The 56,677-nt window shown below is 71.3% G+C and carries 49 protein-coding genes (1 of these 49 cut by a window edge); 31 read left to right on the plus strand and 18 right to left on the minus strand.

What is annotated here, in order from left to right; genetic code table 11:
* Nucleotides 1–400 precede the first annotated feature (400 nt).
* Nucleotides 401–1,585 (plus strand): MarP family serine protease, encoded by a 1,185-nt coding sequence (locus tag BIV25_RS01265; RefSeq protein WP_071370201.1) that lies wholly within the window; start codon nucleotides 401–403, stop codon nucleotides 1,583–1,585.
* Nucleotides 1,586–1,605: 20 nt separating this feature from the next.
* Here BIV25_RS01265 and BIV25_RS01270 read toward each other — a convergent pair whose 3' ends face one another.
* Nucleotides 1,606–2,097, minus strand: coding sequence for a GNAT family N-acetyltransferase (locus BIV25_RS01270; RefSeq protein ID WP_177235119.1), 492 nt, complete (start codon nucleotides 2,095–2,097; stop codon nucleotides 1,606–1,608).
* 67 nt (nucleotides 2,098–2,164) lie between these two features.
* On the opposite strand from BIV25_RS01270, the gene BIV25_RS01275 reads away from it, so the two are divergent.
* Nucleotides 2,165–3,070: a TIGR01777 family oxidoreductase gene (locus tag BIV25_RS01275; protein ID WP_071370596.1), complete on the plus strand. Its 906-nt coding sequence runs from the start codon at nucleotides 2,165–2,167 to the stop codon at nucleotides 3,068–3,070.
* A 181-nt stretch (nucleotides 3,071–3,251) separates the two neighbouring features.
* Entirely contained in the window at nucleotides 3,252–4,616 is a 1,365-nt protein-coding gene (locus tag BIV25_RS01280; protein WP_071370203.1) for an NAD(P)/FAD-dependent oxidoreductase, read from the plus strand.
* An 11-nt stretch (nucleotides 4,617–4,627) separates the two neighbouring features.
* Here the strand turns inward: BIV25_RS01280 and BIV25_RS01285 are convergent, their stop codons facing one another.
* A complete protein-coding gene (locus BIV25_RS01285) occupies nucleotides 4,628–6,085 on the minus strand; it encodes a regulator (RefSeq protein WP_071370204.1) in 1,458 nt (485 codons plus the stop codon).
* A gap of 257 nt (nucleotides 6,086–6,342) precedes the next feature.
* Here BIV25_RS01285 and lipB point away from each other — a divergent pair, with 257 nt between their 5' ends.
* From lipB to BIV25_RS01305, 4 genes are all read left to right on the plus strand, one after another.
* On the plus strand, nucleotides 6,343–7,140 hold the full coding sequence (gene lipB / locus BIV25_RS01290) for a lipoyl(octanoyl) transferase LipB (protein ID WP_071370205.1): 798 nt from the start codon (nucleotides 6,343–6,345) through the stop codon (nucleotides 7,138–7,140).
* 114 nt (nucleotides 7,141–7,254) lie between these two features.
* Entirely contained in the window at nucleotides 7,255–8,220 is a 966-nt protein-coding gene (gene lipA / locus BIV25_RS01295) for a lipoyl synthase (RefSeq protein ID WP_071370206.1), read from the plus strand.
* A 233-nt stretch (nucleotides 8,221–8,453) separates the two neighbouring features.
* Nucleotides 8,454–8,651 carry a hypothetical protein gene (locus BIV25_RS01300; RefSeq protein WP_071370207.1) on the plus strand — a complete coding sequence of 66 codons (198 nt, stop codon included), beginning with the start codon at nucleotides 8,454–8,456 and terminating at the stop codon, nucleotides 8,649–8,651.
* A gap of 60 nt (nucleotides 8,652–8,711) precedes the next feature.
* Complete coding sequence (locus BIV25_RS01305; protein ID WP_071370208.1) at nucleotides 8,712–9,401, plus strand: DUF4191 domain-containing protein; 690 nt, start codon at nucleotides 8,712–8,714, stop codon at nucleotides 9,399–9,401.
* Nucleotides 9,402–9,413: 12 nt separating this feature from the next.
* Here the strand turns inward: BIV25_RS01305 and BIV25_RS01310 are convergent, their stop codons facing one another.
* Entirely contained in the window at nucleotides 9,414–9,914 is a 501-nt protein-coding gene (locus BIV25_RS01310) for a flavin reductase family protein (RefSeq protein WP_071370209.1), read from the minus strand.
* A gap of 141 nt (nucleotides 9,915–10,055) precedes the next feature.
* On the minus strand, nucleotides 10,056–10,523 hold the full coding sequence (locus tag BIV25_RS01315; protein ID WP_071370210.1) for an RDD family protein: 468 nt from the start codon (nucleotides 10,521–10,523) through the stop codon (nucleotides 10,056–10,058).
* A 210-nt stretch (nucleotides 10,524–10,733) separates the two neighbouring features.
* On the opposite strand from BIV25_RS01315, the gene glnA reads away from it, so the two are divergent.
* Entirely contained in the window at nucleotides 10,734–12,143 is a 1,410-nt protein-coding gene (glnA, locus tag BIV25_RS01320) for a type I glutamate--ammonia ligase (RefSeq protein WP_071370211.1), read from the plus strand.
* 63 nt (nucleotides 12,144–12,206) lie between these two features.
* On the opposite strand, the gene BIV25_RS01325 is transcribed toward glnA, so the two are convergent.
* Nucleotides 12,207–13,202 carry a GlxA family transcriptional regulator gene (locus tag BIV25_RS01325; RefSeq protein ID WP_071370597.1) on the minus strand — a complete coding sequence of 332 codons (996 nt, stop codon included), beginning with the start codon at nucleotides 13,200–13,202 and terminating at the stop codon, nucleotides 12,207–12,209.
* A 96-nt stretch (nucleotides 13,203–13,298) separates the two neighbouring features.
* Between BIV25_RS01325 and BIV25_RS01330 the strand changes: the two genes are divergently transcribed.
* The 4 genes from BIV25_RS01330 (at nucleotide 13,299) to BIV25_RS01345 (ending at nucleotide 15,877) form a co-directional block, all read left to right on the plus strand.
* Nucleotides 13,299–13,889 carry a cysteine hydrolase family protein gene (locus tag BIV25_RS01330; protein ID WP_071370212.1) on the plus strand — a complete coding sequence of 197 codons (591 nt, stop codon included), beginning with the start codon at nucleotides 13,299–13,301 and terminating at the stop codon, nucleotides 13,887–13,889.
* 85 nt (nucleotides 13,890–13,974) lie between these two features.
* A complete protein-coding gene (locus tag BIV25_RS01335; protein ID WP_071370213.1) occupies nucleotides 13,975–14,229 on the plus strand; it encodes a hypothetical protein in 255 nt (84 codons plus the stop codon).
* A 142-nt stretch (nucleotides 14,230–14,371) separates the two neighbouring features.
* Entirely contained in the window at nucleotides 14,372–15,289 is a 918-nt protein-coding gene (gene htpX / locus BIV25_RS01340; RefSeq protein WP_079176373.1) for a zinc metalloprotease HtpX, read from the plus strand.
* Nucleotides 15,290–15,292: 3 nt separating this feature from the next.
* Nucleotides 15,293–15,877: a hypothetical protein gene (locus tag BIV25_RS01345; protein ID WP_071370215.1), complete on the plus strand. Its 585-nt coding sequence runs from the start codon at nucleotides 15,293–15,295 to the stop codon at nucleotides 15,875–15,877.
* 16 nt (nucleotides 15,878–15,893) lie between these two features.
* On the opposite strand, the gene BIV25_RS01350 is transcribed toward BIV25_RS01345, so the two are convergent.
* Together BIV25_RS01350 and BIV25_RS01355 are read right to left on the minus strand one after the other, a co-directional pair.
* Complete coding sequence (locus tag BIV25_RS01350; protein ID WP_071370216.1) at nucleotides 15,894–16,181, minus strand: hypothetical protein; 288 nt, start codon at nucleotides 16,179–16,181, stop codon at nucleotides 15,894–15,896.
* A gap of 233 nt (nucleotides 16,182–16,414) precedes the next feature.
* Nucleotides 16,415–16,729, minus strand: coding sequence for a hypothetical protein (locus BIV25_RS01355; protein ID WP_071370217.1), 315 nt, complete (start codon nucleotides 16,727–16,729; stop codon nucleotides 16,415–16,417).
* A 328-nt stretch (nucleotides 16,730–17,057) separates the two neighbouring features.
* Here BIV25_RS01355 and BIV25_RS01360 point away from each other — a divergent pair, with 328 nt between their 5' ends.
* The 3 genes from BIV25_RS01360 to BIV25_RS01370 all read left to right on the plus strand — a co-directional run bounded on the left by BIV25_RS01360 (nucleotide 17,058) and on the right by BIV25_RS01370 (nucleotide 18,814).
* Nucleotides 17,058–17,558, plus strand: coding sequence for a hypothetical protein (locus BIV25_RS01360; protein ID WP_071370218.1), 501 nt, complete (start codon nucleotides 17,058–17,060; stop codon nucleotides 17,556–17,558).
* A 24-nt stretch (nucleotides 17,559–17,582) separates the two neighbouring features.
* On the plus strand, nucleotides 17,583–17,951 hold the full coding sequence (locus BIV25_RS01365) for an ArsC/Spx/MgsR family protein (RefSeq protein ID WP_071370219.1): 369 nt from the start codon (nucleotides 17,583–17,585) through the stop codon (nucleotides 17,949–17,951).
* 119 nt (nucleotides 17,952–18,070) lie between these two features.
* Nucleotides 18,071–18,814: a hypothetical protein gene (locus tag BIV25_RS01370; RefSeq protein ID WP_071370220.1), complete on the plus strand. Its 744-nt coding sequence runs from the start codon at nucleotides 18,071–18,073 to the stop codon at nucleotides 18,812–18,814.
* Between the two features lie 12 nt (nucleotides 18,815–18,826).
* Here the strand turns inward: BIV25_RS01370 and BIV25_RS01375 are convergent, their stop codons facing one another.
* The gene (locus BIV25_RS01375) at nucleotides 18,827–19,693 is read right to left on the minus strand and encodes an alpha/beta fold hydrolase (protein ID WP_071370221.1); all 867 of its coding nucleotides are present in this window, start codon (nucleotides 19,691–19,693) and stop codon (nucleotides 18,827–18,829) included.
* A gap of 237 nt (nucleotides 19,694–19,930) precedes the next feature.
* Here BIV25_RS01375 and glnII point away from each other — a divergent pair, with 237 nt between their 5' ends.
* The 6 genes from glnII to BIV25_RS01405 all read left to right on the plus strand — a co-directional run bounded on the left by glnII (nucleotide 19,931) and on the right by BIV25_RS01405 (nucleotide 27,029).
* On the plus strand, nucleotides 19,931–20,962 hold the full coding sequence (glnII, locus tag BIV25_RS01380; RefSeq protein WP_071370222.1) for a glutamine synthetase: 1,032 nt from the start codon (nucleotides 19,931–19,933) through the stop codon (nucleotides 20,960–20,962).
* Between the two features lie 721 nt (nucleotides 20,963–21,683).
* Nucleotides 21,684–22,280 (plus strand): winged helix-turn-helix domain-containing protein, encoded by a 597-nt coding sequence (locus tag BIV25_RS01385; RefSeq protein ID WP_071370223.1) that lies wholly within the window; start codon nucleotides 21,684–21,686, stop codon nucleotides 22,278–22,280.
* Between the two features lie 68 nt (nucleotides 22,281–22,348).
* Complete coding sequence (locus tag BIV25_RS01390) at nucleotides 22,349–23,395, plus strand: NAD-dependent epimerase/dehydratase family protein (RefSeq protein ID WP_177235120.1); 1,047 nt, start codon at nucleotides 22,349–22,351, stop codon at nucleotides 23,393–23,395.
* Between the two features lie 31 nt (nucleotides 23,396–23,426).
* Nucleotides 23,427–24,701: a sensor domain-containing protein gene (locus BIV25_RS01395; protein WP_071370225.1), complete on the plus strand. Its 1,275-nt coding sequence runs from the start codon at nucleotides 23,427–23,429 to the stop codon at nucleotides 24,699–24,701.
* Nucleotides 24,686–25,339 carry a response regulator transcription factor gene (locus BIV25_RS01400; RefSeq protein WP_071370226.1) on the plus strand — a complete coding sequence of 218 codons (654 nt, stop codon included), beginning with the start codon at nucleotides 24,686–24,688 and terminating at the stop codon, nucleotides 25,337–25,339. The genes BIV25_RS01395 and BIV25_RS01400 overlap by 16 nt, the downstream gene beginning before the upstream one ends.
* A gap of 160 nt (nucleotides 25,340–25,499) precedes the next feature.
* A complete protein-coding gene (locus BIV25_RS01405) occupies nucleotides 25,500–27,029 on the plus strand; it encodes a DUF1996 domain-containing protein (RefSeq protein ID WP_071370227.1) in 1,530 nt (509 codons plus the stop codon).
* Nucleotides 27,030–27,121: 92 nt separating this feature from the next.
* Here BIV25_RS01405 and BIV25_RS01410 read toward each other — a convergent pair whose 3' ends face one another.
* The gene (locus BIV25_RS01410) at nucleotides 27,122–27,553 is read right to left on the minus strand and encodes a hypothetical protein (protein WP_371272976.1); all 432 of its coding nucleotides are present in this window, start codon (nucleotides 27,551–27,553) and stop codon (nucleotides 27,122–27,124) included.
* A 101-nt stretch (nucleotides 27,554–27,654) separates the two neighbouring features.
* On the opposite strand from BIV25_RS01410, the gene BIV25_RS01415 reads away from it, so the two are divergent.
* The 4 genes from BIV25_RS01415 to BIV25_RS01430 all read left to right on the plus strand — a co-directional run bounded on the left by BIV25_RS01415 (nucleotide 27,655) and on the right by BIV25_RS01430 (nucleotide 32,342).
* Nucleotides 27,655–29,574 carry a hypothetical protein gene (locus BIV25_RS01415; RefSeq protein ID WP_071370228.1) on the plus strand — a complete coding sequence of 640 codons (1,920 nt, stop codon included), beginning with the start codon at nucleotides 27,655–27,657 and terminating at the stop codon, nucleotides 29,572–29,574.
* 78 nt (nucleotides 29,575–29,652) lie between these two features.
* Nucleotides 29,653–30,531: a metal-dependent hydrolase gene (locus BIV25_RS01420; protein WP_071370229.1), complete on the plus strand. Its 879-nt coding sequence runs from the start codon at nucleotides 29,653–29,655 to the stop codon at nucleotides 30,529–30,531.
* Nucleotides 30,531–31,589, plus strand: a complete 1,059-nt coding sequence (locus BIV25_RS01425) for a PDR/VanB family oxidoreductase (protein ID WP_071370230.1) — start codon at nucleotides 30,531–30,533, stop codon at nucleotides 31,587–31,589. Before BIV25_RS01420 ends, BIV25_RS01425 begins: the two co-directional genes overlap by 1 nt.
* A gap of 36 nt (nucleotides 31,590–31,625) precedes the next feature.
* On the plus strand, nucleotides 31,626–32,342 hold the full coding sequence (locus BIV25_RS01430) for a TetR/AcrR family transcriptional regulator (protein ID WP_079176374.1): 717 nt from the start codon (nucleotides 31,626–31,628) through the stop codon (nucleotides 32,340–32,342).
* A gap of 10 nt (nucleotides 32,343–32,352) precedes the next feature.
* Here the strand turns inward: BIV25_RS01430 and BIV25_RS01435 are convergent, their stop codons facing one another.
* Nucleotides 32,353–32,715, minus strand: coding sequence for a 5-carboxymethyl-2-hydroxymuconate Delta-isomerase (locus tag BIV25_RS01435; protein WP_071370232.1), 363 nt, complete (start codon nucleotides 32,713–32,715; stop codon nucleotides 32,353–32,355).
* 54 nt (nucleotides 32,716–32,769) lie between these two features.
* Nucleotides 32,770–38,142 (minus strand): pullulanase-type alpha-1,6-glucosidase, encoded by a 5,373-nt coding sequence (gene pulA, locus BIV25_RS01440; protein WP_177235121.1) that lies wholly within the window; start codon nucleotides 38,140–38,142, stop codon nucleotides 32,770–32,772.
* A gap of 189 nt (nucleotides 38,143–38,331) precedes the next feature.
* Between pulA and BIV25_RS01445 the strand changes: the two genes are divergently transcribed.
* Complete coding sequence (locus tag BIV25_RS01445) at nucleotides 38,332–40,416, plus strand: carbohydrate-binding module family 20 domain-containing protein (RefSeq protein WP_071370234.1); 2,085 nt, start codon at nucleotides 38,332–38,334, stop codon at nucleotides 40,414–40,416.
* Between the two features lie 10 nt (nucleotides 40,417–40,426).
* Here the strand turns inward: BIV25_RS01445 and BIV25_RS01450 are convergent, their stop codons facing one another.
* The 5 genes from BIV25_RS01450 to BIV25_RS01470 form a co-directional block, all read right to left on the minus strand.
* On the minus strand, nucleotides 40,427–41,812 hold the full coding sequence (locus BIV25_RS01450; RefSeq protein WP_079176375.1) for an alpha-amylase family protein: 1,386 nt from the start codon (nucleotides 41,810–41,812) through the stop codon (nucleotides 40,427–40,429).
* Between the two features lie 123 nt (nucleotides 41,813–41,935).
* Complete coding sequence (locus BIV25_RS01455) at nucleotides 41,936–43,624, minus strand: glycoside hydrolase family 13 protein (protein WP_071370235.1); 1,689 nt, start codon at nucleotides 43,622–43,624, stop codon at nucleotides 41,936–41,938.
* A 180-nt stretch (nucleotides 43,625–43,804) separates the two neighbouring features.
* On the minus strand, nucleotides 43,805–44,710 hold the full coding sequence (locus tag BIV25_RS01460; RefSeq protein WP_071370236.1) for a sugar ABC transporter permease: 906 nt from the start codon (nucleotides 44,708–44,710) through the stop codon (nucleotides 43,805–43,807).
* 19 nt (nucleotides 44,711–44,729) lie between these two features.
* Nucleotides 44,730–45,734 carry a carbohydrate ABC transporter permease gene (locus BIV25_RS01465; RefSeq protein WP_071370237.1) on the minus strand — a complete coding sequence of 335 codons (1,005 nt, stop codon included), beginning with the start codon at nucleotides 45,732–45,734 and terminating at the stop codon, nucleotides 44,730–44,732.
* Between the two features lie 99 nt (nucleotides 45,735–45,833).
* Nucleotides 45,834–47,114 (minus strand): extracellular solute-binding protein, encoded by a 1,281-nt coding sequence (locus BIV25_RS01470; RefSeq protein WP_071370238.1) that lies wholly within the window; start codon nucleotides 47,112–47,114, stop codon nucleotides 45,834–45,836.
* 322 nt (nucleotides 47,115–47,436) lie between these two features.
* On the opposite strand from BIV25_RS01470, the gene BIV25_RS01475 reads away from it, so the two are divergent.
* Nucleotides 47,437–48,471 (plus strand): LacI family DNA-binding transcriptional regulator, encoded by a 1,035-nt coding sequence (locus BIV25_RS01475; RefSeq protein ID WP_071370239.1) that lies wholly within the window; start codon nucleotides 47,437–47,439, stop codon nucleotides 48,469–48,471.
* A 68-nt stretch (nucleotides 48,472–48,539) separates the two neighbouring features.
* On the plus strand, nucleotides 48,540–49,418 hold the full coding sequence (locus BIV25_RS01480; protein WP_071370240.1) for a phosphatase PAP2 family protein: 879 nt from the start codon (nucleotides 48,540–48,542) through the stop codon (nucleotides 49,416–49,418).
* Here BIV25_RS01480 and BIV25_RS01485 read toward each other — a convergent pair.
* Nucleotides 49,400–52,414 (minus strand): bifunctional [glutamine synthetase] adenylyltransferase/[glutamine synthetase]-adenylyl-L-tyrosine phosphorylase, encoded by a 3,015-nt coding sequence (locus tag BIV25_RS01485; RefSeq protein WP_071370241.1) that lies wholly within the window; start codon nucleotides 52,412–52,414, stop codon nucleotides 49,400–49,402. The two genes, BIV25_RS01480 and BIV25_RS01485, sit on opposite strands and share 19 nt — an antisense overlap.
* Before the next feature lie 253 nt (nucleotides 52,415–52,667).
* Here BIV25_RS01485 and BIV25_RS01490 point away from each other — a divergent pair, with 253 nt between their 5' ends.
* From BIV25_RS01490 to BIV25_RS01500, 3 genes are read left to right on the plus strand one after another with little or no spacing between them, the layout of a single operon-like run.
* On the plus strand, nucleotides 52,668–53,555 hold the full coding sequence (locus BIV25_RS01490; protein ID WP_071370242.1) for an alkaline phosphatase family protein: 888 nt from the start codon (nucleotides 52,668–52,670) through the stop codon (nucleotides 53,553–53,555).
* A gap of 1 nt (nucleotide 53,556) precedes the next feature.
* The gene (locus tag BIV25_RS01495; RefSeq protein WP_079176377.1) at nucleotides 53,557–54,825 is read left to right on the plus strand and encodes an MFS transporter; all 1,269 of its coding nucleotides are present in this window, start codon (nucleotides 53,557–53,559) and stop codon (nucleotides 54,823–54,825) included.
* Nucleotides 54,822–55,841: a TolB-like translocation protein gene (locus tag BIV25_RS01500; protein ID WP_071370243.1), complete on the plus strand. Its 1,020-nt coding sequence runs from the start codon at nucleotides 54,822–54,824 to the stop codon at nucleotides 55,839–55,841. Before BIV25_RS01495 ends, BIV25_RS01500 begins: the two co-directional genes overlap by 4 nt.
* Before the next feature lie 9 nt (nucleotides 55,842–55,850).
* On the opposite strand, the gene BIV25_RS01505 is transcribed toward BIV25_RS01500, so the two are convergent.
* Nucleotides 55,851–56,677 carry the 3' portion of an antibiotic biosynthesis monooxygenase gene (locus BIV25_RS01505; protein ID WP_071370244.1) on the minus strand. Its footprint extends 148 nt past the window's final position, so 827 of the gene's 975 nt are visible here — the last part of the coding sequence; its start codon lies off the right edge, out of view; the stop codon is at nucleotides 55,851–55,853.

Below are 56,677 nucleotides of genomic sequence, written 5' to 3' on the forward strand. Positions count from 1 at the left end.
CCCGGCCCCCACCGCCGTGCCTCGTCCGGCTCAACGGGCCCGGTCGGCCGGCCCGGCGGCTCCGGCGGCCCGTACCCCCCCTGCGCCTGCGGTGTTCCGGGTCCTGTCGGCGAGCTTCTGAACGGTCTCGCCGGCGGCCTTGTCGGCAACCATCTCGACGATCTTCGCAGCGACCGGCTCAGCGGTCTTCGGACTACGCGCATGGTCCCACTCTCAAGGGGACATGCCGCGCCCGCGATGTGCGCTGTGCCACCCGGTGGAACCATCGTCCTGGTCCGGGACGTTTCTGGGGGTACACACATACGTGGCCGGTTCGCCGAGCGGCGGCCGTCCAGGTGTGGGTGACTGATCACCGGGCCCGTCCCGTCCGTACTGAGGGGTCCGAGAGAAAGGCGGCTCCGTGGACCTGCTCGACCTGGTGCTTGTGCTGGTGATCGTCGTCTACGCGGTGTCCGGTTACCGGCGCGGGCTGGTGGCCGGCTGCGTGTCGCTGGCGGGTTTCGTCGGCGGCGCCGTCGTCGGCGTGTGGGTGCTGCCCTGGGTCGCGGGCCTGGTGGCGCGCGGCACGGCGGAGGCGACGGTCCTCGCGGTGATGACGGTGCTGGTCCCCGCGGTGCTGGGGCACGAGCTGGCGGGCCGGCTGGCGCTGCGGCTGCGCGGGGAGCTGGACCGCGGCCCGCTGCGGGTGGCGGACGGGATAGGCGGTGCGGCGGCCAACTCGGTCGCGGTGCTGATCGTGGCCTGGGTGGCGGCGAGCGTGCTGGGCGCGGCCCCGTCACAGGCGCTGACGACGGCGATACGGAACTCGACGCTGCTCGGCGCGGTGCAGCAGGCGATGCCGCAGACGACGCCCATGTGGTTCTCGCGGGCGACCTCGGCGCTGACCGAGGCGGGCTTCCCGCAGGTCTTCAACCCGTTCGAGAACGAGTCGACGGCCCAGGTGGCCCGGCCCTCCGGCGACAGCGTGACCCCGGCCGCGACCAGCGCGGCGCGGCTGAGCACGGTGAAGATCGAGGGCGTCTCGGGCAACGAGGGCCGGGAGGGCAGCGGCTTCGTCTTCGCCACGGAGCGGGTGATGACCAACGCGCACGTGGTGGCGGGCATCGACCACCCGAGCGTGCGGATCGGCGGGGTCGGGCGGTCGTACGACGCGCGGGTGGTGCTCTTCGACCCCGACCGGGACGTGGCCGTGCTGTACGTGCCGGGCCTGCGCGCGCCGGTGCTGCGCTTCGACACGAACGCGGCGCGCGGGGACTCGGCGGTGGTCGCGGGCTATCCGCAGGACGGCAGCCTGAACCTCCAGGCGGCGACGGTGGCGAGCCGGGTGAACGCGACCGGGCAGAACATCTACAACGACCGCACGGTCACCCGGGACATCTACTCGATCCGCTCCACGGTCCGCCCGGGCAACTCCGGCGGCCCGCTGCTGACCACGGACGGCAGGGTGTTCGGCGTGGTCTTCGCCCGCTCCACCTCGGACGCCGAGACGGGGTACGCGCTGACGGCGGCCGAGGTGGCTGACGCCGCCCGGCGCGCGGCCACGGCGACGACCCCGGTGGACACGGGCCACCTGGTCAGCTCCTAGGGGCTCCTAGCGGGTGTCCGTCACAGCGTGCGGCCCATGAGCACGTCGTCGACGTAGGCGCCGTCGAGGAGGAACTCCTGCGGCTGCACGCCCTCGACGGCGAACCCCTCGGAGGCGTAGAGCGCGCGGGCCGGGGCGTTGTGCCCGAGCACGCGCAGGCTCAGCCGGCGTGCCCCGCGGCGGCGTGCCTCCGCGACGGCGGCCCGGACCAGCGCCCGCCCCAGGCCCTGCCCGCGCGCCTCGTCGGCGACGGCGAGGCCCTGGATCGACAGGACGTGCGCGTTGGAGGCGAGCGGCGTCGGGCGGGCCAGGCGGAGGTAGCCGGCGATCCGTCCGCCGGACTCGGCGACCAGGTAGTCCTGCGGGAGGTGGCGCTCGTCGAAGAACGGCGGCTGCGGCGGGGGCGAGACGGCGTGCAGGGTGGACCAGGTGGCGCGGTCGAGGAGCGCGAGGCCCTCCTCGTCACCGGCCACGGCGATGCGTATGTGCGGCTGCTTGTACGGCTCCGGCATGACGATCACCCTACGGCGGACGCCCGGAAGCGCCCCAGGGGGTTTTCGCGCGGGCATGCTGGGGTCCATGGAGGCGAAGGAACGTATGCGGGTCGCGGTGGCGGGTGCGTCCGGGCTCATCGGCAGTGCGCTGGTCCGGTCCCTGACGGCGGACGGGCACGAGGTCGTGCGGCTGGTGCGGCGGGCGGCCGCGGGGCCGGACGAGGTCTGCTGGGACCCGGAGGGGCAGTATGTGGATGCCGCGGGGCTGACGGGCTGTACGGCCGTGGTCGATCTGGCGGGGGCGGGGATCGGCGACCGGCGCTGGACGCCGGAGTACAAGCGGCTGCTGCGGGACAGCCGGGTACTGGGCACGGCCGCGCTGGCGGAGGCGGTGGCGGCGCTGCCCGAGCCGCCGCGGGTCTTCGTCAGCGGCAGCGCGATCGGCATCTACGGCGACACCGGCGACCGGGTGGTGGACGAGGAGGCGCCGCCGGGCGACGGGTTCCTGCCCGGGCTGTGCGTGGAGTGGGAGGAGGCGGCGGCGCCCGCGCAGGAGGCGGGGGTGCGGACGGTGTTCGCGCGGACGGGCCTGGTGGTGGCGCGCGGCGGCGGGGCCTGGGGGCGGCTGTTCCCGCTGTTCCGGGCGGGGCTCGGCGGGCGGCTGGGCGACGGGCGGCAGTACTGGTCGTACATCGCGCTGCACGACGAGGTCGCGGCGATCCGGCATCTCATCGACCACGAGGGCCTGTCCGGGCCCTTCAACCTGACCGCGCCGCAGCCGCTGACGAACCGTGAGATCACGGCCGCGATGTCCCGTGTACTGCGCCGCCCCGCCCCGTTCGCGGTTCCGGCACCGGTGCTGCGGGCGGTGCTGGGCGAGCTGGCAGGGGATGTGCTGGGCAGTCAACGGGTGGTGCCGAAGCGGCTGTTGGCGTCGGGGTTCCCGTTCGCGTTCCCCGGTGTCGAGGAGGCGATCCGCGCGGCGGAGTGAACCGGCCATGGGAGACCGGCGAACGCATGTGAACGTATGCGACCTCCATGCGACCGTGCCCTGTTCATGCGCGACTGTTTACGACCGATCGCGGCCCTAACCTCGACCCGAACTCGGGTATCCCCGGAGCCTGTTGGGGGCATGACGTCTCCACCGGCCGCGCAACCACAGGAGGGGCCTCGTGCTTGAGCCCGCGTACCAGGTGGACGTCGTCATCGTGGGAGCCGGCATCGCCGGTCTCTCGGCGGCTCATCGGCTCACCAGCGCAGGAGTAACGACCGCAGTCCTGGAGGCCGCCCCTTACGTGGGCGGCCGTATGTCGACCGAGAAGGTCGACGGTTTCCGGCTCGACCGCATCGGACAGCTGCTCTCCACGTCCTATCCCGAACTCCGTATGACCCCGGGCCTGGACTCCCTGGTCCTGCGCACCTTCGCGCCCGGCGTCCTGCTGCACCGCGACGGTCGCACCCAGCGCGCGGGCGCGCCGGCGGCCGGAGGGAGCGCAAGGGGCGCACTCCATGCCGTACGCGCCCTCGCGAGCGCCCCCAGGGGCGCGGCGGCCGCCCCGGGCCGGAACGGCGCGCCGGTGGGCGGCGCGGTGGACCAGGCCCGGCTGGGCGTCGCCCTCGGCCGGATCGCCACCACCCCCGTCGAGCGCATCCTGGCCCGCCCCGAGATGCCCGCCGCCCAGGCCCTCGCCCGGCGCGGAGTCCCGGCGCGCACCGTGGAGGGCTTCCTGCGCCCCCTGCTGGCGACGCTCCTGTGCGACCCCGGGCTGACCACGTCCAGCCGGTGCGCCGACCTCGCGCTGCGCGCCTTCGCGAGCGGGCGGCTGTGCGTGCCGGAGGGCGGCGCCGACGTACTGCCGGAACTGCTGGCACGCGCGCTGCCGCCCGGCACCGTGCACACCGGGGTGCGGGTGACCTCGGTGTGCACCACCTCGGTGACCACGGCCGAGCACGGGGAGATCCGCTGCCGTGCGGTGCTGCTGGCGACGGACGCGCGGGCGGCGGCGGAGCTGCTGCCGGGCCTGCGGGTGCCGGACTTCCATCCGGTCACCGTCGTCCACCACACCACCGACGACGTCGTGGCCGGCTTCACCACCGGCACCTCGCTGCTGCTGGACGCGGACCGGGGCGGGCCGGTGGCGCACACGGCGGTGCTCAGCAACGTGGACCCGAGCCGGGCACCGGTCGGCCGCGCCCTGATCTCCTCGACGGTCCTCGGCCGCCCGCCGCAGGGCGTGGACACCGCCGTCCGCATCCACCTCTCCCGGCTCTACGGCACCTCGACGCGCCGCTGGGAGACGCTGGCCGTGCACCACACGCCGGAGGCCGTCCCGGCGATGCGCCCGCCCCACGACCTGCGCCGCCCGGTGCGCCTCCTGGCGGGCCTGTACGTCTGCGGCGACCACCGCGACACCAGTACGGTCCAGGGCGCGCTGCACTCGGCCCACCGGGCGGCGGGAGCGATCCTGGCGGACCTGGGGGCGGCGGGCTCGATGCACAGCGCGGACCCGGCGCCGACGTTGCCGAAGGCGGCGTAGCCGGGAAGCCCTCAGCTCAGTGCGGCCACCTTCTCCCGATAGCCCCTCGCCGGCGCCGCGTCCCGGTACGGCTCCAACCGCCGCTCGAAGTCCCGCACGTACTCGATCGCGCGAGCGGACCTCATCTCGGCGGCCGCGCCGGCGGCCTCGGCGGCCAGCGCGCACGCCTGGTCGAGTTCGCCGAGGCCCAGGCGGGCCGTGGCGAGCACGACGCGGCAGAACAGCCGGCTGCGGGCGAAGGAGGGCGCGCGCAGCTGGAGGGAGCGTTCGGCGTGCTGGGCGGCGGCCCGGAACTGCTGGAGGTCCCGGTGGCAGTGCCCGAACTCGTCCGCGAGCTGGGCCTCGTCGAAGAACTTGGCCCAGTACGGCACGTCGTCCCCGGGCCGGGCCGCCTCCAGGGCGCGTTCGGCCCGGACCAGCGCCGCGGTGCACGCCCGCACCTCGCCCAGCACGCCGTGCGCCCGCGCCTCGGAGGCGTGCAGCAGCGCCTGCACGACCGGCGGTGCGCCGGTGCCGACGCCCTGCTGGGCCACCCTGGCCAGCTGCACGGCCTCCCGGCCGTGGCCGAGGTAGACGGCCTGGCGGCTCATGGTGACCAGGACGTAGGAGCCGTACGCCCGGTCGCCGGCCGCCTGCGCGAGCCGCAGCGCCTGCACGAAGTAGCGCTGGGCGAGGCCGTGCGCCGCGATGTCGTACGACGTCCAGCCCGCGAGGCGGGTCAGGTCGGCGGCGGCGCCGAACAGGCGGCGGCCGGTCTGCTCGTCGTAGGTGCCGCGGAGCATCGGCTCGCACTCGTGCTCCAGATAGCGCACGAGGGCCTGGCGGGCGTGGCCGCCGCCGAAGCGGTCGTCGAGGGTGCGGAACAGCTCGCCCACCGAGCGCAGTGCGGCGATGTCTCCACCGCTGACCTTGTGCCCGGGAACACGCTCGGCGTGCCCGCGGGAGCGGGGCGGGGCGAGCGGCTGGGGCTTGGCGAGACCCGCCCGGGCCTGCGCGGGCACCCGGGGCGCGGGCTCCCTGGCCACCTTGTCGTCGGCCTTGCCGATCAGCCAGTCCCGGCTGGGCACGACGAGCCCGGCCGGGGTGAAGGCGATCTTGCGCAGCTCGGCGTGGCTGCCGGAGTCCTTGCGCCACAGCCCGCTGACGATGTCGACGGCCTCCTCCGGGGTGGCCGCGAACTCCAGCCCGGCGTACACCGGGGCGCACGCGTCCAGACCGAGATCCTGGGCCGTGAGCCGGCGTCCGAGCCGACGTGTGAACACCTCGGCGATCAGGGCGGGGGTGGTGCCCCTGGGCTGCTGTCCGCGCAGCCAGCGGGTGACCGAGGTCTTGTCGTATCTGAGATCCAGCCCGTGCTCCAGGCCGAGCTGGTCGACGCGACGAGCCAGGCCCGCGTTGGAGAACCCCGCTTCTGCGATGAGCGCGGCGAGTTGGCGGTTGGGGGTGCGCTGCGCGGGTCGGTCCGTCATCTGCGGTGCGGTCTCCTGCCTTCCGGGCTGACGCAGTGCCCGGATTGCCGTTGAGCAGCCCTTATGGCCTCGTGAACGGCGCGAATGTAGCGGAGAGTGAGGGGGCGATCACACATTCCGCCGTCCATTCATCCGATCGTGTGAGAAACGCCCGTAGGGCTGACGTACTCCGGTCGGACGTACAGTGGCGTGGGCGCGAGACGCGCCTGACACCGGTTGCCCGGTCGATTGCCCAGTCGCCGAGGGAGGCGCTTGCCGTGAGTGAGTTGCGGTTCGTCCGCATGGGGTTCGGCGCGGACGCCGTCGAGTACCAGGAGGCCTGGGACGAGCAGCGCCGGGTGCACGCGGCCCGGTTCGCCGACGAGGTCCCGGACACCGTTCTGCTCCTCGAACACCCTCCCGTCTACACGGCGGGCCGCCGCACCGCGCCCGAAGAGCGCCCGCTGGACGGCACCCCCGTGGTCGACGTCGACCGCGGCGGCAAGATCACCTGGCACGGACCGGGCCAGCTGGTGGGCTACCCGATCCAGAAGCTGCCCCGCCCGGTGGACGTGGTCGCGCATCTGCGCCGCCTGGAGGACGCGATGATCGCGGTGTGCGCCGAGTTCGGCGTCGAGACCTCCCGGGTCGAGGGCCGCGCCGGCGTCTGGGTGCTCGGCGACCCGGTCGAGCAGCGCCCCGCGCTCGGAGGGCTCACGCTCGACTTCGACCCGCGCGCGAACGACCCCGAGTTCGACCCCCGGCTCAACGGCCCCGAGTACGCGCCCTCGAACGCGGGCCAGCGTCGCGAGGACCGCAAGATCTGCGCCATGGGCATCCGCGTCGCCAAGGGCGTCACGATGCACGGCTTCGCCCTGAACGTGAACCCGGACACCTCGAACTTCGACAAGATCATCCCGTGCGGCATCCGCGACGCGGGCGTGACCTCCCTCTCGTACGAACTCGGCCGCGAGGTGACCATCGACGAGGTACTGCCGGTCGCCGAGAGGCATCTGCAGGACGTCCTCGCGAACGCGGACCTGCGCCCCCGAGTGGTCGAGAAGGCCTCCGCCTGACCCGTTCCGCCGGGAATGCGCCCTGCGGCAGCGGGGTTGGCTCCAGCGGCAGGGCGCATTTTGTACGGGCGTACCCTGGTGTGCGCCGAGGAATCAAAGCTTAGGGAGCCGGTCGTGTCCGCAGTCGCACCCGACGGACGCAAGATGCTGCGCCTGGAGGTCCGCAACAGCCAGACCCCCATCGAGCGCAAGCCCGAGTGGATCAAGACCCGGGCGAAAATGGGTCCCGAGTACACGAAGATGCAGAACCTCGTGAAGAGCGAGGGCCTGCACACGGTCTGCCAGGAAGCCGGCTGCCCGAACATCTACGAGTGCTGGGAAGACCGCGAGGCGACCTTCCTCATCGGCGGCGACCAGTGCACCCGGCGCTGCGACTTCTGCCAGATCGACACCGGCAGGCCGGAGGCGCTCGACCGCGACGAGCCGCGCCGCGTCGGCGAGTCCGTGGTCACGATGGACCTGAACTACGCCACCATCACCGGCGTCGCCCGCGACGACCTGGAGGACGGCGGCGCCTGGCTGTACGCCGAGACCGTGCGCCAGATCCACCGGCAGACGGCGGACCGCGAGGCCGGCCGCACCAAGGTCGAGCTGCTGGCCCCCGACTTCAACGCGGTCCCGGAGCAGCTGGCCGAGGTCTTCGACTCCCGCCCCGAGGTCTTCGCGCACAACGTCGAGACGGTGCCGCGCATCTTCAAGCGGATCCGCCCCGGCTTCCGCTACGAGCGCTCCCTGAAGGTCATCACCGACGCCCGCGACTTCGGCCTGGTCACCAAGTCGAACCTGATCCTCGGCATGGGCGAGACCCGCGAGGAGATCAGCGAGGCGCTGCGGCAGCTGCACGACGCCGGTTGCGAGCTGGTCACCATCACGCAGTATCTGCGCCCCTCCGTCCGGCACCACCCCGTCGAGCGCTGGGTCAAGCCGCAGGAGTTCGTGGAGCTGAAGGAGGAGGCCGAGCAGATCGGCTTCTCCGGCGTGATGTCGGGTCCGCTGGTGCGCTCCTCGTACCGGGCCGGGCGGCTGTACCAGATGGCCGTTGAGAAGCGTGGTACGTACATCGCCTCCCAGGCGGTGTGAGCAGCGCGTGTGAATTCACGCACAAGCAATTACCGGCCAGTAATGGCCGAGTCGACGCGGTCCTGTCCGTCCTCGCTGATGAGGACGTTCATCAGGGCCGCGTCAGCTTTTGGGTGTACCGCATCAAGGTTTCATTGGCGTTTGACCGGTCGGTCACGCCCTGGTAACACCAAACAGTGACTCTGGTATCACGCCCCGTACACCACCCGCCGCTCCGAGGGGGGACCTCGAACATGCAGGCCGCGCCCGTTCGCGCCACCGCCATCCCGTCCTTCACCGACGCTCTCCGCGCCGTCGAGCACCTGCTCATGAGCGGCGGTCAGCGCACCGCCCGCCGCAATGCCTGGACCTCCGTGCTGGAGGACCGCCGCCGCGCCAAGGACCGCGTCGAGGCACAGCGCGTCCTGGAGCAGGCCGCCGGCCGCCCCTGACCGCCCCTCCCCCGGACACTGCCGTCGTCGGCGCTCCCCGGGCCACGTAGACTTCGTGCCATGGCGAGGAAGGAACCCGCGGCGGACGCCGCGAACGCAGGGCGACTGAAGCAGATCGCTCTCACATACAAGATGACCCGTAAGGCCGACAAGAAGATCGGTCTTGTGCTCGGGGCCGTCGGAATCGGCATTTTCGCCGTCTTCCTCGCGATCGGCTTCCTGCTCGGCCATCCCGTGTACCTGGGCATCTTCGGCCTGCTGATCGCTCTGCTGGCGACCGCGATCGTGTTCGGCCGCCGGGCCGAGCGTGCCGCCTTCGGCCAGATGGAGGGCCAGCCGGGCGCCGCGGCCGCCGTGCTGGACAACATCGGCCGGGGCTGGACGACGACTCCGGCGGTGGCGATGAACCGCAGCCAGGACGTGGTGCACCGCGCGGTCGGCAAGGCCGGCATCGTGCTGGTCGCGGAGGGCAACCCGAACCGGGTGAAGACCCTGCTGGCCGCCGAGAAGAAGAAGATGAACCGCATCGTGGCCGACGTGCCGGTGCACGACGTCATCGTCGGCGACGGCGAGGGCATGGTCGAGCTGAAGAAGCTGCGGACGACCATGCTGAAGTTCCCGCGCGTGCTGGCCGGCCCCCAGGTGACGGCCACCAACGACCGGCTGCGCGCCATGGGCGACCTGATGAGCAACATGCCGGTACCGAAGGGCCCCATGCCCAAGGGCATGCGCATGCCGAAGGGCCGCTGACCCTCGTCACCGCTAGTTCAGCGAGCGGAACTCCCGCTCGCAGTACACCATCGGCGACCCCTCGCCCAGCCGCACTCCCGTTACCCGGCCGATCAGGATCGTGTGATCCCCGGCCGGGTAACGCGCGTATGCGGCACAGTCCAGCTGTACGGGCGCCTGGTAGACCGTCGGCAGCCCGGTGGGGCTCGGCTTGAGCACCGGGTCGGCGAACTTGTCCGCACCCTTGGTGGCGAAGCGCAGCGCCAGATGCTGGTGCTCCGGGGCCAGCACGCTCACCGCGAAGTGCTCGCAGCGCGCGAAGACCAGCGCCGAGTCGGCCGTGTCCGACAGACACACCAGGACCAGCGGGGGCTCCAGGGAGACCGAGCAGAAGGAGCTGGCCGTGAAGCCGCGGGGGGTGCCGTCCTCGCAGTGGGCGGTCACCACCACCACGCCCGACGGAAAGCGTGCCATGGCGTCCCGGAAGTCCTCGGGGGTCACCTCGGCCGCCATCACATCCTGGCTGTCGGTCATTACGTGCACCACCTGTCCCGCGACGTCGGTCCGACGACCGTCCGTGTCCGGACGGTCACGACCACGGTCACGACTATGCCGCCGGGCCGGGGGTGGGGCAACCGGATCATGGCCGGGTGCGGGCGGTGCTCCCGGCGACGCTCAGACGCGTACTTCGACCGTCTTCGCCAGCCGGTCGTGCAGACCGCGGCCGTCGCGGTCCCAGACCAGCGCCGGGATCGCGAGGCACAGCAGGACGGTGCGGAGCAGGGCGCGGACCGGGTTGACCGTGCCGGTCTCCAGGGCCACGACGCGGATGCCGAACAGGCGCTTGCCCGGGGTGAAGCCGATCGTGCCGACGGTCAGGACGCTCAGGACGAAGAAGACACCGAGGGCCCAGTTGCTGGTCGCCTGGCTGTAGCCGTTGGTGATCAGGCCGTATGCGATCAGGACGCACATCGCCCAGTCCACGGCGAGGGCGCCGAGGCGCCGGCCGGGCCGGGCGATCGAGTTCGGCCCGTCCTGCGGAAGACCGAGCTGTTCACCCCGGTAGCCGAAGTCCGCGCCGGCTTCTTCCATGGCCTCGCGGGGCCCGGAGAGCCACGATCCGATTGCTTGCCTGTTGTCCACCCGTCCACGGTACTGCGCCCGGCGGCGCGCCCTGTGCCGAGGGGTGTGCCGGGGCTACGGTGGACAGGTGGCCGGTTAACTTCTGCGAAACAAACGGGTCACGCCCGAGAAATCACCCGTCCCTAGGGTCGAGACCAGCGTGTGCCACCGCACTGGCCGCACGAACGATCTACCACCCCGGCGAGGACGGTCGGGAGTAGGAGGAGCTGGATGTTCCAGAACGCCGACGAGGCCAAGAAGTTCATCGCGGACGAGGACGTCAAGTTCGTCGACGTCCGCTTCTGCGACCTGCCGGGCGTCATGCAGCACTTCACGGTGCCCGTCGAGGCGTTCGACCCCGACGAGGAGCTGGCCTTCGACGGATCGTCGATCCGCGGCTTCCAGGCCATCCACGAGTCCGACATGGCGCTGCGCGCCGACCTGTCCACGGCCCGGATCGACCCGTTCCGCCGGGACAAGACCCTCAACGTCAACTTCTTCATCCACGACCCGATCACGGGCGAGCAGTACTCCCGTGACCCGCGCAACGTGGCGAAGAAGGCCGAGGCCTACCTCGCGTCGACCGGCATCGCGGACACCGCGTACTTCGGCCCCGAGGCCGAGTTCTACGTCTTCGACAGCGTGCGCTTCGCCACCTCGGCGAACGAGTCCTTCTACCACATCGACTCCGAGGCGGGCGCCTGGAACACCGGCGCCGTCGAGAACAACCGCGGCTACAAGGTCCGCTACAAGGGCGGCTACTTCCCGGTCCCGCCGGTCGACCACTTCGCCGACCTGCGTGCCGAGATCTCCCTGGAGCTGGACCGGCAGGGCCTGAAGGTCGAGCGCCAGCACCACGAGGTGGGCACCGCCGGCCAGGCCGAGATCAACTACAAGTTCAACACGCTGCTCGCCGCCGCCGACGACCTCCAGCTCTTCAAGTACATCGTGAAGAACGTCGCCTGGCGCAACGGCAAGACCGCGACCTTCATGCCGAAGCCGATCTTCGGCGACAACGGCTCGGGCATGCACGTGCACCAGTCGCTGTGGAGCAACGGCGACCCGCTGTTCTACGACGAGGCCGGTTACGCGGGCCTGTCGGACACCGCCCGCTACTACATCGGCGGCATCCTCAAGCACGCCCCGTCGCTGCTGGCCTTCACCAACCCGACGGTGAACTCGTACCACCGTCTGGTGCCGGGCTTCGAGGCGCCGATCAACCTGGTGTACTCGCAGCGCAACCGCTCCGCGGCCATGCGTATCCCGATCACCGGCTCCAACCCGAAGGCCAAGCGCGTCGAGTTCCGCGCGCCCGACTCCTCCGGCAACCCGTACCTCGCCTTCTCCGCCCTGCTCCTCGCGGGCCTGGACGGCATCAAGAACAAGATCGAGCCGGCCGAGCCGATCGACAAGGACCTGTACGAGCTGGCTCCCGAGGAGCACGCGAACGTCGCCCAGGTCCCGACCTCGCTCCCGGCCGTCCTCGACTCGCTGGAGGCCGACCACGAGTTCCTCCTCCAGGGCGACGTGTTCACGCCGGACCTGATCGAGACGTGGATCGACCTCAAGCGCACCAGCGAGATCGCGCCGCTCCAGCTGCGTCCGCACCCGCACGAGTTCGAGCTCTACTTCGACGTGTGACCGACGGATCCCCCGGGATCAGCGGGATCAGCAGGCCCCTCGGCTCGTGCCGGGGGGCCTCGCTCATGTCCGGCCCGTGTGCCGGAAGCGGTTGCGGTACTCCGTCGGGGTCGTGTCCAGGCGGCGGCGGAACGCACGGATGAGGGTGTCGACCGTCTGGAAGCCGCAGGCCGAGGCCACCCGGTCGAGGGTGTCGTCGGTGGACTCCAGGCGGCCCCGGGCGACCTCGACGCGGGCGGACTCGATGTAGGCCGCCGGGGTCGTGTCCAGCTCGGTCTTGAACAGCCGGGTCAGCTGGCGCTCGCTGACGTGCGCGTGGGCGGCGAGGTCGGCGACCGTGAGCCGGCCGGTGGCGTGCCGGTCGACGTACCGGCGCAGGTCGTCCATGCGGCGGGTGGTAGAGACGGGCTCGATCGGCACGCTGAACTGGCTCTGGCCGCCCGGCCGCTTCAGGTACATCACCAGCTGCCGGGCCACGCGCAGCGCGACGGCCTCGCCGAAGTCCTCGGCGACCAGCGCGAGGGACAGATCGAGACAGGCGGTGATGCCCGCGCCGGTCCACACCGTGCCGTCGCGCAGGAAGATCGGGTCGGCGTCGACCCGTACGGCCGGGTGCTCGTCGGCCAGTTGCCGCGCGGTCGACCAGTGGGTGGTGGCCCGCCTGCCGTCGAGCAGTCCGGCGGCGGCGAGCAGATGCGCGCCCACGCAGACGGAGGCGACGCGCCGGGAGCGGCCGGCGAGCGTCCGTACCCAGCGGACCACGCCCTCGTCGGTCAGGGCCCGCACCCGGCGTTCGTCGTCGACCTCGACCGCTCCGGGCACCAGCAGGGTGTCGATGGTGTGCCGGGCGGCGTCCGCGCAGGTGATGTCGGGCAGTACGCGCACCCCGGCCGCCGTGGTGACGGGGTCCGGGGTCTCGGCGGCGAGGACGACCCGGCAGCCGGCCGCGTCGTCCGTCTCGCGGCGCAGCAGCGCGAACACCTCCGGCGGGCCGGTGACGTCGAGCAGGTCGACGCCGTCGAAGAGCAGCACGACGATGAACCGCTCGACACCGCTCACCAGGTCTCCCTCCCCGATCTCCCGCCCCACCGATGTCTGAATCTGCAAGTTACCTGACATTGCCGCCATCCGGGAGCCGCTCATAGCGTGAGGGGCATGACTTCGACGACGCTGCGTGACCTCAACGGCTTCGATCAGACCCCGGCCTCGCTCGCCGGTGCGACGCTGATCCTCATCGACTACCAGAACACCTACACCCGGGGCGTCATTGAGCTGGCGGGCTGGGAGGCCGCCCTCGACGCCGGTGCCGGGCTGCTGGCGCGGGCCCGGTCGGCCGGGGCGCCGGTCGTGCACGTCGTCAACGACGGCGGCCCGGGGACGCCGTACGACATCCGGGACGAGATCGGCGCGATCCATCCGAGGGTCGCGCCGGCCGAGGGCGAGCCGGTGGTGGTCAAGAAGACACCGGACGCGTTCCGGGACACCGAGCTGGCCGCGCACGTGGACGCCGCCGGGCACCAGGACGTGATCCTCGCGGGCTTCATGACCCACATGTGCGTCGTGTTCACGGCCCAGGGTGCCTTCCTGCGCGGCAACCGCCCCACGGTCGTCGCCGACGCCTGCGCCACCCGCCCGCTCACCACCCCGGTCGCCGGGGTCGGTGCCGCCCAGCTCCACCACGGCGCCCTCGCCACGGTCGCGGACCTCTACGGCGTCGTCGTGCCGTCGGCCGCGTCGCTGACCTGAGCGCAACCTTTCACGCTTCCCAGGCTTCCTCCTTTCGGGGGATCATCCCTCCTGACCCTTGACGGACGAGAGAGGTTGAACGGGGATGTCGCAACAGGACGACTGGGAGCGGGAGTTCGATCACCGGTGGGCGGAGTCGGCCGAGCACAAGGAGCCCTCGGCCCGGGCGCGGATGCTCGCCGCCCGCTGGAAGCAGAACCCGCCGGACCCGGCGCCCTTCCGTGCCGACCCGGACGGGGCGCCGCGCCGGGCGTCGTGGGTGTCGACGGCCGTGGTGGTCGGCTGCGTGGTCGCGGTGATGGCGTTGATCGCGCTCGTGCAGTTCAGCTCCGCCTCCTAGGAGCAGGGCTCACTCCCCGTACCGGGGAGGGCGCTCAGGGGCAGCTTTTTGCTGCGCCTGGGGTCGTTCGGAACCACTTCATGGCGTTCGGCAGGTGCACACTGGACAGCGGGACGAGTGCGTGACTGCGGGGTGATGCAAGATGCAGAGCCGGTTCCGGAGCGACCGACGGCTTGCCGTGCGCATGGGACTCACCATGTTCCTGCTCGGGCTGCTGTACGTGGGCTTCGTCGCGGCATTGATCGTGCTGCTGAGGTCCTGGGTGCTGGTCGTCGTCGTGGTCGGGGCGATGTTCGTGGCCCAGTTCTGGTTCTCCGACAAGATCGCCATGTTCGCGATGCGCGGTCGGGTCGTGGAGCGCGAGGAGTATCCCGAGTTGCACGCGGTCGTGGACCGGCTGTGTGCGATCGCGGACATGCCCAAGCCGGTCGTCGCCGTGTCCGAGATGGACATGCCGAACGCGTTCGCGACCGGGCGGAACCCCGATCACGCGGTGGTCTGCGTGACGACGGGCCTGCTCCGGCGGCTGGAGCCCGCCGAGCTGGAGGGCGTGCTGGCGCACGAGCTGTCGCACGTGGCGCACAAGGACGTCGCCGTGATCACGATCGCGTCCTTCCTCGGGGTGCTGGCCGGCCTGATCGTCCGGTTCGCCCTCTACTCGGGCCTCTTCGGGGGCCGCCGCGACCAGAACACGGCGGCCGTCATGGGCGCCGTGCTGGCCGTCTCTGTGGCGGTGTACGCGATCAGCTTCCTGCTGATCCGGGCGCTGTCGCGGTACCGGGAGCTGGCGGCGGACCGTGCCGCCGCGCACCTCACCGGCCGCCCCTCGGCCCTCGCCTCGGCGCTGACCAAGGTCTCGGGGGACATCGCCCGGATCCCGACCAAGGATTTGCGCACGGCCCAGGCGTTCAACGCGTTCTTCTTCACCCCGGCCAAGGGCAAGGAGCCGGGTCTGGAGCGGTTCTTCTCCACCCACCCGACCCTGGAGCAGCGCCTGGAGCAGCTGGGCCGGATCTCGGCGGAGCTGGGCGAGGCCGCCACTCCCGGAAAGGCGGACTGAACATTGGGGCTGCTGGACATCCTGCTGGGCCGTACGAAACCGGTCGCGCCCGATCTGGATCAGCTCTTCGCGCTGCCCTCGGCGGCCGTGACCCTTGAGGCCGCGGCCGGTTTCACACCCACCGGAGGCGGGGCGGTCTGCTTCGCCACGGTGGAAGGGGCGGCCTTCGAGCAGACCCACCGGGAGGTGCAGGCGCTGCTGGACGCGGACACCGACCGCACGGGGCCGCCGGTGGAGCTGGAACGGGACACGTACGGCTACTCGTGGCTGGTGTCCGAGCGGACCCCGGACCAGCTGGTGCAGCTGGTCAACGATCTGCACGCGGTCAACAGCGCGATGGAGGTCAACGGCTTCGGCCCGCAGCTGCTGTGCTCGCTGGCCGCGTTCCGGGACGAGGCCGGGCGCAGGCTGGCGCTGGTCTACCTCTACAAGCGGGGCACGTTCTACCCCTTCGCTCCCGTCTCCGGCGGCGGGGAGCGGCGGGACAGCGCACTGGAACTCCAGGTGAAGGCGGCCCTCGCGAACGACCTGCGCATCGAGCAGGATCTGAGCCGCTGGTTCCCGGTGTGGGGCGCCCCCGGCCTGTGACCGGGGACGCCGTCGCTCACCTGCTCTTCTGCGGCGCCTGCCGACGGGTCTCGACCGGCCGCTCCCGGCGGTAGCGCCGCTCCCACCTGGCCTGCCGGTCCCGGCGGTCGCGGTAGGCGCGGTAGCTGTCGGGCGGGGGCGGGGTACCCGCCCCGGCGGGCGGGGGCGGGCCGGGCGCACCGCGTCCGTGTCTCGCGAGCGTCGCGTACAGGTAGAGCAGCGCGACGGCGGCCAGCCACCAGAGATGGTCTCCGAATCCGAGGATCACCAGGACGAGGGTCCCGGTCGCGATGATGCCACGCATGACGGACCTCCGTGGGGTGAGTGTGGCGGGGGTGGGGTGTGTCGGCTTCGCGCCGTTTGTTCAGGGTAGGGAGCCGACGACCCTGCCCGCACCCCGTTTTCGGTCCGTCGCTCCTCGCGCCTCGAACTCCCGGGTGCGAAACACCGGTTGGGCCTGCGGCTGCGGCTGTGTGAGCACGGACCGGGTGCCCGCCGATGCGCGGGCACCCGGTGCGCGGTCGTGTACGTCCGGTCTCAGCGGTTGTAGCGCATGAACGCCCGGACCATGTGGCAGGTCGTGTCGGACGGCGGGCGCATGCCGATGTCCTCCGCCGCGGCGCGGATCGCGGCGTCGGAGGCCTGGGACGGGAGGTAGACGCCGGAGTCGAGCAGGGCTATGGCGAGGCGCATGGCCTTCAGCCGGCGGTTGTGCGTGACGTACCACGCGCGCGGCCGTCCGGCAGGCAGCGGGCGCTTCGTCACGGGCTGGACGGGCGAGTCGAACAGCACGGGGTGCTGGGCGGTGGACTGGGTCCGGGACGGCTTCGGCCTCAGGGCGGCAGCGGGCACAGGCATCCTCCTGTCGCGGTCAGGGCGCCTGCCGGACAGCCCGGCGACACCCTCGAACACTGCCTCCAGTTTACCGCCGGGCACTGACATCGAGGGAGTCCGCAGAGTCCGGCAAACATCCAGGTGGACAAGGGAATTGCCGTCATGTCACCTACGGTCTTCGTGATGCGCGTGAGGCGACATAAATTCGAACAGAAGGGCCCCGGACAGTGCAGCTGTACAACACTCCGAGGCCATCACGAATCAATCACCATCTCCATACAATCCACTCTTTCTTCACGTCTCAGCATTACTGTCCACCCGTCAGGAACATCCCAGGGGGGACGACATGAACTACCCGCACACCGCTCCGCCCGCGCCACGGCCCGTGGACATCCGCCCCCTGCGCAAGCGCAAGCGCGTCTGGGTCGGCGGCTTCCTCCTCCTGGCGATCGGCTCGGCCGCCGGACGGTCCGGCGCCCACGACGACACCGTCAGGACGGCCGCCACACCGAGGCCGACCGTCACCGCCACCGCCACCGTGACGGCCGCACCCAAGCCCGCCGCCACGGTCACCAGGACCGCCGAGCCCACACCCGCACCGACGGTGACCGTCACCAGGACGGCGACGGCCGGCACCGACGGCTCCACCCTCGACACCGGCAGCACCGGCAGCACCGGCAGCACCGGCAGCACCGGGACCTGCTCGATCGTCTCCGCCGCGGGCAACTGCTACGCGGCGGGCGAGTTCTGCCGCAACAGCGACCACGGGGCCGCGACGACCGACGCGAGCGGTACACCCATCACATGCTCCCTCAGCGGCAGCCGCTGGCGCTGGACCGACTCCTGACCCGGGGCGCGTACCGTGTCCCGCATGGAAATCTGGATCAATCCGGCCTGTTCCAAGTGCCGCAGCGCCGTCAGCCTGCTCGACGCCGAGGGGGCCGAGTACACCGTCCGACGCTATCTGGACGACGTGCCCGGTGCGGACGAGATCAGGGCCGTGCTCGACCGGCTGGACCTCGAACCGTGGGACATCACCCGCACCCAGGAGGCCGACGCCAGGGAACTGGGGCTCAAGGACTGGGCGAAGGACGCGAGCACGCGCGAGCGGTGGATCACCGCCCTCGCCGAACACCCCCGGCTCATCCAGCGCCCGATCATCACCGCCGACGACGGAACGGCCCTGGTGGCCCGCACCGAGGACGCCGTACGCGAGGCCCTCTCCCGCGGCAAGGGCTGAGCCGGGACCAAGTCCGGTGTGGCGCAGGTCACTTCAGCGGCTCCCGTGGTCGCTGAGTCACCTCGTTCGGTATCTCGTACCTAGCGACGTACGCTCCCCTACCTCTTCAGGAGGCGCGCATGTCGCGCAGGCGAACTCTCGGTCCGAAGAAGACGATCGCACTGCTCGTCGGTGCCGCGGCGGTGGCGGGCGGTGGGGCCTTCGCGCTCGCCACCACGTCCAACGCCGCCCAGCCCGCGCAGAACGCGAAGACCCTGTCCGCCGGTAACTCGACCGTCTGCCAGGGGCTCGCCACCGCCCTCGGCAACAACGAACGGTTCATCGCCGGGCAGCAGGCCGCCCCGGACGCCCAGTCGGCGGCCCGGATCGCCAACCGGCAGGCGGTCATCGCACAGATCAAGGTCCAGCAGAAGGCGGCCGGTTGCACCGTTGGGGAGTCGGCTCAGGGCTCCCAGTCGGCGCAGCAGGGCGCCGGGCAGCAGGGCGCGGGTCAGCAGGGCGCCGGGCAGCAGGGCGCGGGGCAGCAGTCCGGCAGTGCCCAGCCGAGCGCACAGCCCTCGCAGTCCGCCGCCGGGAGCGGCGGCGCCGGCAGTGCCGGTGGTGCCGCGGCCTCCGGTCAGCAGGTCTGCAACGGCTCCACCGTCACGCTCTCCGGCGAGGGCGGCGCCCCGGCCGCGTCCAGCGACCAGTTCCCGGCGGGGACGACCCTGAAGGTCACCAACCTGGACAACAAAAAGTCCACGACGGTAAAGGTCACCTCGGTCTCCGGCAGTTGCGTCCTGCTGAACAACGCGGCCTTCGAACAGGTCCGGGAATCGGGCAAGTTCCTCATCCGTCACGCGCTGATCGAGAAGGTGGGGTGAGGCCGGGAAACATCAGTCGGCGGACAGGAACGCGGTGACACGGTCCGCCAGGCCGCCCGGCGCCGACTGGGGCAGCGCGTGATGGGAGACGCCCGGCAGGACCGCCGTCTCCACGCGCGGCAGCAGTTCGGCGGCACCGGCCGCCACGTCGCGCGGGTCGTGGGTCCTGCTGTTCGCGGCCACGAGCAGCAGGACCGGCGTCCTGAGCGCCCGCAGCGCGTCCGGCGCCGGGCGCGGCCCGGTGACCGGTTTGCGGGCCGGGAAGCCCGCGCCCGCCTCCTGGAGGGCGAGCCAGTCCGGGTCGGGCGGCGCCCCCGCGCCGGTCTCCCACTCCAGGAAGGCCCGGACCCGGCGGGGTGAGGGCCGCAGCAGCATCGGCAGGGCGTGCAGCAGGTACGCCGCCTTGAACCCGGCGAAACACTGGGTCGGGTCCAGGAGGAACAGGCGGCGTACCCGGCCGGGCGCCCGCAGGGTGTGGTGCAGGGCGATCCAGCCGCCGTACGAGTGCGCGCCCAGGTCGGCCTCGTCGGCGCCCAGGCCGTCGAGCAGGGCGTCCAGCCAGGCGGACAGGTCGGCGACCGTACGGGGGTGACGGTCGGCGGCCGGGACGCTCAGGCCGGGGGCGCCGATCAGGTCGGCGGCGTACACCCGGCGGACGCGGGCGAGGGCGGCGGCCTGGCCGTACCAGGAGACGGAGGTGGCCGCCCCGCCGCCCGGGAGCAGCAGCAGCGGGGGTGCGTCGCGTGGGCCGCAGGCGTTGACGCGGGTGTCCCCGAAGGGAGTGCGGACGGTCAACGCCTCGCGGTCGGCGGGCCACTTGGCCAGCACCTTGTCGTATGCGTCGCGGAAGCGGCTGCCGGGCGCGGCGGTGAAGTCCACCGCCGCACGGTAGCGCCCCGGACGGCCCTCGTCGACAAGGATTCCGCACCGCGTGAGACGCACCACAGAAACACCAGGTAACACGGGGTTCACACAAGGGCAACGGACGGGAAATCGCCTGTTGCGAGGCTGCCCGGCAGATCGACGCGGCGCCCCGGTGCCGTAGCGCCGCGGCAACCCGCGGCACCGCAGCACCCGCGACAAGTGCGCCCGACCCACCCGAAGGAAGTGGCCCCGTTGACCTTCAAGGCCGAGTACATCTGGATCGACGGCACCGCCCCGACGGCGAAGCTCCGGTCCAAGACGAAGATCATCGCGGGCTCCCCGGCCGGTCTCGACGCGCTGCCGATCTGGGGCTTCGACGGCTCCTCCACCAACCAGGCCGAGGGCCACGCCTCGGACCGCGTGCTCAAGCCGGTCTTCACCTGCCCGGACCCGATCCGCGGCGGCGAGGACATCCTGGTGCTCTGCGAGGTCCTCGACATCGACATGACGCCGCACGTGTCCAACACCCGTGCCGCGCTGGCCGAGGTCGCCGAGCGGTTCGCGGCGCAGGAGCCGGTCTTCGGTATCGAGCAGGAGTACACCTTCTTCGACGGCACCCGGCCGCTCGGCTTCCCCGAGAACGGCTTCCCGGCCCCGCAGGGCGGCTACTACTGCGGCGTCGGTGCCGACGAGATCTTCGGCCGTGACATCGTCGAGGCCCACCTGGAGCACTGCCTGAAGGCCGGTCTCGGTATCTCCGGCATCAACGCCGAGGTCATGCCGGGCCAGTGGGAGTTCCAGGTCGGCCCGCTCGCCCCGCTGGAGGTCTCCGACCAGCTGTGGGTGGCCCGCTGGCTGCTGTACCGCACCGCCGAGGACTTCGGCGTCTCCGCGACCCTCGACCCGAAGCCCGTCAAGGGCGACTGGAACGGCGCGGGCGCGCACACCAACTTCTCCACGAAGGCCATGCGCGAGGGGTACGACGCGATCATCACCGCGTGCGAGTCGCTCGGCGAGGGCTCCAAGCCGCTGGACCACGTCAAGAACTACGGCGCCGGCATCGACGAGCGCCTGACCGGCCTGCACGAGACCGCCCCGTGGGACGAGTACTCCTACGGCGTCTCCGACCGCGGCGCCTCGGTCCGTATCCCGTGGCAGGTGGAGAAGGACGGCAAGGGCTACATCGAGGACCGCCGTCCGAACGCCAACGTCGACCCGTACGTGGTGACCCGCCTGCTAGTGGACACCTGCTGCGCCGCCCTGGAGAAGGCCGGCCAGGTCTGATCCCTCCTCCCTCACGCTCCCAGGGGCGCCCGCCATTCCGGCGGGCGCCCCTGCCGCGTGTCGCGGCACCCCGCCCGGCCGCCGCCCGACGAGGCGAAGCCGGACGGGGCGCGGCTCTCACCCGCGTGCGCACGCAGCCGCCTCGTCCGACGCGTCCGATGCGTCCGACGCCGTCCGCCATCCCGCCCGGCACGCCGCGCACGGGCCCGGCCTCCGGCGGGAGTTGCTCCGGCGCTCGCCGGTATCGCACACCCGGGCGCCATGGTGGTGCCGGCCGGCGCCGATGATCAGCCCAACCCACCGGACCGCTGTCCGCATACCGAGACACCGTTCCGGACGGCCCAACGGGCCGTACGGCGCTGATCAGGGCCGAATCCCCGGCGGCGGAGGACAGTCGGCGTCAACTTCCCGCCAAGGTAGCGTCCAAGCAGTGAGAGGAGGGTCCTCGTCGGCGGTCACGTCTGCTTCAATGGGCGCATGGCCAGTTTCCAGAAGTGCACCGCGACGGGTCGCCATGACCTCGAGCCCTTCTGGCCGTCCCGTCAGCACCACGACTTCGACCGGGTGTGTTGTCGCGCGACCGACGCGCGGGCCCTGTAGAGCCGTAACCCCCGGCTTCCCGGCCAGCGCGAAACGACGTACGTCCCGCTGGCGCGCCCGACCACGAATCGCGGCCGTCGCCCTTCCCGACGAACCTCTCGCGCGAAAGAGCTGACCTCTCATGGCGACCACTCGTTCCCTCTCGTCCGCCACCTCCCTCACCGCTCCCGCCCGGCACCGGCTGCGCGCCGTCGACCGGGACGAGGTGCTTGAGGTCCCGGACTTCCCGGACTTCCTGCCGCCCGGCGCCACCTGGCTGCCCGCGCCGCAGCACACCCTGCCCACCCTGCCCGGCCAGCCGCCGATGGTCGGCTACCTGGTGCTGGTCCCGGCCGACCAGCGGCCGCCGTTCCTGCCGGTCGCGCTGCCGGAGCAGCCGGCCGAGTCCGGGCAAGCCGAGGCCGGGCAAGCCGAGTCCGGGGCCGGGCAGCCGGTGCGGATCGATCCCGTGCAGCGCACCGCCGACGTCGACGGCCGTGAACTCGACCTGACCTACCTGGAGTTCGAGCTGCTGGCCCACCTCGTGGCCCATCCGCACCGGGTGCACACCCGCGACCAGCTGGTCACCACGGTGTGGGGCTACGGCCACGTCGGCGACGGCCGCACCGTCGACGTGCACATCGCCCGGCTGCGCCGCAAGCTGGGCGCGCGGTACCGGCAGACGATCCAGACGGTGCGCCGGGTCGGCTACAAGTACACCCCGCCGACCGGCCGCTGACCCTCCCCGGCTCTGCTCTCGGCAGAGTCCCGTACCGCCGCCCGCCCGGACCGGGCACGATCGGCGGCATGAGACTTCTGGTGCTGGGCGGTACGGAGTTCGTGGGACGGGCGGTGGCCGAGGCAGCCGTGACGCGCGGCTGGGACGTGACCGTCTTCCACCGGGGACGGCACGAACCGCCGCCCGGAGTACGGTCGTTGCGCGGCGAGCGCACCGCTCCCGACGGCCTCGCGGCCCTCGCCGCCGAACCGGGCGGCTGGGACGCGGTCGTCGACACCTGGTCGGCCGAGCCCCGTGCCGTGCTCGCCGCGGCACGGCTGCTGCGGGACCGGGCCGCGCGCTACGCGTACGTCTCCAGCCGGTCGGTGTACGCCTGGCCCTGGCCCGCCACGGGCGGGCCGGGCGGAGCGGTGGTCGAGGGCGCCACCGCCGACGCGGGGCCGACGGACTACGCCCGGGACAAGCGGGGCGGCGAGCTGGCCGCCGCCGAGGCCTTCGGCACGGACGCCTCGCTGCTGGTGCGGGCCGGGCTGATCCTCGGCCCGTACGAGAACGTCGGCCGACTGCCCTGGTGGCTGAACCGGATCGCGCGCGGCGGCCCCGTCCTGGCCCCCGGCCCGCGCGAGCTGCCGGTGCAGTTCATCGACGCCCGCGACCTGGCCGGCTGGCTCCTCGGCGCGCTCCGGCAGGAGCTGAACGGGCCGTACGACCTGATCGGGCCGCCGGGGCACACCACCATGGGCGAGCTGCTCGACAGCTGTGTCCGGGTCACGGGCGCGGACGCCGAGCTGCGCTGGACGGATCCGGAGACGATCCTGGCCGCCGGGATCGAGCCCTGGACACAGCTGCCGGTGTGGGTGCCGCCGGAGAGCGAACTGTACGCGGCCGTCCACCGCACGGACGTCTCCCGGGCGCTGGCCACCGGGCTGGCCTGCCGGCCGGCCGCCGAGACCGTCGCCGACACCTGGCGGTGGCTGACGTCGGCCGGCGGCGTGGCACCGGGCTGGCCGGACCGGACGGTCAAGCACCTCGATCCGGAGACGGAGGCGAAGGTGCTGGCCGCGGCCGGGGGTGTACCTGGCACCACCCCCGAGGAGGGGGCTTCGGGCGACTGACTCCGGCAGGGGTCTCGGCAACACTGGTGGCATGAACACCGACATCGGTCACGGCACCTTCCGGGAGCGGACACGCGGGGTCCTGCTGGCCGCCGTTCAGGGCCTGACGCTGGCCCTGGCCGTGCTGCCCCTCGGTGTGGCGTTCCTCGTCCTGACGCTCCTGTCCGTCGCCTTCGTCCCGCTCGGCATCGGGCTGTTCACGACTCCCGTCGTCCTGACCGGGGTGCGCGCCCTGGCGGACGTGCACCGCAGGCTCGCGGAACAGTGGTGCGGGATACGGATCCCGGCGGCCTACCGGCCCCTCCCGGCCGGGACCCGGCCGTGGGCGCGTACCTTCCGGCTGCTGGGCGACCCGCAGGTCCGGCGCGACGTGCTGTGGCTGCCGGTGCTCTTCACGGCGGGCTTCGTCACCGCGCTGCTGCCCGCCCTGCTGGTGCTCTACCCGGTCGAGGGCCTCCTGCTGCCGGCCGGGCTGTGGCGGGCGTACGTGCCGGCCGACGGGACCCCCTACTGGTACGCCTTCGTGCCGGTCACCGGCCTGACCAGTGCGTTCGTCGCGGCCGGGCTCGCCGTCGTGCTTCTCGTCGTCGCGTACCGGTACACCCCGCGCGCGCTGGCGGCCCACTTCCGGCTGGCCCGGAAGGTGCTCGGCGGCGACGCGGAACTCAGCGAACGGGTACGGGTGTTGACCGAGACGCGGCGGGACGCCGTGGACACCTCCGCCGCCGAGCTGCGCCGCATCGAGCGCGACCTGCACGACGGCGCCCAGGCCCGGCTCGTCGCCATGGGCATGGACCTCGGCACCATCGAGATGCTGGTGGAGCACGATCCGGCGCAGGCCAAGCAGCTGCTCGCGCAGGCCCGCAGGAACTCCGCCGAGGCCCTGGAGGAGCTGCGCGACCTGGTGCGCGGCATCCATCCGCCGGTCCTCGCCGAGCGCGGACTCGGCGACGCCGTACGGGCGTTGGCACTGCGGCTGCCGCTGCCGGCCGAGGTGACGGTGGAGCTGCCGGGCCGCGCGGACGCCCCGGTGGAGTCGGCGGCCTACTTCGCGGTGAGCGAGGTGCTCACCAACGCGGTCAAGCACTCCGGCGCCGACCGGATCTGGGCCGACCTGCACCACACCGACGGCCGGCTGCGGATCACGGTCACCGACAACGGCCGGGGCGGGGCGGCGGTCGGCGCCGGGTCGGGGCTTGCCGGGCTGGAGCGCAGGCTCGGTACATTCGACGGCGTCCTGGCCGTCAGCAGCCCCGTCGGCGGCCCCACCATGGTGACCATGGAGATTCCGTGCGTGTTGTCCTAGCCGAAGACCTCTTCCTGCTGCGCGACGGGCTCGTCCGGATGCTGACGGCCTTCGGCTTCGAGATCGCGGCCGCCGTCGAGACCGGTCCCGAACTCACCCGCGCGCTGGCCGAGTCGGCGCCGGACGTCGCCGTGGTCGACGTCCGGCTGCCGCCCACGCACACCGACGAGGGCCTGCAGTGCGCCCTCGCCGCCCGCAGGGCGCGGCCGGGGCTGCCGGTGCTGGTGCTCTCCCAGCACGTGGAGCAGCTGTACGCGCGCGAGCTGCTCGCGGACGGCACCGGCGGGATCGGCTATCTGCTGAAGGACCGGGTGTTCGACGCCGAGCAGTTCATCGACGCGGTACGGCGGGTCGCGGCCGGCGGTACGGCGATGGACCCGCAGGTGATCCAGCAGCTGCTGGCCCGGCGCTCCGCCGAGGACCGGCCGCTGGGCCGGCTCACCCCGCGCGAGCGGGAGGTGCTGGAGCTGATGGCGCAGGGCCGGTCGAACGCGGGCATCGCCGCCCAGCTCGTGGTGACGGAGCGGGCCGTCGCCAAACACACCTCCAACATCTTCGCCAAACTGGGGCTGGAGGTGTCGGACGACGACAACCGGCGGGTGCTGGCGGTGCTCGCCCACCTCGACCAGGACCGCTGAGGAGGCCGGCACCGACGGCTGTGACCTGGCAACTCCCCTGTTGCTACGGGGAATTTGTGAAACCGGTGAACACCTCTGGGGCGGCGTCCGTACACAAGGGCGCCGCTTCACTCCTGTCGGGCGCCTCGATGCTGCCCCGCAAGGAAGTCAGAGGAGTTCCATGGGACGCAACATACGAAAACGCCGTACGCCGCTGGCCACCAAGGTCCTTGCCGGGGCGGCGGCCCTAGCGCTCGGTGGGGGCGGGCTGGTCTGGGCGAACTTCTACGCCTCCGCGCACGAGTCGAACAACCAGTCCTGGGGAGGCAACCAGACGAAGGCCGCGACGGCGCAGGTCGCGACCATCTCCTGCCCGGACGTCGGCCAGAAGCTGACGAACGTGCCCTGGCGGGCCCGTCAGGGCGTGGCGACCGAGCTGGCCAACCTCGACAAGCAGATCACCGAGGCCTACAACCGGCTCGCCTCCACCCGGCAGGCGCAGACGAACGACCCGAGCTTCGTGCAGAACGCGATCGTCGGTCCGCTCAAGGACAAGCGCGCGGCGACGATCGACCGGATCCGCATCGACATCCAGCGGGTCGGCGGAGCGTTCAACAACGCGCTGTCCCAGCTGTCCGCCTGTACGACGCAGTCCGCCAACCAGACCAACGCCGGCGGCCAGAACAACGGCCAGACCGGCGGCCAGCAGAACAACGGCGGCCAGCAGAGCAACAACGGCGGCCAGCAGCAGGGCGGCCAGCAGCAGGGCAACAACGGCGGGCAGGGCGGTGACGGCCCGGCCGCGGCGGACTTCGTGGACATCACGAAGGTGGCGCCCAACGTCCAGGGCAGGCCGGCCCAGTTGCAGAACGCCTCGACGGGCACGTTCACCACGCGCTGCGGCGTGAACGCGAACCAGAACCACAACAGCGACAACGTGATCGTCGCCCCCGGTGTGACCAACGGCGCCCACCACGTGCACGACTACGTGGGCAACCAGAAGGTCAACGCGTTCTCCAGCAACCAGACCTTCCTGCAGGGCGGCACCAGCTGCCAGAACCGCAACGACCTGTCGGCGTACTACTGGCCGGTCATCCGCGAGCAGGACGGCACCCAGGAGAAGGACGCGAACGCCGACGGCGGCGGCAAGGACCTCAACGTCGGCAAGATCCTGGTCGCCCAGCAGGCGCAGATCAAGTACGTCGGCTCCCCGGCGAGCAAGGTCGTCGCGATGCCGCAGTTCCTGCGGATCATCACCGGTGACGCCAAGGCCTTCGTCAACGGCCCGGCCAACGCCAACGCGCACTGGAGCTGCACCGGCTTCGAGAACAAGGTGCAGCTGACGGACAAGTACCCGATCTGTCCGCAGGGCAGCCAGGTGGTGCGCTCGTTCGCCTTCCAGAGCTGCTGGGACGGCCAGAACATCGACAGCGCCAACCACCGCACGCACGTGGCCTTCGCCGATCCCGCGAGCGGGGTCTGCCCGAACGGCTTCAAGGCGATCCCGCAGCTGACGATGCGCCTGGTCTACAACGTGCCGCAGCCCGTCATCCAGGCGGACGGCACGGTGAAGAACGCCTACGCGGTCGACGGCTTCCCGGAGGAGCTGCACAAGCCGATCACCGACCACGACGACTTCATCAGCGTCACGACCGGCGGTCTGGCCAACCGGATCGCCAACTGCGTCAACAGCGGCCGGAACTGCGCGTGATGCCGCACGTGAAGCCCTGACACGGGCCACATGACAAGGCCGGTGACGGAGCCCCCCTCCCGTCACCGGCCTTCCCGTGTGCCCGGCCGCGCTCAGCCGCCGTGCCCGGAGTGCGCGGAGTGGTTCGCGCCGATCTCCACGTCCCCGCCGAGCGTGCCGCGCAGCGCCGTGACGGTGCCGTTGCCGCCGACGGCGACCCACTTGCGGCCGACGAGGTAGAAACCGCCGTAGTCCTCCGCGTCGTTGATCCACTCGCGCTGGCCGCGGTCGGTGGAGAAGGTGGCGAGGATGAACTTCCCGTCGGTGTTCGTGCAGATGGCCTGCCGGATCGTGTCGGCGTCGGTCTGCATGTCCGGCCTGCACTTGACCTCGGCGGCCAGGCTCTCCAGGCTGCCGGTCGCGGTGGGCGGGACCGCCTTGGTCTCCCCGCCCGCGCCGCAGCCCGCCAGCGCCAGTACGGCGCTCGCACCCAGCAGCAGTCGTGTCACCCTCATCAGTTCCTCCGGTCCTCGCGGCCCCAGCATGCCTCGGCTCCTTCGGATACGGACCCCGAGCGCCGTACGCTCAAATCCGATAATCACCCATCCGGCGGTGACCAACCGTCGTCCCGCTCGTTCTCCACGGCGTGCAGTCACAGGATGTAGCCCAGCGTCACGCAGCCTCCGCCGGGGAAACCGGCCCGGTCGACGTCGAGCAGGCCGAGGCCGCGCTCGTCGAGCACTATCCACGGCTGGTCCGGATCGCCTATCTGGTGCTGCCGCCGGGCCTCGGCCGCAGCCGCCGGGTGCTGACCGCACACGCTCTCGTCCAGCGCGCCCTGCCCCGGGGCCGCAAACAGCAGTCGGCCACGATCCCGGCCCAGGCCTCGGGCCGGCCGGGCGACCCCGGGTACGCGTTCCTGCGCGAGCGCGTCCTGCGTACGGCCCTGGAGGCGGCCGCCCCGCGCAAGGGCCTGCCCCGGCTCTCCCAGCTGCCGCCGGTGCTCCCCCAGGTCTGGGGCCTGAGGCTGTTCCCGCGCTCGGGCGGCGCCGACGAACTCGCCCTGGACCAGCGGCTGTCCGCCCTGTCCGGCCCGGCCCGCGCCGCCTATGTGCTGCGCGGCCTGGAGCAGCTCTCCGACGCCGACGTCCGCGGGCTGCTCTCCGCCGCCGGCGCCGAGGACCCGGGCGGCGCGCTGGCCTCGGCGAACGGCGTGCCCGTCCAGCCCGCGCTGCTCACCTCCCCCGAGTTCGACGCGTGCTCGCTCCAGGCCCGGCCCACCGATCTGATGCGCCGCCGCCAGCACACCAAGGCAGCCCTCGCCGCGGCCGCCGCGCTCGCGGTGTGCGGGGCACTGATCGCCCTGCCGGGCGACGGCTGGGGCCCGGACGGCGCCGCCGCACCCGCCTACGCCGAGAACCCGGCCGCCCAGGCCGCGCTCGATCCGGCCCGGCTGACCCATGTCTCCCCCACCGCCTGGCGGACCTCCGCACGCGGCGACTTCTCCGTCTGGCCCGCGCGCGGCCCGCTCACCGGCGACCAGGACCTGCTGCGCCGCGCCCTCGCCGTCTGGGCCCGCCCCGGCAGCACGGTCCGCGTCTCGGCGACCCCCGGCACCCAGACCGGCGGCCCGGCCGGCCCGCCCCAGCTGCTGTACGCGGGCCAGGTCGACAGCGCCCGGGTGGTGATCTTCTACGACGGCCTGCGCATCGTCCGCTACGCCGAGCCGGTGAGCGGCACCCAGGGCGCGGCCCTCGACTTCGCGCGCGTCGACGGTGCGACCGGCGCCGAGGCGGGCGCGCTGGTGCTCGGCCGCGCCGACGGAAACGTGCAGTACCTGACCGCGCCCTGGGTGAAGAAGGCGGCGTCGCGGAACCTGATGAAGCCGGCCGCGGCCGCGACCCCGCTGGCCCTCACCGGTGGCGTCACCGCACCGCTGACCAGCCCGGCGGTCCAGTCCGGCGGCTGCACCTCGTGGACCGTGCTCCAGCTGACCGGCGCCTCGGGCACCGAACTGGCCACGGATCTCGGCGAGTTGGTCCCGGCCCATCTGACCGCGGGCAGTCCGGGCGCGCCCGAGGAGGCGTCCGGTACCGCGGGGCTGCGCGCCTGGGCGCCGTTCGCCTGCTCGCTCGCGGCCGAGCGCTCGGCGGGCGTCCGGAGCGTGAACGCCTGGCAGTTCGCCGAGCAGCCGCTGCCCGACGGCACCGGGGCCGCGGACTGGGTGTGCACCCGGGCCGAGACCTGGCGCGGCGACGGCACGGCGGCGCTGGCCCAGTTCCGTACGCCGAGCGGGCGGGTCGGCGCGGTGGTCGCCAAGGGCACGGACGTACGGGACTGCGGTCCGCTCGATCCCCATGTGCTGGCCGGGGTGCTGTGGAAGTCCGCGGCCGGGCACTGGTTCCTGCTGGCGGCGGGCGGCAAGGACACCGCGTCGATCAGTGCCGGCGGCGGGATCACCGCGGCCGGCCAGGGTCCCCTGCTCATGACCCGGGCCAGGCAGGGAGCGCAGGCCACGCTGAAGGGCACGCTGACGGACGGGCGGGCGATCAGCGGACTGCACTGATCCCGGTTGCTGACACCGACGTAAACAAGATGCGTCACGGGGGTTCTCAGCGGGCCTACCCATCAGTACATTGACGCCATGTCTAACACGCAGGGCCGGGTGCGGCTCCAGGCACGCAAAGTGTCCTTCTCCTGGGACGGCACGCCATTGCACTGGGTGCCGGGCGATCCCTTCACCACGCACACCATCAACGTGCTGCACCTGCTGCTGCCCGCCGGTGAGCGGTGGTTCGTGCACGTGTACAAGCAGGTACTGCCGTACATCCGGGACGAGCGGCTACGCGAGGACGTCATCGGGTTCATCGGGCAGGAGGCCATGCACTCCCAGGCCCATGACGAGGTACTGCCGCACCTGCGCGAGCAGGGGCTCGACCCGACGCCGTACACCGCGCAGGTCGACTGGTTCTTCGAGAAACTGCTCGGCGACCGCACGCTGCCGCCGGGCAGGTCGCGCAGGTGGTGGCTGATGGAACGGGTCGCGCTCATCGCGGCCATCGAGCACTACACCGCGTTCCTCGGCAACTGGGTGCTGAACGCCGGCGAACTGGACCGGCGGGGCGCCGATCCGACCATGCTGGACCTGCTGCGCTGGCACGGCGCGGAGGAGGTCGAACACCGTTCCGTGGCCTTCGAGCTCTTCATGCATGTCGACGGGAGCTACCGCCGGCGCGCGCGGACCTGGGCCACGGCCTTCACGGCACTGGTCTTCCTGTGGCAGCGCGGTACGCGGTTCTTCCTGGAGAACGACCCGACCCTCGTCGACGGCAAGGCGTCCTTCAAGGAGTTCTACGTCCGTGGCAGGCTGGGCCTGCTCCCCTCGACCGGTGACATGATCAGGTCCATCCCCCGCTATCTGAGTCGTGACTATCACCCCTCGCAGGAGGGCGACACCGAGCAGGCCGTCGCCTATCTGACGTCCTCCCCGGCGGCCACGGCGGCGGAGAAGAGGGCCGCGTGATGCCGAAGCTGCGCACCGTCGCGCTCCTCGCGGGCGCCGTGCTGGTGACCCGGGGTGCCCTGCGCCGCCGGATCCAGGTCTCGCCGCTGTGGCCGCTGCCCGCCCTGGAGGAGCCCACCTCGGGCCGGCCGCGCTCACGGGCGCTGCGGCTGCTGGTCACCGCGCACGAGACGGTGGCCGACGGCGTCGTACGGCTCCGCCTGGAGGGAACGGACCTGCCGCGCTGGGAGCCCGGCGCGCATCTGGACCTCGTGCTGCCGTCCGGGCTGGTCCGGCAGTACTCGCTGTGCGGCGACCCCGAGGACACCTCCTCGTACACCGTCGCGACCCGGCTGGTCGGGAACGGCCGGGGCGGCTCGCGCGAGGTGCACGAGCAGGTGACCGAGGGCATGGAGCTGGAGGTACGGGGGCCGCGGAACCGCTTCCCGCTGGTCGAGGCGGAGTCGTACGTCTTCGTGGCCGGCGGGATCGGCATCACCCCGCTGCTGCCGATGCTGCGCTCGCTCCCCGACGGCACCCCGTGGCGGCTGCTGTACGCGGGGCGCGACCGTGCCTCGATGCCGTTCCTGGAGGAGGTCGAGAAGCTGGGCCGGATGGGGGTCCCCCCGGGCGAGCGAAGCCGGGCCTGGGGGAGGGTGACGGTCGTCGAGGGCGTGCCCGATCTCGACGCGCTGGAGGTGAGCGAAGGGGCCGTCGTCTACTGTTGCGGTCCCGAGGGGCTCATGGCGGCCGTCGAGGAGCGCTTCGCGGACGTTCGTCTCGAACGGTTCGCGCCGCGCACGTCGTCGGACGGGAACACCGAGTTCGAGGTCGAACTCCGGCGCAGCGGGCGCACGTTGACCGTGCCGGCCGACTCCACCGCGCTGGCCGCGATCCGCCGGGAGCTGCCGGACACCGCGTACTCCTGCGAGCAGGGATTCTGCGGGACGTGCCAACAGCGGGTGCTGGAGGGGGAGATCGACCACCGGGACGAGCTGCTGACGGACACGGAGCGTACCGACTCGATGCTGATCTGTGTGTCGCGGGCCCGAAGCGGTCGGCTGGTGATCGACATGTGAACACCTACGGCCGGATTCGATCGGTAAGGTGTTCGCATGAGTACCGGGGTTCGCCGCAGGATGGGCGTCGAGGAGCGGCGGCAGCAGCTGATCGGCGTCGCACTCGACCTGTTCAGCCGACGCTCGCCCGACGAGGTCTCCATCGACGAGATAGCGACGGCCGCGGGCATCTCGCGGCCGCTCGTGTACCACTACTTCCCCGGCAAACTCAGCCTGTACGAGGCCGCGTTGAAGCGTGCCTCGGAGGAGCTCGCGGCCCGCTTCGCCGAGCCGCACGAGGGTCCGCTCGGCGCCCGGCTGCTGCGCGTGATGTGCCGCTACTTCGACTTCGTGGACGAACACGGACCGGGCTTCTCGGCGTTGATGCGCGGCGGACCGGCCGTCTCCGCCGACGGGATCGGCACCAAGGCCCATGTCTCCACGACCAACGCGCTCATCGACTCGGTGCGCCAGGCCGCCTACGAGCAGATCCTCGCGCACCTCGGCGTCGTGGACGCCTCCCCGCGCCTGGAGCTGGTCGTCCGGTCCTGGATCTCGCTCGCCGAGTCGACGGCGCTGCTCTGGCTGGACGGCCGCCGGGTCCCGCGCGCCGAGCTGGAACTCCAGCTCGTGCACGACTTCGCCGCGCTGGTCGCGGTCAGCGCGGCCTACGACGCGGACATGGCGACCCTGCTGAAGCAGATGGTGAAGGACGAGCCGGCCGACGGCACCTTCGCGGAGCTCGTCGGCCGGCTCATCACCCTCGCGCCCTGAGCGGCGGCCGCTACCGGTCGAGCTTCCGGTAGGACGCGTCCAGTTCACGGACCTCGACGGAGGCGTGCAGGGCGAGACCCGTGTCCGCCACGTGCCCCCGGAGCAGCTCCAGAGCCGTCTGAGTGAGCTTCGCCTTCGTCTCGTCGCTGCGTCCGGCGAGGAGCCCGATCGTCACGTGCACGATCGCGTGCCCGCGCGCCCCGGGGTCCTCGTACCCGAACACCGTGTACGCGCTCGGCCGGAACTGCGTCTTGCAGGCCTCCGGCTTCGCCGCCGCGATCGCCACGGTCGCCTCGTGCAGCTCCCGGGCGAAGCCCTCGCGGTCGAAGGCGTCGGCCACGAGGTCCGAGTAGTCGATGGTGATCTGCGGCATGGGCACTCCCGTTCTGCGACTGTGGTGCGAACTGTTCTACGACGAGAGCCGACCCTACTTCCCCGCCCGGGTGAACACCGCCACCGTCCGCGCCGGGACCGAGAAGGTGCCCGAACCGGCCGCGTAGGAGGAGGTCTTCACCATCGCGTCCGCACCGGAGGCCTGCACCGGATGCAGCCGGTACGGCGTCCCGGCCAGGGCCGCGACCGTCTGCTCCTGCCGCTGCGGGGTGGCGTTGAAGACGACGACCAGGCCGCCGAGGCGCATGGTGATCACCCCGGGCGTCTCGTCCGTGCCGGACAGCGGGAAGGAGAGCGCGCCCTGCACCTGGGCGGCCGTACCGAGGGAGAACGCCGGCTCGGTCGTGCGGATCCTCAGCAGATCCCGGTAGGCGGCCGAGGCGCCGGTGATCTGCGGGCAGCCGACCCGGACCGTGCCGAGCAGCGGCCTGGCGTACGGCCACTTGGCCTCGTTGTCGGCCGCCATCGGCAGCCCGCGCCCGAAGCCGTTGCCGTCGGCGCAGTTCCAGTGGATGGCGTTGAACCAGTCGCCGCTGTCGAAGGAGTTGCGGTCCAGGGACTTCGAGCGCAGCAGGTCGGTGCCCGCCTGGGAGAGGGCCGGGCCCTGCGAGAGGGCGGCCGTGGCCATCGCCAGGACCTGCATCCGGGCCCGGTCGGCGGCGCTCGTCCGCGCGGGCAGCTTGTAGGTCAGCGCGTCGAACAGCGACTCGTTGTCGTGCGCGTCGACGTAGGCGAGGGCGTCGCCGGGCGCGTCCGCGTAACCGGCGGGCGCGCCGTTGTAGTCGATCTCCGCTCCGGTGACCGCCTTGCCGTCGGTGTCCGTGAACCGGTACTTCGCGAGGTTGCCGCTGAGCCCGACCTTGATCAGGTCCTGGTAGTGCAGCAGCCGGGCCTTCTGTTCGGCCGGAGTGCCGTTGGCGGACGAGGAGTTGGGATCGGTGTAGAGGCCGGAGGCGAAGCCCTGGACGCCGGGGTCGGAGTCGAAGGGGCTGCCGCCGCGTACGGCGTCCCGGGCCCGGTCGGAGAAGGTGGCGATGCCGGTGCCGGCCATGTTCGCCTGCGTGGCCTGCACGAACCGGGCGTCGTTCGCGACCTCGCCGAAGTTCCACCCCTCGCCGTACAGGATGATCTTCTTGCCGTCGACGCCGTCCTTGGCGAGGGTCAGCGCGTCGAGGGCCTTGCGGACGGCGAGGATGTTGGCCTTCGGATGGTGGCCCATGAGGTCGAAGCGGAAGCCGTCGACCTTGTACTCCTTGGCCCAGGTGACGATCGAGTCCACGACCAGCTTGCCCATCATCGCGTTCTCCGGCGCGGTGTTGGAGCAGCAGGTGCTGTTCGCCACCGAGCCGTCGGCCAGGAGCCGCTGGTAGTAGCCGGGCACGACCTTGTCGAGCACGGAGGTGTCCGCCTGGCCGCTCGCCGCGGTGTGGTTGTAGACGACGTCCATGACGACCCTGAGGCCGTCCTGGTTGAGGGACTGGACCATCTGCCGGAACTGGACCGTGCGGGCGGTGCCGTCCGGGTCGGTGGCGTAGGAGCCCTCGGGGACGGTGAAGTGGTACGGGTCGTAGCCCCAGTTGTAGGCGTCCTTCGCGGCGGTCTTCGCCACGCACGCCTGCTGCTGCTCGGAGTCGGCCGGGTAGGAGGCGAGGTCACAGGCCGGGCTCTGCTGCCCGGCCTTCGTCTCCGGGACGGAGGTGAAGTCGAAGACGGGCAGCAGATGCACGTACGACGTCCCGGCCTTCGCCAGCTCCCTCAGGTGCCTGGACCCGTCGCTGTTCTTGTCCGTGAAGGCCAGATAGGTGCCCCGGCCCTTCGCCGGGACGGTGGTGTCGGCGACCGAGAAGTCCCGGACGTGCAGCTCCTGGACCTGCGCGTCCTTCATCGGTACGGCCCTGGGCTTGCGCAGGCCCGCCCAGCCGCTCGGGGCGAGGGACCGGTCGTTCAGGTCGACGACGAGGCTGCGCTCGGAGTTCGCGGTGAGCGCGACCGAGTAGGGGTCGGTGACCTTGTTGACGACCACCCCCCGGACGCTGGGCGCCCAGACCTTCACGACGTACCGGTAGGGCTTGCCCTTCCAGGACGCGGGACCGGTGACGGACCAGACGCCGGTCGTGTCGTCGCGGTGCATGGCCCTGACCGAGCCGTCCAGCTCCAGTGCGACGCTCTGTGCGGTCGGCGCCCAGACGGAGAGGGTCGGCCTGCCGCCGTGGAAGACCGGGCCGAGCGCGGCCTTGGTGGCACCCGGGTAGAGGTCGTCGAGGACGCCCGCGATCTGCACGCCGGTCGCGGCCAGCACGGCGCCGTTCGCGGCGCGCTGCGAGGCGACCAGCTGGCCGGTGAGCGCCGTGCGCACCCGGCCGCGGTCACGCGGGTCGACGGACCAGGCGGTGTCGTCCTTCAGGTACGGGAACTTCGCCTTCTGGGCGTCGGTGAGCGTGGTCTTCTCCAGCCGGATCCAGCGCTCGTCGTCGCTGGTCAGCGCCCCGTCCTTGACGGTGATCGAGCCGTCGTGGGAGGCGAGCAGCTGGGTGGAGGCGGCGCCGTCGGCGCCGTTCCAGGCAAGCGTGTCCCGGTCGATCCAGACCGCCTTGGAGGTGGTCAGGTCGAGCGCGGCCGCGCTGCCCGCCGGCTGCGGGAGCAGGTACTTCTCCTGGCCGTTCAACAGCCACACCTCGTAGCCGTTCGCCTTGAGGTCGAGTGACTGGTCGGCGGCGAGGTCCTTCTCGTCGCCCTTGTGGAAGATGTAGCTGAGGCTGGTGGCACCCGCCGCGAGCGGCACTTCGAAGACCGCGCCATAGGCATCAGTCTTGACCGGCTGAAGGGGTTTCGACCAGTCGGTGGGGTTCGCGGCACCCGTCCAGACGTGCAGGCCCCAGCCGTCGTAGTTGCCGTCGGCACGGTGGTAGTGGAGGACGGCCTTGGTGGTGTCCTGCGCCGGGTACGCGGGCTTCTGTGTGAGGACGTCGGCCTTGCCCTGCTCGACCCAGACCTCACCGGACCTGGTGACGTCGATGCTCCGGTCGGCGGAGACGTCCTTGTTCCCGTTCTTGTCGACGACCAGGAAGCCGACGTTCGAGGCGCCCGGCCTGACCTTGACGTAGGCGAAGGCGCCCCAGGCGTCCCGGCCGGTGAAGGGGTGCCCGGCCGGCCAGGTGGTGGACTCGCCGTCGGCGAGGTCGCCCCAGGCGTACAGGCCCCAGTTGCCGTAGTCGCCGTCGGTGCGCTTGTAGTGGACGATCACGTAGTCCCGCGAGGAGGCCGTGGGGACGGGCGTCGTGGGCGGGGTGCCGCTGGTGCTGCTCGCCGTGGCGCTCGCGGTGTGCCCGGCCGAGTCGATGACGACGGCCTTGTAGCGCAGGGCGGTCCCGGCGGGTACGGCCTTGCCGAGGGTCTGGGTGACCTTGTACGGGGCGTGGTCGGCGGAGCCGAGCACCTGCCACGGGGCGTCTCCGACCTGGGCGGCGAAGACGACCCGGTCGAGCTGTCCCCCGTCGACGTCGGCGCCGAGGCCGACGGTGCCGGTGGCTCCGGCGGCCGGGGCGGTCAGGGTGAGGGTCGGCTTGGCGGCGGGCGCGGCGAGGTGACCGGCGGCCCGGTAGACGACGGCGGACTCGGCCGGGACGGTGACGGTGAGTTCACGGTCTTCGCCGGTCCTCACCGAGCCGGTCGCGCCGTAGATCCCCCGGTACGCCATCTCCGCCGAGCCGGTCGCGAAGGTCGCCGTCTGCGCGGTGTCCGCGTTGTTGAGGGCGACGACGTACTCGGCGCCCGCCTTGGCGTCCGTCCGGGTGAAGGCGTAGATCCCGGCGCCGTCGGCCGCGTACCGCTCGGTCTGGACGCCGTCGGTCAGGGCCGGGTCGGCCTTGCGGAGCCTGGAGAGGGCGGCGATGTCGCGGTAGAGCGGGGCGCCGGTGTCGTAGGAGTCGCTCGCGTGGGTGCGGGTGGTGCCGATCTCGGGGTCCTTGAGGTAGTCGGGCACCTGGGAGGCGAACATGGTCTGGCGGGCGTCCTTGTCGCCGCCGGCGCCGGTGAAGCCCTGCTCGTCGCCGTAGTAGACGACCGGGTTGCCGCGGCTGAGGAACATCACCTCGTTGGCGAGCCGGTCCTTCTTCAGGATCTCGGCGTCGGTCGCCTTCGGGTTGTCCTGCTTCAGGAAGTACCCGATGCGGCCCATGTCGTGGTTGCCGAGGAAGGTGACCTGCTCGTAGGCGTTGGCCTTGTCGGTCGTGTACTTCCAGTCGTCACCGAAGACGCTTCCCAGCTTCCGGGCGCTGCCGCCCTGGGCGGCGTAGGCGCGGGCGGCGTCCTGGAACGGGAAGTCGAGGGTGGCGTCGAGGCGGCCCTGGGTGACGTACGGGGAGGTCACCGAGGTGTCGGCGGAGTAGGTCTCGCCGAACATGAAGAAGTTCTTCCGCCCGTGCGCGGCCGCGTACGTGTCGAGCGCGGTGGCCCACTGGGTCCAGAACTCCATGTCGACGTTCTTGACCGTGTCGATGCGGAAGCCGTCGACGGCGAAGTCCTTCACCCAGCGCTCGTAGATCTTCTCCATGCCCTGGACGACCTCGGGGCGCTCGGTCCACAGGTCGTCGAGGCCGGAGAAGTCGCCGTAGGTCGCGGACTCGCCGGCGAAGGTCGAGTCGCCCCGGTTGTGGTACATCGTCGGGTCGTTGAGCCAGGCCGGGACCTTGCTGTCGCTCGTGACCTGCGGGGTGTACGGGAAGGACGCACCGGAGACGGCCGGGAACTTCCTGGTGCCGTCGGCGTAGTCGCTGTCGTCGAAGGGCTTTCCGTCCTTGGTCAGGTACGGGAATGCGCCCTTGGCGAGGTAGTCGGAGGACTTCTCCCTGTAGTCGATGACGTCGGCGGTGTGGTTGGTGATGACGTCGAAGAAGACCTTCATGCCCTTGGCGTGGGCCTCGGCGATGAGGGTCTTGAGGTCCTGGTTGGTGCCGAAGTGCGGGTCGACCTGGGTGAAGTCGGTGATCCAGTAACCGTGGTAGCCGGCCGAGGCGTTGGCGCCCGTGCCCTGCACGGGCTTGTTCTTGAAGATCGGCGCCATCCAGATGGCGGTGGTGCCGAGCCCCTTGATGTAGTCCAGCTTGCTGGTCAGGCCCTTGAGGTCGCCGCCCTGGTAGAAGCCCTTGTCGGTGGGGTCGTAGCCGGTGGCGAGGCGTGAGCCGGTGAGGCCGCCCCTGTCGTTGGCCCTGTCGCCGTTGGCGAAGCGGTCCGGCATGACGAAGTAGAACTGCTCGCGGGTGTCGTCGTGCCGGGCGGGCTGGGCGGCGAGCGCCGCGTCCGACGGGGGTGCGGGCGGGGTGGCTGCGTGGGCCGCCAGTGGCTGGATCAGGGCGGCGGCGAGGGCTGCGGCGGTGACGGCCGCGGCCCGTCTCGCTCTCGGTATCACAGGCGGTAACTCCTTGCGAATGCGGCTCTCTTGGGTCCGACCCCGCGCGACCGTATCCCCAACGAAAGCTTTACAGCAAGAGGCTTGAAACTCACAGCAAGAAGTTTCAACGTCAACCTTGACGTGCTCTTCTCAACTGCCGCACGCTCACCGGTTGTTGAACCACAACCCTTCTTTTCGGAGCCGCAGATGACCGGAAACCGACATCGGCCCCCGGGTGCCGCGGGTGCCTTCCGCCGGACGGCCGGGGCCACGGCCGCCGGGGCGCTGGCACTCGCGGGCGTGCTCGCCCTGCCGGCGACGCCCGCACAGGCGAGGACGACCGCCAAGGGCGACGTGATCGCCAACCTGTGGGAGTGGAACTGGGACTCGATCGCCTCGGAGTGCACCAATGTGCTGGGCCCGGCGGGCTACGGCGCGGTCCAGGTCGCCCCGCCGGAGGAGTCCCTGAAGCAGACGAACTACTACTGGTGGGACGTCTACCAGCCCTACTCCTACTCCCTGAACAGCCGTTTCGGCTCGCAGGCGAAGTTCGCCGCCATGATCACGGCCTGCCACCAGGCGGGCGTGAAGGTCTACACGGACGCGGTGCTCAACCACACGGCCGCACAGACCGGCACGGGCTACAACGGCACGACGATCACGGACAAGTACTCCACACCCGACTGGTCCCGCACCGACTACCACGACTCCAGCGAGTGCCCGACCTCCGACCTGACCATCCAGGACTACTCGAACCTGACCCAGGTCCAGAACTGCGAACTGCTGGGCCTGCCCGACCTCAAGACCGAGTCGGACACGGTCCGCGCGGGCCTCGCCGACTACCTCGACTCCCAGCTCGCGCTGGGCGTGGACGGCTTCCGGCTCGACGCGGCCAAGCACATCCCCGAGGCCGACCTGACGGCGATCGAGGGCAAGCTGACGAACACGACGTCCGGGACGGCGCCGTACGTCTTCCAGGAGGTGTATCCGGGCGCGACCCCACAGCCGTCGGACTACTACGGCACCGGTGACGTCCTGGACTTCACCTACGCGAGCAGGACGAAGTCGGCGTTCCAGGGCAACGTGAGCGACCTGGCCTCGCTGTCGTCGTCCGGCATCCTGCCCGCCGCCAACTCGGTGTCCTTCGTGACCAACCACGACACCGAGCGCAACGGCACGGACATGTCGTACAAGGACGGCGACACCTACAAGCTGGCGAACCTCTTCCAGCTCGCCTACAAGTGGTCGACGCCGACGGTGTACGCCAGCTGGGAGTGGACCCAGAGCGACCAGGCGCCACCGAACTCCTCGGGTTTCGTGACGAACACGGACTGCTCCACCGGCTCCTGGTACTGCCTGGACCGCGACACCTCCGTGGTCGGCATGGTCGCCTGGCACAACGCGACCGACACTGCCGCGGTCTCCGACTGGCAGACGATGTCCTCGAACGTGATCGGCTTCGGCCGCAGCGGCAAGGGCTTCTTCGCGCTCAACAACGGGACGTCGGCGGCGACCTACACGTTCACGACGGGCATGGCCGACGGGACGTACAGCAACGTCGTCGACGGCGGGAAGACGACGGTGACCGTGTCGGGCGGCAGCGCCTCGATCACCATCCCCGCGAAGAGCGCGGTCGCCTTCTACAACTCCTCCTACACCTGCACGGTGGGCTGCTCCGACGCGGGCGGCGGCTCGGGCGACACGGTCAGCGCGACCTTCGACGAGTACGCGTCGACCACGCCGGGCACCAACGTGTACGTCGTCGGGTCGATCGCGGCCCTCGGCAGCTGGGACACGTCGAAGGCGGTCCAGCTGTCCTCGGCCGGCTACCCCGAGTGGTCCGGCGAGGTGAGCGTGCCGGTCAACACGTCCTTCACCTTCAAGTACCTGAAGAAGGACAGCTCCGGCAACGTGACCTGGGAGTCGAACGCCAACAGATCGGCGGCGACGGCGACTTCGGCCCTCACCCTGAACAACTCCTGGAACGTGGCGGACACGGACGCCACCGACGTCACCTTCCACGAGGACGCGACGACCGACTGGGGCACCAACGTCTACGTCTCCGGCTCCGTCCCCTCGCTCGGCTCCTGGAACACGGCCGACGCCATCCCGCTGTCCCCGGCCTCGTACCCGGACTGGAGCAAGCTCGCCATCGTCCCCAAGAGCACGTCCTTCGAGTACAAATATCTCAAGAAGGACGGCTCCGGGAACGTGACCTGGGAGTCCGGTACGAACCGCGCGTACACGACGGGCAGTTCGTCCGGCTACACGACGAGCGACACCTGGAAGTAGGTCTTCCGGCTCAGCAGCTCGGCTTGCCGGCGTAGATCGCGAGCGCCGTGTTCGAGCCCAGGGTGGCGGTGAACTGCCCACTGGAGTTCACCGCCACTGTCCTGCCGCTCTGCACATCGCAGTAGGTGCCCGCCGCGAGTGAGGTCTGGTACGTACGGGTCAGCGCGGAGGACTCGTGGTTGATCGCCACGTAGCCCTTGCCGCCCCGGCCGAAGGCGATGGCGTTGTTGCCGTCGTCCCACCAGTCGGAGACGGCCTCGCCGTGGGTCGTGTTGCGGAAGGCCACCATCGACTTGATCTCCGGCCAGGCATGCTGGCACTTCCAGCCGTCCTGCCAGCAGGCGGTGACCTGACCGCTGTTCGGCGGGCCCGCGTCCGCGTCCGACCACTCGTAGCCGGAGTTGATGTCGGGGGCGCCGTAGGGCCAGGCGAGCATGAAGACGTTGGCCAGGGTGTAGTCGGCGCCGTCCTTGTAGTTCAGCGTGGAGCCGTTGCGCTCGGTGTCGTGGTTGTCGACGAAGACGCCGGCGACCGAACTGCTCAGATAGCCCCAGCCCTCGCCGAAGTTGGTGAGGTAGGCGAGCTTCTCGCTGGTGAAGACCCGCTTGAGGTCGTAGGCGTAGCGGAACTCCTGGACGTCGCCGTTGCCCGTGTACTCGGAGGGCTGGACGGCCTCGTTCGCGCCGTAGATGACCTCCTGCTTCCAGTAGACGGACGGGTTCGTCAGCCGTGACTTGATGTTGGCCAGGTCCTCGGCCGGGATGTGCTTGGCGGCGTCGATGCGGAAGCCGTCGGCGCCGAGCGAGAGCAGGTCGTTCATGTAGCCGGCGATCGTCTTGCGGACGTGCTCCTCGCCGGTGTCCAGATCGGCAAGGCCGACGAGTTCGCAGTGCTGGACGTTCCAGCGGTCCTGGTAGTTGGTGACCGGGGAGGTGCAGTCGTCGAGGTCGGCCGAGGTATACAGGCCCGGGTAGTCGTACTTCGTGTACGACGAGCCGCCGGTGCCGGTGCCGCTGCCCGCCGACATGTGGTTGATGACGGTGTCGACCACGACCTTCAGCCCGGCCGCGTGACAGGTGTCGATCATGTTCTTGAAGGTGGCCCGGTCACCGAGCCGGCCCGCGATCTTGTACGACACCGGCTGGTACGACGTCCACCACTGCGGCCCCTGTATGTGCTCGGCGGGCGGGGAGACCTGCACGTAGCCGTAGCCGGCGGGGCCGAGGGTGGTGGTGCACTCGCGGGCGACCGAGGCGTAGTTCCACTCGAAGAGGACGGCGGTGACGTCCCTGGTGCCGGGCGGGGAGGCCTCGGCGGTGGTCGGGTTCATGCCAACCGTGAGGCCGAATGTGGCCAGGGTGAGCGCGAGTGCCGCGGGGAGTGTTCTGCGTGCCATGTGGGGGTTCCTTCACCGTTGAAGGCTCTTGCTGAAAAATTTCAGCCAACTTGCGGTGACGGAGATGTTAAAGGCCCGCCGCCTGAAAAGGCAGCGGGCCGTGTGAAGTTGGTGCAAGAGATTTCAGTGACGGGTGGTGAACCACACCGTCGTGTCGGCCGGCACGGTCGCCTCGCCGTCGGCCGCGACCGGCTCACCGCTGACGAGCAGGACCCGGCCGTACGCCGGAACGGTCACCGCCTCCCCCGTGGTGTTGGCGACGCAGACGAACGTGCCCCGGCGGAAGGCCAGGAGGCCGTCCGGCGCGGGCAGCCACTCCACCGCGTCGCCCGCGCCGAGCGCGGGGTGTTCCCGGCGCGTGGCAAGCGCGGCCCGGTACAGCTCCAGGGTGGAGCCGGCCGCTCCGGTCTGCGCCTGGACACTCAGTTCGGCCCACTCGGCCGGCTGCGGCAGCCAGCTGCCCCCGTCGCCGAAGCCGTACGACGGCCCCGTGCGGGTCCACGGGATCGGCACCCGGCAGCCGTCGCGGAAGCCGTCCTGGCCGGCGCCCCGGAAGTACGCCGGGTCCTGGCGCACCTCGTCGGGCAGGTCCACGACGTCGGGCAGGCCCAGCTCCTCGCCCTGGTAGACGTACGCCGAGCCGGGCAGCGCGAGCATGAGGAGGGTGGCGGCGCGGGCACGGCGCAGACCCAGCTCCCGGTCGCCGGCGGTGCGGATCTGGGTGCCGAGGCCGGGCGGGTTGGCGAAGCGGGTGGCGTGCCTGGTGACGTCGTGGTTGGACAGGACCCAGGTGGCGGGGGCGCCGACGGGGCGCATCGCCTCCAGGGTGCGGTCGATGACCGTACGGAGCTCCTTCGCGTCCCACTCCGTCGACAGGTACTGGAAGTTGAAGGCCTGGTGCAGCTCGTCCGGACGGACGTAGTTGGCGGTGCGCTCGACGGTCGGCGTCCACGCCTCGGCGACAAAAATCCGCTCGCCGGAATACTCGTCCAGGATCGTGCGCCACTGGCGGTAGATCGCGTGCACGCCGTCCTGGTCGAAGAACGGCATGACATCGTTGCCCAGCAGCTTGAGTTGGTCGTGCGCGCCCAGGTCGGGCAGCCCGGCGGCCTTGACCAGGCCGTGGGCGACGTCGATGCGGAAGCCGTCGACGCCCATGTCCAGCCAGAAGCGCAGGATCGAGCGGAACTCGTCGCCGACCGCCGGGTGTTCCCAGTTGAAGTCGGGCTGCTCGGGCGCGAAGAGGTGGAGGTACCAGTCGCCGAGACGGCCGTCGGGCTCGGTGACCCGTGTCCAGGCCGGGCCGCCGAAGATGGACTCCCAGTCGTTGGGCGGGAGTTCGCCGTTCTTCCCCTTGCCGGGGCGGAAGTGGTAGCGGTCGCGCAGCGGCGAACCCGGGCCCTCGGCGAGGGCGCGCTTGAACCACTCGTGCTGGTCGGAGGAATGGTTCGGGACGAGGTCGACGATGATGCGCAGACCCAGCTCGTGCGCGTCGCGGATCAGCGCGTCGGCGTCGAGCAGGTTGCCGAACATCGGGTCGACGGCACGGTAGTCGGCGACGTCGTAGCCGGCGTCGGCCTGCGGGGAGGCGTAGAAGGGGCTGAGCCACACGGCGTCGACGCCGAGGTCGCGCAGGTACGGCAGGCGGGCGCGGATGCCTGCCAGGTCACCCATGCCGTCGCCGTCGCCGTCGGCGAAGCTGCGGGGATAGACCTGGTAGATGACCGCGTCCCGCCACCAGTCGCGGCGGTCGGCGACGGCGGCGGCTGCGGTGGTGTGGGGGGCCGGTGCGGCAGGGTGCTGCTGGCTCATGGCGTCCTTGATCTGTCAGGGAGTTCGGGTCATGGGCGCGTGGGCGTTGGTACGGCGACGGGTGCCGGGGACCGGGGGGTGCTGCTTGGTGCGGGGCGGCCGCGGTCACAGCGGGGTCGGATGGAGATCGCGGCCGCCCACCCGCGCATCGTCGTGCGCGGGAGTCTTCTTCAGGGGCCGTCAGCCCTTCGTGCCGCCCGCGGTCAGGCCGGTGACGAGGTTCTTCTGCACGAGGTAGAAGAACGCCGACACGGGTATCGCGATCAGCACCGCGGTGGCGGCCATGTAGTTCCACTGGGCGTCGTGCTCGCTGACGAAGGTCTGCAGGCCCACGGCGAAGGTGTACTTCGAGTCGTCCAGCATGAAGGTCGTCGCGAAGGCGACCTCGCCGACGGCGGTGATGAAGTTGTAGAAGGCGGCCACCGCCAGGCCCGGGCGGGCCAGCGGCAGGATCAGCCGGAAGAAGGTGCCGAACGGGCTGAGCCCGTCGACGCGTCCGGCCTCGTCTATCTCGAAGGGGATGGTGTCGAAGTACCCCTTGAGCAGCCAGGCGCTGTACGGCACGGCCGTGGTGCAGTTGATGATGATCAGCGCCCAGTAGGTGTCGATGAGGCCGAGATCGCTGAAGATCTGGTACATCGGCACGATCAGGATGGCGATCGGGAAGGCCTGCGTGAGCAGCAGGACCCACATCAGCTGCTTGTAGCCGGGAAAGCGCATCCGGGAGACCGCGTAGCCGGTGGTGGCGGCGACGAGGACACCGATCAGGGTGGTGCCCACGGCCACGATCATCGTCGACTTGAACCAGTCGAAGAAGCCGGTGTGCCGGAGCACGAAGCTGTAGTTGGAGAACGACAGCTTGCCCGCGATCCTGCCCGGGTGGAGGTAGTCGTCCTTGTCCGGGCCGAGGGAGAGGTAGCACAGCCAGGCCACCGGGGCGAGCGCGACGAGGCCCGCCACGGCGAGGCCGCCGTGCAGCAGGGCGGCGCCGAGCGGGCCGCGTTCCCCGCGCCGGCGCACCCGGCGCGGCGGTGCGGCGGCGGGGGCCGGTGCGGCCACAGTCTCTTCGATGGTCGTGGTGCTCATGGCGGCGGCTCCTGCGGCGTCAGACGGCGAGCTGGTCATTGCGCTTCAGCCAGCGGAAGTAGAAGGAGGTGAAGACGACGAGGATCGACAGCAGCAGCACGCCGTACGCGGCGGACTGGGCGAAGTCCCGCGGCTGCTGTCCGAAGCCCAGCTGGTAGGCCCAGGTCACGAGGATCTGGGTGTCGGGCGCGCTGGTGGGGCCGAACAGCAGGAAGATGATGATGAACTGGTTGAAGGTCCAGATGATGCCGAGCAGGACGACGGTGGAGCTGACGGACCGCAGCCCCGGCAGGGTGACGTGCCTGAAGCGCTGCCAGGCGCTCGCGCCGTCCATCTCGGCCGCCTCGTAGAGCGTGGAGTCGATGGACTGCAGGCCGCCGAGCAGCGAGAGCATCATGAACGGCACGCCGCACCAGGTGTTGACCATGATCGCGGCGAACCGCTGCCAGAAGGTGTCCTCCAGCCACTGCGGCTGGGGCAGGTGCAGGGAGTGCAGGACCTGGTTGAGCACGCCGGAGTCGGCGAGCATGATCCGCCAGGAGAAGACGGTGACGAAGGTCGGCACGGCCCAGGGCAGGACGAGGACCAGCCGGTAGAAGGTGCGGCCGCGCAGCTTCTGGTTGAGCATGAGCGCGAGGCCGAGGCCGATCGTGTAGTGCAGGAACACGCAGGCGGCCGTCCAGAAGACGGTCCACAGGAAGTGCGACCAGAAGCGGTCGTACGCCGTCGGGCCGAACAGGATGTCCTTGTAGTTGTCCAGGCCGACGAACTTGTAGGTGGCCGCGATGTGGTTGACGCCGATCGTGCGCGCCGAGTTGAGGCTGTTGGCGTCGGTGAGGGTGAGGTAGACGCCGCGGATCAGCGGGTAGGCGACGATGCCGGCGAGCACGAGGACCACCGGGGCGATCATCGCGTAGGCGTACCAGTACTTCTGGTAGCCGTGTCTGATGCGCTGCCCCAGCCCGGGCCGAGGCGCGCGGTCACCGCGGCGCTTGCCGGTCGCGCGGTCGATGGCGACTGTCATGGTTCGACACCTTCAGAGTTCAAGGAGGGTGGGCCGGGCACAGGGCGGTGACCGCCGGGTCCTTCCCCCCTCGACGGAGGACCCGGCGGCCACGCGGGCTTACTTGCTGAAGTCGGGCACCAGCTTGGCGATGGCCAGCTGGGCGTTGCCCAGACCCTGGTCCAGCGACTCCTTGCCGTCGGCGATCTTCGGCAGTTCCTGGTCGAGCGGGGTCCACAGGCTGCTGTACTCGGGCAGCGCCGGGCGCGGCTGGGCGGCGGAGAGGACACCCTGGTAACCGGCGATCCCGGGGTCGGACTTGACCTGGGCGGTGTAGGCGTCGCTGCGGGTGGGCAGGGTGGAGTTCTTCAGGGCGATGGCCTCCTGGGACTTCGCCGAGGTCATGAACTTCACGAACTTCAGGGCCGCGTCCTGGTGGGCCTTGTCGGAGCCGGCGTAGACCGAGAGGTTGTGGCCGCCGGTCGGGGCGCCCGCCTTGCCGGTGGAGCCGGCCGGGACGACGGCGATGCCGAGGTTGGACTTGTCCTTGAAGGCGCTGCCCTTGTAGAAGTTCGTGATCTCCCACGGACCCTGGAGGATCGCGGCGACCTTGCCGTTGACGAACGCGTCCGAGATATGGGCGTAGGCGTCGGCGGTGGTGTCGGCCTTGTGCAGGCCCTTGCCGGAGAACAGGCTCAGCCAGGTGCCGTAGGCCTTCTTCGCGGCGGCCGAGTCGACGGTGATCTTCTTCGCGGCGGCGTCGACGGTGTCGGTGCCCTCGCCGTAGAGGAACGGCTCGCCGTAGTAGGCCTGGGTGGAGCCCCAGTAGCCGTCGGCGCCGGTCTTGTCCTTGACCTTGGCGGCGTCCGACTTCAGCTCGTCCCAGGTCTTGGGGGCCTCGGTGATGCCGGCCTTCTTGAAGAGCGCCTTGTTGTAGACGAGCGCGAGGGTGTCGGTGACCAGCGGGACGCCGTAGGTCTTGCCCTCGTACTGCGCCTGCTTGATCAGGTTCGGCTCGAAGCTGCTCTGCTCGGAGAGGGCCTCGGTGCCGTCCAGCGGCAGGAAGTAGCCCTTCTTCGCGAAGGCCGGGGTCCAGCCGACCTCGGAGCGCAGGATGTCCGGGGCGCCCTTGGAGCCGGCCGCGGTGTCGAACTTGTTCTGCGCCTGGTCGAAGGGCACGTTGACGTACTTGACCTTGATGTTCTTGTTCTGGGCCTCGAACTGCTGGACCAGGGCCTGGTACGTCGGTGCCTCGTTCGTGGCGTTGGAGGTGTCCCACCAGGTGATGGTGACCGGCCCGCCGGCCTTGCCACCGCTACCGCTGTCGCTGCTCCCGCCGCAGGCCGTCGCCGCGAGGGCGAAGGACGCCACCAGCGCGGAGGCCGCTATGCCACGCCGCATGAGTTCTCCTTGAGGGGTTGAGGCCCGTGTGGTGCCGACTGCGCCGTTGCCGCGGCCGGGCGACTGGGAACGTAACAGCGATGTAAGCGTTGCGAAAGACCTTGCAGAAAAAAAGTGCAAGGGAACACGATGGTTACCCTGTTGTGACCGCTCAGCAGACGAGTGGTGCTTGTGCAAGACTCTGCAAGCTCTTGCCATCACCAGGCCGACAGAAGGACGAGGAGTGCCCATGGCACAGCAATCCGCACGGGGCCGGCAGGCCGCCCGTGCCCGGCGTCCGGCTGGTGGGCAAGGCGTCATACGACCGGTACAGTCCAGTGCCGTGACCACACGGCTTGCCGATATCGCTGCGCAGGCGGGGGTGAGCGAAGCGACCGTCAGCAGGGTCCTCAACGGGAAGCCGGGCGTCGCCGCCACCACCCGTCAGTCCGTGCTGGCCGCGCTGGACGTCCTCGGCTACGAGCGCCCGGTGCGGCTGCGGCAGCGCAGCGAGGGGCTGGTCGGTCTGATCACCCCCGAGCTGGAGAACCCGATATTCCCGGCCCTGGCCCAGGTCATCGGCCAGGCGCTGACCCGCCAGGGCTACACACCGGTGCTCGCCACGCAGACCCCCGGCGGGTCGACCGAGGACGAGCTGACCGAGATGCTGGTGGACCGCGGGGTCGCCGGGATCATCTACGTCTCCGGGCTGCACGCGGACACCACCGCCGACATGCAGCGCTACGAGCGGCTGCGGGCGCAGGGCGTGCCGTTCGTGCTGGTGGACGGCTTCTCGCCGAAGGTGCAGGCGCCCTTCATCTCCCCCGACGACCGGGCCGCGATGACGCTCGCGGTGACCCACCTGGTGTCGCTGGGCCACACCCGGATCGGGCTGGCGCTCGGGCCGAAGCGGTTCGTGCCCGTGCAGCGCAAGATCGAGGGGTTCGTGCGGGCCGTGCAGGACCAGCTGGGGCTGGACGCCGGTACGGTCGAGGCGGAGCTGATCCAGCACTCGCTGTACACCCTGGAGGGCGGTCAGGCGGCGGCGAGCGCTCTCATCGACCGCGGTTGCACGGCCGTGGTGTGCGCGAGCGACATGATGGCGCTCGGTGCCATACGGGCCGCCCGGCAGCGGGGGCTGGAGGTGCCGCGCGACGTCTCGGTGGTCGGTTTCGACGACTCCCCGCTGATCGCGTTCACCGATCCGCCGCTGACCACCGTGCGCAAGCCGGTGCCGGCGATGGGGCAGGCCGCGGTGCGCACGCTGCTGGAGGAGGTCGGCGGAACGCCCGCGCCGCACAGCGAGTTCGTCTTCATGCCGGAACTGGTGGTGCGCGGTTCGACCGCTTCGGCGCCGAACGTCCTCCGTACGTCGTAGAAGGTGCGGTCCGGACCCGACCTTGGGATGATCTGTCGGAGAAGCCTTTTCTGGCAGACTTGATGCCTATGAGTGACTCGACCGTGACGCAGTCGGAAGGTCGCGAAAAGGCGGCCGTTCCGAGGGCGGTCACGGGCGAGGGCACACCGGGTCCGCGCCGCGGGTTGCGCCGGTCCCGGCGGCCCCGGCTCTGGTTCGAGATCCTTCTGATCGCGGTGAGTTACTGGACGTACTCACTGATCCGCAACGCCGTCCCGGAGCAGAAGGCCGAGGCGCTGCGCAACGCGGACTGGATCTGGCGCGTCGAGCACGCTCTGGGCATCGCCGTGGAGCAGTCGGTCAACCACGCCGTGAACTCGGTGACTTGGCTGATCATCGGGATGAACTACTACTACGCCACACTGCACTTCATCATCACGCTGGGAGTGCTGGTGTGGCTGTACCGCCGGCATCCGGGGCGGTACGCGGCGGCGCGGCTGGCGCTCTTCGCGACCACGGGTGTGGCACTGGTCGGTTACTACCTGTTCCCGCTCGCACCGCCCCGGCTGATGCGCGGCGGGCACTTCGTCGACACCGTGCTGGTGCACCACACCTGGGGCTCGATGGCCTCCGGCGACCTCAAGCACATGTCCAACCAGTACGCCGCGATGCCGTCGATGCACATCGGCTGGTCGCTGTGGTGCGGGCTGACGATCTTCGCGCTGGCGTCCGTGCCGTGGGTGCGGGTGCTGGGTTTGCTGTATCCGGCCACGACCCTGCTCGTCATCGTCTCCACCGCCAACCACTTCTGGCTGGACGCGGTGGGCGGCGTGCTCTGCCTGAGCTTCGGGTTCGGGGTGGCCCGGATCGTGTACGGGGCGGTGCCGCACCGGCTGCCACGGATCGTGGCGGAGCCGGTCGGGGACTCGGTCGCGGCACCAGCCGATCGTCACGTTCCGTCGCCGTAGAACAGCTCCTCGACGGTGGTGCGCGCCCGGCGCGTCGTACGGCGGTACGCGTCCAGCATGTCCCCCGCGTGACCGGAGCCGTAGCCCAGGTAGCGGCCCACCGCCGCCAGCTCGCGCGGCTCCGTGGGGAAGGTGTCGCCCGCCCGGCCGCGGACCAGCATCACCGCGTTGCGCACCCGGGTGGCCAGGACCCATGCCTCGTCCAGGACCTCCGTGTCCTCGGCGGACAGCAGCCCGGCCTCGCGGGCGGCGGCGAGGGCCTCGCGGGTGCGGGTGGTGCGCAGGCCGGGCAGTTCCCAGCCGTGCCGGAGCTGGAGCAGCTGGACGGTCCACTCGACGTCCGACAGGCCGCCCGGGCCGAGCTTCGTGTGCAGCTTGGGGTCGGCGCCGCGCGGCAGGCGTTCGGACTCCATGCGGGCCTTCAGCCGGCGGATCTCTCGGACGGCGTCCTCGGCCAGGCCGTGGCGGGGGTAGCGGTGCGGGTCGATGAGCTCGGTGAAGCGCCGGCCGAGGTCCTCGTCCCCGGCGACGGGCTCGGCGCGCAGCAGGGCCTGCGACTCCCAGACCAGTGACCAGCGGCGGTAGTACGCCTCGTACGCCTTCAGCGTGCGCACCAGCGGGCCCGACTTGCCCTCCGGGCGCAGGTCGGCGTCGATGAGCAGCGGCGGGTCGGCGCTGGGGATCTGGAGCAGGCGGCGCATCTCGGCGACCACCTTGTTCGCGGCGGCGGAGGCCTCGTGCTCGGGCACGCCGTCCTGCGGTTCGTGGACGAAGAGGACGTCGGCGTCCGAGCCGTAGCCCAGCTCGTGACCGCCGAACCGGCCCATCCCTATCATCGTGAAACGGGTCGGGAGCGTGTCGCCCCAGCCGTCGCGCACCACGGCGCGCAGGGTGCCGGCGAGGGTGGCCGCGGTGAGGTCCGAGACCGCCGCGCCGACCCGGTCCACCAGGGCGCCCTGGTCGGCCTCGGCCGGGCGGGTCTCGGTGCCGTAGGAGCCGACGATGTCGGCGGCGGCCGTACGGAACAGCTCGCGCCGGCGTACGCCGCGGGCGGCGGTGACGCCCTGCTCGGCGTTCTCGGCACGGCCCACCGCCGCGAGGATCTCCTGCTCCAGAGGGGTGCGCTCGCGGGGGGTGAGGCCGGCTCCGGGCATGCCGGTGCCGTCGCCGTCGCCCAGCAGGGCCACCGCCTCGGGGGCGCGCATCAGGAGGTCGGGGGCGAGGCGGCCCGCCGAGAGGACCCGGGCGAGGTTCTCCGCCGCCGCGCCCTCGTCGCGCAGGAGGCGCAGGTACCAAGGGGTCTTGCCGAGTGCGTCGGAGACCTTGCGGAAGTTCAGCAGGCCCGCGTCCGGGTCCGCCGAGTCGGCGAACCAGCCGAGGAGGACGGGCAGGAGGGTGCGCTGGATGGCCGCCTTGCGGGTCACGCCGGAGGCCAGGGCCTCCAGGTGGCGCAGGGCCGCCGCCGGGTCGGCGTAGCCGAGGGCGACGAGGCGTTCGCGGGCGGCCACGGCGCTCAGCCGGGCCTCGCCCGGGGCGAGTTGGGCGACGGCGTCGAGGAGGGGGCGGTAGAAGAGCTTCTCGTGCAGGCGCCGTACGACGCCGGTGTGTCTCTTCCATTCGCGGTTCAGTTCCGCGACGGGGTCCGTGCGCAGGCCGAGGGAGCGGCCGAGGCGGCGCTGGTCCTCCTCGGCCACGGGGACGAGGTGGGTACGGCGCAGGCGGTACAGCTGGATGCGGTGCTCCATGGCGCGCAGGAAGCGGTACGCCTCGTCCAGGCGGGCGGCGTCCTCGCGGCCCACGTAGCCCCCGGCGGCCAGGGCCTGGAGGGCGTCCAGGGTGGTGCCGCTGCGCAGGGACTGGTCGGTGCGGCCGTGGACGAGCTGGAGGAGCTGGACGGCGAACTCGACGTCGCGCAGGCCGCCGGGGCCGAGTTTGAGTTCCCGGTCGATCTCGGAGGCGGGGATGTTGTCGATGACGCGGCGGCGCATCTTCTGGACGTCCGGTACGAAGTTCTCGCGTTCGGCGGCCTGCCAGACCAGGGGTTCGAGCGCGTCGACGTAGGCCCGGCCGAGGGTGGCGTCGCCGGCGACCGGGCGGGCCTTGAGCAGGGCCTGGAACTCCCAGGTCTTCGCCCAGCGTTGGTAGTAGGCGAGGTGGGAGGAGAGAGTGCGGACGAGGGGGCCGTTGCGGCCCTCGGGGCGGAGGTTGGCGTCCACCGGCCAGATGGAGCCCTCGACCGTGGTCTCCGAGCAGATGCGCATGAGGTGCGAGGCGAGGCGGGTGGCGGCGGTGAGGGCCTTGGCCTCGGTGGCGGACTCCGTCGCCTCCGCCACGAAGATCACGTCCACGTCGGAGACGTAGTTCAGTTCGTGGCCGCCGCACTTGCCCATCGCGATCACCGCCAGGCGGCAGGCCGCGGCGTCCTCGGGGGCGTCCGCCTGTGCCATGGCCAGGGCGGTGCGCAGGGTGGCGGACGCGAGGTCCGCGAGTTCGGCCGCCGTCTGGGCCACGTCGGTGGTGCCGCAGACGTCGCGGGCGGCGATGGAGAGCAGGCAGCGGCGGTAGGCCACGCGGAGCGAGACCGGGTCGGCGGCCTCGGCCAGGCCGCGCTCGAACTCCGCGAGGCCGGGGTGGAGGTCGTGCGGCTCGTAGGTGACCAGGGCCTGCCAGTCGGCGGGGTGGCGGGCGAGGTGGTCGGTGAGGGCGGTGGAGGCGCCGAGGACGCCCAGGAGACGGTCGCGGAGGGGTTTGGCCGCGATGAGGGTGTCGAGGAGTTCGCGGTGGTCCGTGGGGGTGGGCTGGGCCTCCACGAGGCGGACGAGGCCGTGCAGGGCCAGGTCCGGGTCGGCGGTGGCGCCCAGGGCCGCGAGGAGGACGGGGTCGTTGCGGACGGGGGCCAGTTCGGGGCCGTCGAGGAGGCGCTCGGCGGCGGAGGGGTCGGTGAAGCCGTGTCGTAGCAGGCGGGTGAAGGTGCTGCTCCTGCGGCCCGGCGTCATGCTCGGCCTCCCCTGGGATCTCGGTCGTCCTGGACTGAGCCTAGCCGGATGCGGGGGGTGGGCGGCCCGGGCGGAGGTGGCAGAGGTGGCCATCGTTGTGCGCGGTCCACCGGTCGGTACCGGTGGTGGTCGCATCAGGCGTTCATCCGGTCTTCACCGTCTGGGTTGGGGGGCTTGGGGTGGGGGAATGTTGGCGTGTGCATGCTCTGTCCGCACCGCCAACCCCGTTCCTTCCCCCCACCCGGAGGTTGATGTGTCCGGCAGTTCCGTCTACCGCCGTGCCCGTACGGTCGTGGCGTCGGCAACCGCCTTCGCCGCGGCAGCGGTCGGGCTGTGGGCCGGGCTCGGTGGCGCGTCCGCGCACGCCGCGAGCGCCGTCCCGAGCCCGGATCACGTGATCGTCGTGGTCCTTGAGAACCATGCGTACAGCCAGGTCATCGGTTCCTCCAGCGCTCCGTACATCAACTCGCTGGTGTCGGGAGGTGCCAATCTGACGCAGGCGCACGCCGAGACCCACCCGAGCCAGCCGAACTACTTCGCCCTGTTCTCCGGTGACACACAGGGGATCACGGACGACAGCTGCTACACCCCGGGGTTCTCGTCCGCCCCGAACCTGGCGTCCGAGCTGATCGACGCCGGGCGCAGCTGGGCCAGCTACAACGAGTCACTGCCCAGCCAGGGTTCGACCACCTGCAGCAGCGGCAAGTACGCGCGCAAGCACAACCCGTGGTTCGGCTTCAGCAACGTGCCGACCTCCAGCGCGAAGACGTTCGCGCAGTTCCCGACCGACTACTCGACACTGCCGCAGCTGTCGTTCGTGACGCCGAACCTGTGCAGCGACATGCACGACTGCTCGGTGGCCACCGGTGACACCTGGCTGAAGAACAACCTCGGCGCGTACGCCACGTGGGCCAAGACCCACAACAGCCTGCTCGTCGTCACGTTCGACGAGGACAACTCGCTCAGCGGCAACCGCATCCCGACGGTTCTGTACGGGCAGCCGGTCACGGCCGGGTCGTCCAGTTCCACGACGTACGACCACTACGACCTGCTGCGCACCCTGGAGGACACGCAGGGGCTGAGCACGCACGCGGGCAACGCCTCCTCCGCGCAGGACATCACCGGTATCTGGGCGTCCTGACGTGTACGTAGCGGACAGCCGCGCAACGCAGACGTCCGCTGACGGCGCCGTCCGGCCTCCGGCCGGGCGGCGCCGGGGCGTGGTCGCTCCCGCCGTCCTCGCCCTGGGTGCCGTCAGTCTCGTCACGGACGTGTCGTCCGAGATGGTCACGGCCGTGCTGCCGTTGTACCTGGTGACGGGGCTCGGGCTGTCGCCGCTGGGCTTCGGCCTGCTGGACGGCATCTACAACGGTTTCTCGGCGCTCGTCCGGCTCGTGGGCGGGCATCTGGCGGACCGGGGCGGCGGGCGGCACAAGTGGGTCGCCGGGGTCGGGTACGCCGTCTCCGCCCTGTGCAAGCCGCTGTTGCTGGTCGCCCACTCGCTGACGCCGATCGGGCTGGTGCTCGCCGCCGACCGGACGGGTAAGGGGCTGCGGACGGCGCCGAGGGATGCCCTGATCTCGTTGTCCAGTACGCCGGAGGCGCGGGGGCGGGCGTTCGGGGTGCACCGGGCCATGGACACGGCGGGTGCGCTGCTCGGACCGCTGGTGGCGTTCCTGATCCTGCGGGCGACCGTGGACGGGTACGACGCCGTGTTCACCGTCAGTTTCTGTGTGGCCGTGCTCGGCGTGCTGGTGCTGGTGCTGTTCGTGCCGGGCGGGCGGGGGGACGGCGGTGGCGCGGTCCCTGGTGAGCGGCCCACGCTGACGGCCGCCCTGCGGCTGCTGGGGCGCCGTGACCTGCGCCGGATCACCGTGTGTGCGCTGCTGCTCGGTCTGGCGACGGTCAGCGACTCGTTCGTGTATCTGCTGCTCCAGCGGCGGCTGGGCGTCCCCGACCGGTGGTTCGCGTTGCTGCCGCTCGGTACGGCCGGCGCGTTCCTGCTGCTGGCGATCCCGCTCGGCCGGCTCGCGGACCGGGTGGGGAGGTGGGCCGTGTTCCTGGGCGGGCACGGGGCGTTGCTCGTCGCGTACGCGCTTCTGCTCACGTCGTGGCACGGCACCGGGCTGCCGTACGTCGTCCTCGCCCTGCACGGCACCTTCTACGCGGCCACGGACGGCGTGCTGATGGCGGCGGCCTCGGACGGGGTGCCGGAGGCGCTGCGCTCGTCCGGGCTGGCGCTCGTGCAGACCGGGCAGGCGATGGCCCGGTTCGCCTGCTCGCTGCTGTTCGGGGCGGCCTGGACGGTGTGGGGCGACCGGGCGGCGCTGTCCGGGGCGGCGATGGCTCTGGTCGGCTGTGCCGTGTTCTCCCTGACCGTGCGTCCGAAGGGGACGGTGACCACCGCATGAGCGTACGCAACCGCATCCTGGTCCTGGTCTCGGCCGTCGCCGTGCTGGCCGCGATCGGGGTGGCCTCCGTCCTGCACGCCTCGGCCCGGGCCGAGCGCCGTGACCAGGTCCAGGCGGGCGGGCCGCGAGTCACATCGGGGACGGTCACGTTGACCGGGAGCGGGCGGATGGTCTTCCGGAACATGGCGTGGGGGCCGCACCGGGACGAGCTGACGTCCGTTCCGGCGGACGATCCGGGCGGGGCGCGCACCGCCTCCGGCGTCAAGTGCCTGCGTTTTGACGCCGCTTCGGGGGTGGGCGTGTGCCTGCAGGCCGTGCACGGTCCGGTGTCGGACACGTACCGGGCGGTGATCCTGGACGCGCGGCTGCGGACGGTGCACCGGTACGACGTCCCGGGCATTCCGTCGCGGGCGCGGGTCTCGCCGACCGGTCACTTCGCGGCCTGGACCGCGTTCGTGGGCGGTGACAGCTATGCCGGTACGAACTTCTCCACGCGCGCGGCCATCGTGGACACGCGCAGCGGTGAGCTGATCCCGTCGCTGGAGGACTTCCGGATCGTCAAGGACGGGCGGCCGTACCGGGCGGCCGACGCCAACTTCTGGGGCGTCACGTTCGCGGCGGACGACCGCACCTTCTACGCCACGCTGGCGACGGGTGGGAGCACCTATCTGGTCCGGGGCGACCTGCGCACCCGTACGGTCACGGCCCTGCGCACGAACGTGGAGTGCCCGTCGCTGTCGCCGGACGGTACGCGCATCGCCTACAAGAAACGGGTCGAGGGGCTGCCCAAGGACGCCCCCTGGCATCTGTACGTCCTCGATCTGCGGACGATGAAGGAGACCGCGCTCGCCGAGCCGAGGAGCGTGGACGACCAGGTGGTGTGGCGCGACGGGCGCACGCTCGTGTACGCGCTGCCGGGCGACTACGGCGCCGACCTCTACACCGTCCCCGCGGACGGCTCCGGTGCGCCGCGCCGGATCGCCTCCGCCGCGCTGTCCGCCGCGTTCCCGAAGTGAGTGCCCCGGTCAGGGCAGCGTCCAGAACCTGACGGTGACCAGGTAGAAGACGGCGGCCCAGAAGACCATCGCCGTCGCGACGATGCCCAGGCCGCGGATGTCGGCTCCGCGCGACGGCTCGGCCGCGGGGTGGCGCAGCCAGCGGCCGAGCAGCGGGTTCACGTAGTAGGGCATCGTGAGGAAGCTCATGAGGAAGCTCGACAGCAGGTTGCCCACGAGCAGGCCGATCCAGAGCGGCAGGTGCAGCGGGAACAGGGCGAGCGTCAGGAACACGACGGTCGGGTAGAGGCCGACCCAGACGGCGAGCGAGGTCTTCGTCCCGGAGGGCGGCGGCGGTGTCTGCTTGCCGCCGCCCTCGAAGGCGAACCAGCTGCCGAAGGAGTTGTCGATCGTGCGCAGCCGGAAGTCGTCGAACTTCCCGCCCTCGGCCAGGATCCGCTGCCGCTCGGGTGACGTCAGCCAGGCGTCGAGGTGCTCCGCGCTGTCGTAGCGGTACAGGGTGGTCCATTCCTCCTGGAGGCCCTCGACGGGGCGGAACAGCTCGGTCCCGCGGAACCCCTCGAACGTGCTCTCCTCCTGTGTCATGCGGTGCTGCCAGTCGAGGAACTCCTCGACGTGACGCGGGGCGACCCGGTGGGTGACCACCACGGTCACGAGGGGGTCGGGGGTCCGGGTGCCGCTGCTGACCACCTGCTGGGTCGCCGGGCCGTCGAAGTACGGGGCACCGGAGTCGAGATACGTCTGCCGGGTCGCGCTGTTGATCCACGTCTGCAGATGCGGCACCGAGTCGAAGCGGTACACGACGACCCAGTCGGGTTGCAGCGGTGTCGGCGGGG

The sequence above is a fragment of the Streptomyces sp. MUSC 14 genome, from assembly GCF_001866675.1.
GTDB lineage: Bacteria > Actinomycetota > Actinomycetes > Streptomycetales > Streptomycetaceae > Streptomyces.

Bases quoted from the DNA above. Each gene is read 5' to 3' on its own strand.
- BIV25_RS01285 (WP_071370204.1), bottom strand. From the start codon at position 6,085: ATGACGGACCGACCCGCGCAGCGCACCCCCAACCGCCAACTCGCCGCG.
- BIV25_RS01360 (WP_071370218.1), top strand. From the start codon at position 17,058: ATGAACTACCCGCACACCGCTCCGCCCGCGCCACGGCCCGTGGACATC.
- BIV25_RS01405 (WP_071370227.1), top strand. From the start codon at position 25,500: ATGGGACGCAACATACGAAAACGCCGTACGCCGCTGGCCACCAAGGTC.
- BIV25_RS01480 (WP_071370240.1), top strand. From the start codon at position 48,540: ATGAGTGACTCGACCGTGACGCAGTCGGAAGGTCGCGAAAAGGCGGCC.
- BIV25_RS01500 (WP_071370243.1), top strand. From the start codon at position 54,822: ATGAGCGTACGCAACCGCATCCTGGTCCTGGTCTCGGCCGTCGCCGTG.
- BIV25_RS01300 (WP_071370207.1), top strand. From the start codon at position 8,454: ATGCAGGCCGCGCCCGTTCGCGCCACCGCCATCCCGTCCTTCACCGAC.
- BIV25_RS01390 (WP_177235120.1), top strand. From the start codon at position 22,349: ATGAGACTTCTGGTGCTGGGCGGTACGGAGTTCGTGGGACGGGCGGTG.
- BIV25_RS01310 (WP_071370209.1), bottom strand. From the start codon at position 9,914: ATGACCGACAGCCAGGATGTGATGGCGGCCGAGGTGACCCCCGAGGAC.
- BIV25_RS01410 (WP_371272976.1), bottom strand. From the start codon at position 27,553: ATGCTGGGGCCGCGAGGACCGGAGGAACTGATGAGGGTGACACGACTG.
- BIV25_RS01275 (WP_071370596.1), top strand. From the start codon at position 2,165: ATGGAGGCGAAGGAACGTATGCGGGTCGCGGTGGCGGGTGCGTCCGGG.
- BIV25_RS01330 (WP_071370212.1), top strand. From the start codon at position 13,299: ATGACTTCGACGACGCTGCGTGACCTCAACGGCTTCGATCAGACCCCG.
- BIV25_RS01350 (WP_071370216.1), bottom strand. From the start codon at position 16,181: ATGCGTGGCATCATCGCGACCGGGACCCTCGTCCTGGTGATCCTCGGA.
- htpX (WP_079176373.1), top strand. From the start codon at position 14,372: ATGCAGAGCCGGTTCCGGAGCGACCGACGGCTTGCCGTGCGCATGGGA.
- BIV25_RS01455 (WP_071370235.1), bottom strand. From the start codon at position 43,624: ATGAGCCAGCAGCACCCTGCCGCACCGGCCCCCCACACCACCGCAGCC.
- BIV25_RS01445 (WP_071370234.1), top strand. From the start codon at position 38,332: ATGACCGGAAACCGACATCGGCCCCCGGGTGCCGCGGGTGCCTTCCGC.
- BIV25_RS01450 (WP_079176375.1), bottom strand. From the start codon at position 41,812: ATGGCACGCAGAACACTCCCCGCGGCACTCGCGCTCACCCTGGCCACA.
- glnA (WP_071370211.1), top strand. From the start codon at position 10,734: ATGTTCCAGAACGCCGACGAGGCCAAGAAGTTCATCGCGGACGAGGAC.
- BIV25_RS01370 (WP_071370220.1), top strand. From the start codon at position 18,071: ATGTCGCGCAGGCGAACTCTCGGTCCGAAGAAGACGATCGCACTGCTC.
- BIV25_RS01425 (WP_071370230.1), top strand. From the start codon at position 30,531: ATGCCGAAGCTGCGCACCGTCGCGCTCCTCGCGGGCGCCGTGCTGGTG.
- BIV25_RS01430 (WP_079176374.1), top strand. From the start codon at position 31,626: ATGAGTACCGGGGTTCGCCGCAGGATGGGCGTCGAGGAGCGGCGGCAG.
- BIV25_RS01420 (WP_071370229.1), top strand. From the start codon at position 29,653: ATGTCTAACACGCAGGGCCGGGTGCGGCTCCAGGCACGCAAAGTGTCC.
- BIV25_RS01465 (WP_071370237.1), bottom strand. From the start codon at position 45,734: ATGACAGTCGCCATCGACCGCGCGACCGGCAAGCGCCGCGGTGACCGC.
- BIV25_RS01460 (WP_071370236.1), bottom strand. From the start codon at position 44,710: ATGAGCACCACGACCATCGAAGAGACTGTGGCCGCACCGGCCCCCGCC.
- BIV25_RS01385 (WP_071370223.1), top strand. From the start codon at position 21,684: ATGGCGACCACTCGTTCCCTCTCGTCCGCCACCTCCCTCACCGCTCCC.
- BIV25_RS01365 (WP_071370219.1), top strand. From the start codon at position 17,583: ATGGAAATCTGGATCAATCCGGCCTGTTCCAAGTGCCGCAGCGCCGTC.
- BIV25_RS01435 (WP_071370232.1), bottom strand. From the start codon at position 32,715: ATGCCGCAGATCACCATCGACTACTCGGACCTCGTGGCCGACGCCTTC.
- BIV25_RS01335 (WP_071370213.1), top strand. From the start codon at position 13,975: ATGTCGCAACAGGACGACTGGGAGCGGGAGTTCGATCACCGGTGGGCG.
- BIV25_RS01270 (WP_177235119.1), bottom strand. From the start codon at position 2,097: ATGCCGGAGCCGTACAAGCAGCCGCACATACGCATCGCCGTGGCCGGT.
- BIV25_RS01470 (WP_071370238.1), bottom strand. From the start codon at position 47,114: ATGCGGCGTGGCATAGCGGCCTCCGCGCTGGTGGCGTCCTTCGCCCTC.
- BIV25_RS01395 (WP_071370225.1), top strand. From the start codon at position 23,427: ATGAACACCGACATCGGTCACGGCACCTTCCGGGAGCGGACACGCGGG.
- BIV25_RS01485 (WP_071370241.1), bottom strand. From the start codon at position 52,414: ATGACGCCGGGCCGCAGGAGCAGCACCTTCACCCGCCTGCTACGACAC.
- BIV25_RS01305 (WP_071370208.1), top strand. From the start codon at position 8,712: ATGGCGAGGAAGGAACCCGCGGCGGACGCCGCGAACGCAGGGCGACTG.